The sequence below is a fragment of the Fulvivirga sp. M361 genome (assembly GCF_007097395.1).
GTDB lineage: Bacteria > Bacteroidota > Bacteroidia > Cytophagales > Cyclobacteriaceae > Fulvivirga.
On record NZ_VKDC01000041.1, the window covers coordinates 1 to 56,034 of the forward strand.

54 protein-coding genes are annotated in these 56,034 nt (G+C 40.8%); 19 read left to right on the forward strand and 35 right to left on the reverse strand.

Annotation, left to right across the window (positions count from 1 at the left end; genetic code table 11):
* On the forward strand, positions 1–1,007 hold a 1,007-nt coding region (locus FNH22_RS27185; protein WP_143401676.1), incomplete at its 5' end, for a reverse transcriptase domain-containing protein.
* A 90-nt stretch (positions 1,008–1,097) separates the two neighbouring features.
* Here the strand turns inward: FNH22_RS27185 and FNH22_RS27190 are convergent.
* The 12 genes from FNH22_RS27190 to FNH22_RS27245 all read right to left on the reverse strand — a co-directional run bounded on the left by FNH22_RS27190 (position 1,098) and on the right by FNH22_RS27245 (position 12,161).
* Positions 1,098–2,261 (reverse strand): energy transducer TonB, encoded by a 1,164-nt coding sequence (locus tag FNH22_RS27190; RefSeq protein WP_185154437.1) that lies wholly within the window; start codon positions 2,259–2,261, stop codon positions 1,098–1,100.
* 246 nt (positions 2,262–2,507) lie between these two features.
* Positions 2,508–3,278: a PoNe immunity protein domain-containing protein gene (locus FNH22_RS27195; protein ID WP_185154438.1), complete on the reverse strand. Its 771-nt coding sequence runs from the start codon at positions 3,276–3,278 to the stop codon at positions 2,508–2,510.
* 460 nt (positions 3,279–3,738) lie between these two features.
* The gene (locus FNH22_RS27200; RefSeq protein WP_143401679.1) at positions 3,739–4,194 is read right to left on the reverse strand and encodes a hypothetical protein; all 456 of its coding nucleotides are present in this window, start codon (positions 4,192–4,194) and stop codon (positions 3,739–3,741) included.
* Between the two features lie 80 nt (positions 4,195–4,274).
* The gene (locus tag FNH22_RS27205; protein ID WP_143401680.1) at positions 4,275–4,748 is read right to left on the reverse strand and encodes a Crp/Fnr family transcriptional regulator; all 474 of its coding nucleotides are present in this window, start codon (positions 4,746–4,748) and stop codon (positions 4,275–4,277) included.
* A 463-nt stretch (positions 4,749–5,211) separates the two neighbouring features.
* Positions 5,212–6,117 (reverse strand): GIY-YIG nuclease family protein, encoded by a 906-nt coding sequence (locus FNH22_RS27210; protein WP_143401681.1) that lies wholly within the window; start codon positions 6,115–6,117, stop codon positions 5,212–5,214.
* Between the two features lie 976 nt (positions 6,118–7,093).
* Positions 7,094–7,720 (reverse strand): JAB domain-containing protein, encoded by a 627-nt coding sequence (locus tag FNH22_RS27215; RefSeq protein WP_143401682.1) that lies wholly within the window; start codon positions 7,718–7,720, stop codon positions 7,094–7,096.
* Positions 7,721–7,998: 278 nt separating this feature from the next.
* Positions 7,999–8,442: a helix-turn-helix domain-containing protein gene (locus FNH22_RS27220; RefSeq protein ID WP_143401683.1), complete on the reverse strand. Its 444-nt coding sequence runs from the start codon at positions 8,440–8,442 to the stop codon at positions 7,999–8,001.
* Positions 8,443–8,669: 227 nt separating this feature from the next.
* Entirely contained in the window at positions 8,670–9,296 is a 627-nt protein-coding gene (locus tag FNH22_RS27225; RefSeq protein ID WP_143401684.1) for a hypothetical protein, read from the reverse strand.
* Positions 9,297–9,343: 47 nt separating this feature from the next.
* Positions 9,344–9,871: a hypothetical protein gene (locus FNH22_RS27230; RefSeq protein WP_143401685.1), complete on the reverse strand. Its 528-nt coding sequence runs from the start codon at positions 9,869–9,871 to the stop codon at positions 9,344–9,346.
* A gap of 97 nt (positions 9,872–9,968) precedes the next feature.
* Entirely contained in the window at positions 9,969–11,099 is a 1,131-nt protein-coding gene (locus tag FNH22_RS27235; RefSeq protein WP_143401686.1) for a hypothetical protein, read from the reverse strand.
* Positions 11,083–11,613 carry a hypothetical protein gene (locus tag FNH22_RS27240; RefSeq protein ID WP_143401687.1) on the reverse strand — a complete coding sequence of 177 codons (531 nt, stop codon included), beginning with the start codon at positions 11,611–11,613 and terminating at the stop codon, positions 11,083–11,085. The genes FNH22_RS27235 and FNH22_RS27240 overlap by 17 nt, the downstream gene beginning before the upstream one ends.
* Before the next feature lie 5 nt (positions 11,614–11,618).
* Positions 11,619–12,161 carry an RNA polymerase sigma factor gene (locus FNH22_RS27245; RefSeq protein WP_143401688.1) on the reverse strand — a complete coding sequence of 181 codons (543 nt, stop codon included), beginning with the start codon at positions 12,159–12,161 and terminating at the stop codon, positions 11,619–11,621.
* 159 nt (positions 12,162–12,320) lie between these two features.
* Between FNH22_RS27245 and FNH22_RS27250 the strand changes: the two genes are divergently transcribed.
* The 4 genes from FNH22_RS27250 (at position 12,321) to FNH22_RS27265 (ending at position 17,053) form a co-directional block, all read left to right on the forward strand.
* A complete protein-coding gene (locus tag FNH22_RS27250) occupies positions 12,321–12,743 on the forward strand; it encodes a VOC family protein (protein ID WP_143401689.1) in 423 nt (140 codons plus the stop codon).
* A gap of 108 nt (positions 12,744–12,851) precedes the next feature.
* Complete coding sequence (locus tag FNH22_RS27255) at positions 12,852–13,871, forward strand: hypothetical protein (protein ID WP_143401690.1); 1,020 nt, start codon at positions 12,852–12,854, stop codon at positions 13,869–13,871.
* A 178-nt stretch (positions 13,872–14,049) separates the two neighbouring features.
* Positions 14,050–15,705 carry a spondin domain-containing protein gene (locus tag FNH22_RS27260; protein WP_143401691.1) on the forward strand — a complete coding sequence of 552 codons (1,656 nt, stop codon included), beginning with the start codon at positions 14,050–14,052 and terminating at the stop codon, positions 15,703–15,705.
* A gap of 397 nt (positions 15,706–16,102) precedes the next feature.
* Positions 16,103–17,053: a DUF6268 family outer membrane beta-barrel protein gene (locus FNH22_RS27265; RefSeq protein WP_143401692.1), complete on the forward strand. Its 951-nt coding sequence runs from the start codon at positions 16,103–16,105 to the stop codon at positions 17,051–17,053.
* 21 nt (positions 17,054–17,074) lie between these two features.
* Here FNH22_RS27265 and FNH22_RS27270 read toward each other — a convergent pair whose 3' ends face one another.
* Positions 17,075–17,710: a hypothetical protein gene (locus tag FNH22_RS27270; RefSeq protein ID WP_143401693.1), complete on the reverse strand. Its 636-nt coding sequence runs from the start codon at positions 17,708–17,710 to the stop codon at positions 17,075–17,077.
* A 212-nt stretch (positions 17,711–17,922) separates the two neighbouring features.
* Here FNH22_RS27270 and FNH22_RS27275 point away from each other — a divergent pair, with 212 nt between their 5' ends.
* The gene (locus FNH22_RS27275; RefSeq protein ID WP_143401694.1) at positions 17,923–18,390 is read left to right on the forward strand and encodes a hypothetical protein; all 468 of its coding nucleotides are present in this window, start codon (positions 17,923–17,925) and stop codon (positions 18,388–18,390) included.
* A 31-nt stretch (positions 18,391–18,421) separates the two neighbouring features.
* Here FNH22_RS27275 and FNH22_RS27280 read toward each other — a convergent pair whose 3' ends face one another.
* Positions 18,422–20,206: a DUF885 family protein gene (locus tag FNH22_RS27280; RefSeq protein ID WP_143401695.1), complete on the reverse strand. Its 1,785-nt coding sequence runs from the start codon at positions 20,204–20,206 to the stop codon at positions 18,422–18,424.
* A 137-nt stretch (positions 20,207–20,343) separates the two neighbouring features.
* Here FNH22_RS27280 and FNH22_RS27285 point away from each other — a divergent pair, with 137 nt between their 5' ends.
* Positions 20,344–21,099 (forward strand): TMEM175 family protein, encoded by a 756-nt coding sequence (locus FNH22_RS27285; protein ID WP_143401696.1) that lies wholly within the window; start codon positions 20,344–20,346, stop codon positions 21,097–21,099.
* Between the two features lie 55 nt (positions 21,100–21,154).
* On the opposite strand, the gene FNH22_RS27290 is transcribed toward FNH22_RS27285, so the two are convergent.
* The 5 genes from FNH22_RS27290 to FNH22_RS27310 form a co-directional block, all read right to left on the reverse strand.
* A complete protein-coding gene (locus tag FNH22_RS27290; RefSeq protein WP_143401697.1) occupies positions 21,155–21,568 on the reverse strand; it encodes a DUF6855 family protein in 414 nt (137 codons plus the stop codon).
* Positions 21,569–21,587: 19 nt separating this feature from the next.
* The gene (locus FNH22_RS27295; protein WP_221420363.1) at positions 21,588–22,097 is read right to left on the reverse strand and encodes an SRPBCC domain-containing protein; all 510 of its coding nucleotides are present in this window, start codon (positions 22,095–22,097) and stop codon (positions 21,588–21,590) included.
* Positions 22,098–22,139: 42 nt separating this feature from the next.
* Complete coding sequence (locus FNH22_RS27300) at positions 22,140–22,943, reverse strand: RNA polymerase sigma factor (protein ID WP_143401698.1); 804 nt, start codon at positions 22,941–22,943, stop codon at positions 22,140–22,142.
* Between the two features lie 204 nt (positions 22,944–23,147).
* The gene (locus FNH22_RS27305) at positions 23,148–23,969 is read right to left on the reverse strand and encodes an endo alpha-1,4 polygalactosaminidase (protein WP_143401699.1); all 822 of its coding nucleotides are present in this window, start codon (positions 23,967–23,969) and stop codon (positions 23,148–23,150) included.
* 128 nt (positions 23,970–24,097) lie between these two features.
* Positions 24,098–24,697, reverse strand: a complete 600-nt coding sequence (locus tag FNH22_RS27310; protein ID WP_143401700.1) for a YceI family protein — start codon at positions 24,695–24,697, stop codon at positions 24,098–24,100.
* 125 nt (positions 24,698–24,822) lie between these two features.
* On the opposite strand from FNH22_RS27310, the gene FNH22_RS27315 reads away from it, so the two are divergent.
* Positions 24,823–25,686, forward strand: a complete 864-nt coding sequence (locus FNH22_RS27315) for a winged helix-turn-helix domain-containing protein (RefSeq protein ID WP_143401701.1) — start codon at positions 24,823–24,825, stop codon at positions 25,684–25,686.
* A 130-nt stretch (positions 25,687–25,816) separates the two neighbouring features.
* On the opposite strand, the gene FNH22_RS27320 is transcribed toward FNH22_RS27315, so the two are convergent.
* The 5 genes from FNH22_RS27320 to FNH22_RS27335 all read right to left on the reverse strand — a co-directional run bounded on the left by FNH22_RS27320 (position 25,817) and on the right by FNH22_RS27335 (position 32,296).
* Entirely contained in the window at positions 25,817–27,619 is a 1,803-nt protein-coding gene (locus tag FNH22_RS27320; RefSeq protein WP_143401702.1) for an acyl-CoA dehydrogenase family protein, read from the reverse strand.
* A 149-nt stretch (positions 27,620–27,768) separates the two neighbouring features.
* Entirely contained in the window at positions 27,769–28,941 is a 1,173-nt protein-coding gene (locus FNH22_RS27325) for an acetyl-CoA C-acyltransferase (protein WP_143401703.1), read from the reverse strand.
* 59 nt (positions 28,942–29,000) lie between these two features.
* Positions 29,001–29,357: a four helix bundle protein gene (locus tag FNH22_RS32480; protein WP_221420364.1), complete on the reverse strand. Its 357-nt coding sequence runs from the start codon at positions 29,355–29,357 to the stop codon at positions 29,001–29,003.
* Between the two features lie 83 nt (positions 29,358–29,440).
* Positions 29,441–31,840, reverse strand: coding sequence for a 3-hydroxyacyl-CoA dehydrogenase/enoyl-CoA hydratase family protein (locus FNH22_RS27330; protein ID WP_143401704.1), 2,400 nt, complete (start codon positions 31,838–31,840; stop codon positions 29,441–29,443).
* A gap of 3 nt (positions 31,841–31,843) precedes the next feature.
* Entirely contained in the window at positions 31,844–32,296 is a 453-nt protein-coding gene (locus FNH22_RS27335; RefSeq protein ID WP_143401705.1) for a MarR family winged helix-turn-helix transcriptional regulator, read from the reverse strand.
* Between the two features lie 201 nt (positions 32,297–32,497).
* Between FNH22_RS27335 and FNH22_RS27340 the strand changes: the two genes are divergently transcribed.
* Entirely contained in the window at positions 32,498–32,869 is a 372-nt protein-coding gene (locus tag FNH22_RS27340; protein ID WP_143401706.1) for a DUF2784 family protein, read from the forward strand.
* Between the two features lie 50 nt (positions 32,870–32,919).
* On the opposite strand, the gene FNH22_RS27345 is transcribed toward FNH22_RS27340, so the two are convergent.
* Genes FNH22_RS27345 through FNH22_RS27355 form a run of 3 tightly spaced genes read right to left on the reverse strand, consistent with a single transcriptional unit; the run spans position 32,920 to position 34,428 of the window.
* Positions 32,920–33,588, reverse strand: a complete 669-nt coding sequence (locus tag FNH22_RS27345) for an energy transducer TonB (RefSeq protein WP_143401707.1) — start codon at positions 33,586–33,588, stop codon at positions 32,920–32,922.
* On the reverse strand, positions 33,575–33,838 hold the full coding sequence (locus tag FNH22_RS27350) for a hypothetical protein (protein ID WP_143401708.1): 264 nt from the start codon (positions 33,836–33,838) through the stop codon (positions 33,575–33,577). The genes FNH22_RS27345 and FNH22_RS27350 overlap by 14 nt, the downstream gene beginning before the upstream one ends.
* Before the next feature lie 35 nt (positions 33,839–33,873).
* Positions 33,874–34,428, reverse strand: coding sequence for an RNA polymerase sigma factor (locus FNH22_RS27355; RefSeq protein WP_255518172.1), 555 nt, complete (start codon positions 34,426–34,428; stop codon positions 33,874–33,876).
* A 160-nt stretch (positions 34,429–34,588) separates the two neighbouring features.
* Here FNH22_RS27355 and FNH22_RS27360 point away from each other — a divergent pair, with 160 nt between their 5' ends.
* Both FNH22_RS27360 and FNH22_RS27365 read left to right on the forward strand, forming a co-directional pair.
* Positions 34,589–37,051: a zinc-dependent metalloprotease gene (locus FNH22_RS27360; RefSeq protein ID WP_185154439.1), complete on the forward strand. Its 2,463-nt coding sequence runs from the start codon at positions 34,589–34,591 to the stop codon at positions 37,049–37,051.
* 689 nt (positions 37,052–37,740) lie between these two features.
* On the forward strand, positions 37,741–38,514 hold the full coding sequence (locus FNH22_RS27365; protein WP_143401710.1) for a transporter: 774 nt from the start codon (positions 37,741–37,743) through the stop codon (positions 38,512–38,514).
* A 180-nt stretch (positions 38,515–38,694) separates the two neighbouring features.
* Here the strand turns inward: FNH22_RS27365 and FNH22_RS27370 are convergent, their stop codons facing one another.
* Positions 38,695–39,891 carry a DUF1501 domain-containing protein gene (locus FNH22_RS27370; protein ID WP_143401711.1) on the reverse strand — a complete coding sequence of 399 codons (1,197 nt, stop codon included), beginning with the start codon at positions 39,889–39,891 and terminating at the stop codon, positions 38,695–38,697.
* On the reverse strand, positions 39,885–41,243 hold the full coding sequence (locus FNH22_RS27375) for a DUF1800 family protein (RefSeq protein ID WP_143401712.1): 1,359 nt from the start codon (positions 41,241–41,243) through the stop codon (positions 39,885–39,887). Before FNH22_RS27375 ends, FNH22_RS27370 begins: the two co-directional genes overlap by 7 nt.
* Positions 41,244–41,553: 310 nt before the next feature.
* On the opposite strand from FNH22_RS27375, the gene FNH22_RS27380 reads away from it, so the two are divergent.
* The 4 genes from FNH22_RS27380 (at position 41,554) to FNH22_RS27395 (ending at position 46,782) form a co-directional block, all read left to right on the forward strand.
* Positions 41,554–42,141 carry an RNA polymerase sigma-70 factor gene (locus FNH22_RS27380; protein ID WP_143401713.1) on the forward strand — a complete coding sequence of 196 codons (588 nt, stop codon included), beginning with the start codon at positions 41,554–41,556 and terminating at the stop codon, positions 42,139–42,141.
* Positions 42,142–42,250: 109 nt separating this feature from the next.
* Positions 42,251–43,240, forward strand: coding sequence for a FecR family protein (locus FNH22_RS27385; RefSeq protein WP_143401714.1), 990 nt, complete (start codon positions 42,251–42,253; stop codon positions 43,238–43,240).
* Between the two features lie 45 nt (positions 43,241–43,285).
* Positions 43,286–45,895 carry a TonB-dependent receptor gene (locus FNH22_RS27390; protein WP_143401715.1) on the forward strand — a complete coding sequence of 870 codons (2,610 nt, stop codon included), beginning with the start codon at positions 43,286–43,288 and terminating at the stop codon, positions 45,893–45,895.
* Between the two features lie 2 nt (positions 45,896–45,897).
* Positions 45,898–46,782, forward strand: a complete 885-nt coding sequence (locus tag FNH22_RS27395; RefSeq protein WP_143401716.1) for a DUF4249 family protein — start codon at positions 45,898–45,900, stop codon at positions 46,780–46,782.
* 86 nt (positions 46,783–46,868) lie between these two features.
* Here FNH22_RS27395 and creD read toward each other — a convergent pair whose 3' ends face one another.
* From creD to FNH22_RS27420, 6 genes are all read right to left on the reverse strand, one after another.
* Positions 46,869–48,209: a cell envelope integrity protein CreD gene (gene creD, locus FNH22_RS27400; protein ID WP_143401717.1), complete on the reverse strand. Its 1,341-nt coding sequence runs from the start codon at positions 48,207–48,209 to the stop codon at positions 46,869–46,871.
* 288 nt (positions 48,210–48,497) lie between these two features.
* The gene (locus FNH22_RS32165) at positions 48,498–48,638 is read right to left on the reverse strand and encodes a hypothetical protein (RefSeq protein ID WP_185154440.1); all 141 of its coding nucleotides are present in this window, start codon (positions 48,636–48,638) and stop codon (positions 48,498–48,500) included.
* Positions 48,639–49,053: 415 nt separating this feature from the next.
* On the reverse strand, positions 49,054–50,142 hold the full coding sequence (locus FNH22_RS27405) for a glycosyltransferase family 4 protein (protein ID WP_143401718.1): 1,089 nt from the start codon (positions 50,140–50,142) through the stop codon (positions 49,054–49,056).
* Positions 50,143–50,219: 77 nt separating this feature from the next.
* Positions 50,220–50,639 (reverse strand): RDD family protein, encoded by a 420-nt coding sequence (locus FNH22_RS27410; protein ID WP_143401719.1) that lies wholly within the window; start codon positions 50,637–50,639, stop codon positions 50,220–50,222.
* Positions 50,640–50,719: 80 nt separating this feature from the next.
* Positions 50,720–51,709, reverse strand: a complete 990-nt coding sequence (locus FNH22_RS27415) for a UDP-glucuronic acid decarboxylase family protein (protein ID WP_143401720.1) — start codon at positions 51,707–51,709, stop codon at positions 50,720–50,722.
* Positions 51,702–53,015: a UDP-glucose/GDP-mannose dehydrogenase family protein gene (locus FNH22_RS27420; RefSeq protein WP_143401721.1), complete on the reverse strand. Its 1,314-nt coding sequence runs from the start codon at positions 53,013–53,015 to the stop codon at positions 51,702–51,704. The genes FNH22_RS27415 and FNH22_RS27420 overlap by 8 nt, the downstream gene beginning before the upstream one ends.
* A gap of 163 nt (positions 53,016–53,178) precedes the next feature.
* Here FNH22_RS27420 and FNH22_RS27425 point away from each other — a divergent pair, with 163 nt between their 5' ends.
* From FNH22_RS27425 to hpf, 4 genes are all read left to right on the forward strand, one after another.
* Positions 53,179–54,351, forward strand: coding sequence for an acyl-CoA dehydrogenase family protein (locus FNH22_RS27425; protein ID WP_143401722.1), 1,173 nt, complete (start codon positions 53,179–53,181; stop codon positions 54,349–54,351).
* Positions 54,352–54,423: 72 nt separating this feature from the next.
* Positions 54,424–54,618, forward strand: a complete 195-nt coding sequence (gene rpsU, locus FNH22_RS27430) for a 30S ribosomal protein S21 (protein ID WP_143401723.1) — start codon at positions 54,424–54,426, stop codon at positions 54,616–54,618.
* Positions 54,619–54,690: 72 nt separating this feature from the next.
* Positions 54,691–55,572, forward strand: a complete 882-nt coding sequence (locus FNH22_RS27435) for a tyrosine-type recombinase/integrase (protein ID WP_143401724.1) — start codon at positions 54,691–54,693, stop codon at positions 55,570–55,572.
* Between the two features lie 32 nt (positions 55,573–55,604).
* A complete protein-coding gene (gene hpf, locus FNH22_RS27440) occupies positions 55,605–55,901 on the forward strand; it encodes a ribosome hibernation-promoting factor, HPF/YfiA family (protein WP_143401725.1) in 297 nt (98 codons plus the stop codon).
* Positions 55,902–56,034 lie beyond the last annotated feature (133 nt).

Sequence of the window (56,034 nt, forward strand, 5' to 3'; positions counted from 1 at the left end):
TGCTCAAGACAAAGTTCGAATTAAACTTTGAATCACATAGCTATGGTTTCCGACCAGAGAAGAACACCCAGCAGGCGGTGACACAAGCCCTGAAGTACATCAATGATGGTTACCAGGACATAGTGGACATTGACTTGAAAGGTTTCTTTGATGAAGTAGACCATTCGATACTGTTACAACTGATCTACAATAAGGTAAAATGTCCTACGACCCTGCGATTAATCCGCAAGTGGCTGAGAGCACCGATCCAGATAAAAGGAAGGCTGCACAAACGTCGCAAGGGGATGCCACAGGGTTCTCCGATCAGCCCCCTGTTGTCCAACATCCTGTTGGATGAATTGGACAAAGAGCTGGTCAGGAGAAGTCTTCGCTATGTTCGATATGCGGATGACTTTAGCATTTATGCTAAGTCGAAAGCAGAAGCCCGGGAGATAGGAAATGCCATTTACGAGTTCCTTCGGGATAAATTAAGGTTGCCTATCAACAGGGAGAAGTCGGGCATTCGCAGACCGGTAAACTTCGAGTTGCTGGGGCATGGATTTGCCGCAGTATACAAGAAGGGGGTAAAAGGGCAATACCAGTTGATAGTATCGAAGCAAGCGTGGATGAGCCTAAAGCGCAAGCTCAAGGACATTTCCAGGAAGACCAGTCCGATGAGTTTCGATGAGCGGTTACAAAAGCTAACCGAAGTGTGGAAAGGTTGGGTGAATAATTTTCGCCTGACGAATATTTCAGCCAAACTCAAAGTACTTGATGAATGGCTGAGGAACCGTTTAAGATACTGTATTTGGCACGATTGGAAGAAACCTGAACGCAAGCGCAAGAACCTCATTCGACTAGGTATGGATCAGAACAGGGCATATGCCTATAGCAGGACGAGGATGGGAGGCTGGGCAGTAGCTCAAAGCCCTATCTTAAGGACCACTATCACACTGTCCAGACTTAGAAGGAGAGGGTACGAATCGATGCTTTCCTATCACCGTAAGTCGATTCCTGAGATTCAGTGAACCGCGTAGTACGAGACCCGTACGCTACGTGGTGTGAGAGGCGCACCAGTGAGTCATTGACTCACTGGCCGTCTACTCGATTATATGTTGTTATTTTCTATTCTCAACCCACTCTTGTACTAAAATAGCATGATTCTCTGGGTAAATAAGTTTTTCTCCATTTTCTAAATATCCAATAGACTCTTCAGTTAGATTATACAAATAGTATAAAAGATTATGCTTTTCAATCCCGATCTCTTCTGATGGGTAATCTAGTAGGCTATATAAGTCTGGAATTGTTTTATGAGCTTCAAGTTTGGATAATGCTGCGATAAGCTCATGATTTAAGGATTCATGAATTCCCCATTCGGTTATGCCATTATAATTACTGGTGTATGACTCTCTTTCATGACCAGTTCCTTTTCTGATATTCGATTTGAGTAAATTATGCAAGAAGTCTATCGTTCGCTCGGAACTTCTATCAACAGATAGTTGTCGAATTGCATTCCTTGAAATTTGCGCCTTCTTATAGTCCTTTTTTATTTGTTCAATCAATTGGTGAGTGTCTTCCACTTTATCAAACTCAAAAGCATCGTATTTTGGCCTATTTTTTACTTTGCCGTAATACAGAAAGTAGTGAGAAACGATGACCTGCTCTTTCTCATCTACGATAAGGGCATAAAAATCATAGTTCGATCGAGGTTCGTCTATCAATGAAAAATCACCATTAGGACTATACAATGGAAATTTATAGAGTCTTAAAGTATCATTATACTTTTTGTTAACCAATGACCTCATTAGTAATGATCGAAATAGTTGTATAGGGCTTCTATGAATCATCTGGTTATCAAAGTATTTCAATGCAGCAAGGTGGTGGCCAATGAATTCCTGATCGCTGGATTCCAAGGCACGCTTACAATTTATAAAGCTTAAAATTGAATCATTATCAAGTTTCGGAAGATCAGGATATTGCTTTGGAAGATTAAATATTATGGGTATAACATATCTTTGATCGGCAGGTTTGCCTCTTGACAACTGGTGTTTGATTGTTCCATAAAACTCTGTAAAAAGGGATAGAGCCAATTCGTCACACCCATAACCAATCCCTTTTACAACTTTAGGTTCAATAATCTTCCCTTCTTTTGTATGTATAAATTGAACAAAAACTTTCCCTTGGATTTGGTTATCAAGGGCTTCATGGGGGTATTCAATATCAAATGATCTAATGTATTCGTAAAATTCATTAATAGAACTAAAATGCTGTGAGGTATCCATCTGAGCTGAAATCAGGTGGCAAAAGAGAAAGAAAAATATATTAATGAACAATACCCTGATCATTGGCTTCTAATAAAATATAACGTTTAGTATATAGCCAGTAGGGCATTGGAAAGAGATAAACTTTTGAGTTTGCACTGAGCCAAAGCGTTGTATTTTGTTTTTATCTTTTTCATTTTAAAAGCCAAATCAACGATTTGGCGGTATTGGTAAATCGCATTGGCCTTTCTTAAAGCACTGAATGCCCTATTTGCTATTACCCACATTTTCCAACCAGTTTTTTAGTAGATCAGTAGGGAAATTTGGGTGTTCAATAATTGTTTTTTCATTTATACTACACAATGCTACAACCGCAGCTGATTCGAATGACCAATAACCAAAATAATACTCTTTATCATTTACTGAGTTTATGTAATTATGCCATGTCAGTAGCTTAGTATTTTGATACCATGTTTTTAAATAAGCTTTTACTACTTGTTGATTTATATCTTGAAGTCCCTTTTTCGTCAGACCTTTAAATGGTTTGTAGGTAGTTGCTTTTTGCTGAGAGTATTTTTTACCATTTAAGCCTGATAAGAGAAATAGTATAAGTTCATCAGTAATATTTCCTGATTCTATTAATACAGTGATTTGATTTTTTTGTTTATCTGTTATTCCAATAAGAATCGAAATGGAAAGAAGCCAAACCATATAACAGTAAGAGTTAAGCCAGTATTGGTCTAAAGTTTTTTGAGGTCTTCCTTTTTTAAATTTAGCAGCTTGATCTGTCCATGAAATTTCTAGATCGCTGAACAGAACATTCAGATCCTCTTTTAGTGATTTAATTGAATCTCCTCTTCCATACTTTGCTATAAGACATTCAAGTTTATCGAAGAAAATTCGATGTATTGTGTTCGATACGTTGTCCTCTGGCACATTGCCATTTATGATTTCAGAGTTAGATTCTTGAATTAAGTGAGTTTTGGTTTTGATAAACCTGCTGTAATAGTTCTTGTCACTTATTAGCCTGTCTCTCATTATAATTTTAGTTGTGGGTAACAACCGTATATACGCCATTACACTTTCAAACACTTACAAACGACATACAAGTAAAGATAATCAATCCTCCAAAAGACATAAAATACAGCCTAACGCATTGCTGAGTTACAGTTCCATGATTCATTGAGGTGAAAGAATGGATTGAGAGGGCTGATGAAGAAGGGTTTTTTCCAGCATGGCTGCCTTTTCGTCCTTCTCTTTCAACGGGACTTCGTAAAGTTTTTTGTTTTCGTCAAAAGATCCAGCGCATTTATCCAGTGGGTTAAAAGTGCAATGATCATTTCGTGACCCGTTTACGGATGTATTGGTTTGTGCCTATATAGACCTCCCGGATCACAAGTGCTATTCCTGGGCAGACATGCATGGCGCTATCGCTATATATGCGCGAGGTGGTTTACCCCTGACCACTATTGTGTTTTTACCTCGTGGTATGCCATTTTTATTCCTTCTTTAGGTTAGCAGTTTTGAAATAGGCTGTAAAACTTAGAATAATAGCCGCACTAGAAACCAGCGTCATAACCGTTCCCGGGACGAAATTCACATATCCCCCTAAATCCATAAAAAGGAAATATCCTAAATCTGCCAGTCCACCGGTGAGTGCGGCAAGGAAGATGGCATTTTTACTCCCTTTCCAAACATAAAAACAACAGATCAGGGTAGTTAGTCCTATCCAAAGTAGATTAAACCCATGCTGCCCGATGACTGCTCCTGTTGCATCCGGGTAATTCATTTGAAGTGTAGCAGGGTCTACCGCATCAGCAATTCCTCCCACAGCCCCTGAAATATCTCCACTAAGAATGAACTTATCCGTCATGACTCCTGCCAAAATGTGTACGGCTCCCCAGATGAACCATAAGACGGCAGCTGTTTTTAGAAGTATGCTGTATTTTTTCATAATCCCACACGATAGTATTGTGAACATCAAAGCTCGTAGTCTGATAAAAGCTATGCATTATGATTTCATAAGAAATTGATTTATTTGCTCTTTTTGAAATGCTTTGATTTTGCAGCGCTCAACGTCTCCGGGGTAACGCCAAGATATGAGGCGATCATGCGTTGAGGAACGCGTTGAACAATATTCGGGTATGTTTTTACAAAGTGTTCGTAACGCTCTATCGCATTTGTACTGATGAGCATTAAGATCCTGTTTTGCAAAACGCTGAGTCTTTTCATTAAAGCGGCAATATTTTTCTTTTCTCTTTCCAGGTCTTTGGGTAAAATCGTGATAATCGAATTTTCAAGGGCATCAATAAACAAAACAGATGGTGTCGCTGCATTATTAGTGTCTGCGATTACCCAACCTTCCGGGGCGAACATGAATATATTTTCTTTGCCACTTTTGTCAATAGAATAGCTTCGTAACAAACCGGACCTGACAAGGTAAATCTTGGTGTTTAATTCACCACTTTTTTGCAGTATTTCTCCTTTTTTAACTTTTATTTCCGTCAAAACGGTAGGGTTATATCTTTGTTTTTATGGTGTATTACGTTTTTAATAAATGCTCGTTGAAAGGGGTTTGTTTTTTGTTTGGCATTGCCAGAAATTTTTGGATATCTGAATTTTCTTATGGTTCTCCTGCTTTAAATATGTTTTGGATATGCTCACTGACGGTTTGTTTAGCTTTACCAAAGGGTTTTTGCATGCCATTTGGGTGAACCATACGGTTTCATCCTGCAAAAGTACATCTACTTTTTCCTCTCCATTTTGAGAAGTATAAAGAATAAAAGATGATTGATTCGGACTTAGGTTGTTTTCTATCAAATCATTTCTTTTCTAAGATGAGACCTTTTTATAGTGCGCTTAAGAGCACAAATCTGCCCTGATTACAATCTGTTTCTAAACTGGCACGCATGACGCTATCGCTATGTGTACGGCAGATGTAGGTCAACGGGGCCGTCAGCCATCTACTTGTTTAGGTGTATTTTTTTGGAAACTCATAAAATCGTTTTAAGTATTTAATTCTATTTTCAATTTCTTCTACTGTACGCTGTAAATAAGAATTAGCAATGTCAGTTACCTCAATATTTAATTTGCAACAAGTGAATAAAATATCGTTTTCCTCGTTTTTCCATTTGGTATAAGCGAACTTATGTTCAATTCTTGCCTCCTTGATTTTCAGATGTTTTAATTCTCTTTTTCTTCTAGAGGCTTTCTTCTCGAATTTAAGTATCTTTTTACTCGGTAGTTGTTTGAATAACATTATTTCGTCTTCACCAAAATCCGGTAAACTAATAAAGTCAAACTTGTATTTTGAAATATCTCCTGTAAACTCAATTTTTCCAAGAAATGACATTCCATGCGCATTAATGTGCGATTCTATTGCAAAGTGAGTACGTATCATTCTTTGAATTTTGGACTCTAACGCTAATATTCGCTCATGATCGTCAAACATTTCACATGTCCAAATTTCAATGTTTTTGATGAAAAAATTGGATACATAATTTTTCCAGAAAAGGTTAAAATCATCGTTGGAGTTAAGGTCATTCATTATTGACTCTTTCTCAATGGTTGTATGGGCCCATAATTTTCCATTTTTGGCTAGAGAGGCGTAATAACTGAATCTGGAAGATTTGCCTCTGTTACCTTGGCAACTCATTAATTCATAAATATCTTCAGAGGATGTAAGTCTCCAGATAGTTCTGTTTCCAATTAAATATCCTGACTTATGTTGAGCCATTCTTCTTTGAAAAGACTTTGTTGTGCCAACGTAAATGATTCTTTTCGGGGATCCTTTAAAAACAAGGAGATAAACTCCTCCATTTGAACTTACAGAATAATCGTCAAGTATACCTCCATATTTCCAAGTGTATTTTGGCATTAAAAGTTATTTTTACCGTGTTGAATAAACACTCGTTTTGGTGGCGTTTATTTTTGTAGGCAATCGTTTTATTAATATCCTTTATATCTTTCACGGACTTCACCGTTGATTTTGATTTCAAACATTTGAGGTCTAAATCCAGCAAAGAATAATGGCCTTTTATGTTTTATTTCGACCTTGTGCTTTTCTTCCTTTCCTATTTCAAATATGTAATATTTTGTCAATTTAACATTGAAATGAGTTGACGGGTCCAGAGAACTCCTAAGAGTGTTTTGCCTACCGTTTTCAGAGTATGTGAATTTGCCCGTAAACCAATTTCTTTTGATTAATAGGCTTGTTTTTTCGGTTTCACCTATTTCAAATTCATGACTACTAATTTTATTATTACCAACAACGGCATGTACGTCATCCCACTTTCAAATATTTACCAACAACATACAAACGCCTTCTACTTAAAGTTAAGCAATCCTCCAAAAGACATGAAAATACAGACCAATTCGTAGTTGAATTACCGTTTGTCCGCTTTTCAAAAGAGGATCTTCAGGTACACCTGCCGTTGTATGATTTTGGCATGCGGCGTTGTAATTTTTGGATGCCGCAATGTTATTTCCGGATGGAGCGGAACGATTTTTTCATGCGGCTTTGTGATTTTCGGGCGCCACAGTGCTATTTCCGGATGGAGCGGAATGATTTTTTCATGCGTCTTTGTCATATTTTGATGCGGCAGAATGATTTTTCAGTGCGGCAAAACGATTCTGTACCGACCTTTAGTGATTTTGTACAGCATTTTTACCTATTGATCTTGCTTTAGATAAAGCCTGGCCCGGTTAAGTACTATTTTTAGCAGATTGTGCCCTGCTTTGGACCCCGTGTACCGTCCTATTACTAAACTAACACGTATGACGCTATTACTATATGCACGTCAGGTGGGAAACAGACTTAGCCGCTATTAATCATATATGATTTTAGGCACTTTTTACTTTTTGATTCGGACTTTAAGAGCTTTTATTTTGCTTTCATCAAGCCCTGTTATTGTAGCAATTTGCTCATGTGAAAGACCCTGTCGCTTCATTTCTTTGGCTAACTCTACTGTATTATTTCTTTTGGCTATTTCGGCAGATTCTTGCTTGGCTTCTTTTATCAGTTCAAATGTTGGAACATACTTTTTACTGTTTCTCAGTTCTTCCAGCAAACCAATGTCATTAAAGCTCAAATAGCTTTTATCAGAAATTATTAAATGATCTAATACTTCCGTTTCTACAATTTTACCCACTTGAATGAGTCGGTCAGTTATGTTTTTATCCGGTTCGGAAGGTTTTAGCTCTCCGCTTGGATGATTATGAACCAACATGATTTTTACCGCTCTTTTTTGCAAGGCAAGACTGAAAACCTCCATTGGTTTTACCAATGTCGCATTGATAGTCCCTTTACTGATTAATTCAATGAAAAGAAGTCGATGGTTGTTAGCTAAACCAATCACCCAAAAATGCTCTCTGTCCTGATCTATTTTATTTTCTCGAAGCAGAATTCTTTGCATGATTCCATACAAGTCGTCTGAATTGAGGATTTTGATCTTATCATTTTCGCTCAGGTTAACGTTCATAAATCAAAAATAGGTTTTTTACAGTATCATTATTAGGCTCTTTTTTCACTTTCGTCAAAAGTTAATTGTATTTCCATTAGATACTGCTTGCTAATTTTCTACTTTCAAACATTCGCAAACGAAGTATAAACACCTTCTTCCTAAATTTAAACAATCCACCAAAAGACATAAAACACAGCCTGATGCATTACTAAGTTACCAGCCGTGAACGCCCATTGGGGCTAAAGAATGGGTTGAGAGGGCAATGAAGAGGATTTTTCCTGGATATAGATAAAGCGCTATTTCAGTTTATCCAGTACTTTTTCCAATAACGCCACCTTTTCGTCCTTCTCCTTCAGCAGTGCCTCATAAAGTTTTTTGTTCTCCTCGATAGCTTCCACCCATTTTTCTATGGGATTAAAAGTGCATTGATAGTTTTGTACTGACGCTTGACCACTCAAAACTGAGGCATGATCACTCAAGGGGCCGTGATTTGCGACAACATTATAAACCGTTGCATTCTCCTGTAGGTTTTTAATAGCTTCGGCAGAAATACCCATAGCTTTAGCTATTCTATCCAAGGTAGTATCATCTACCTCTTCCTTTTGCTCTATTTTAGAAATGGCCTGCTGGCTAATGCCTAATTGCTCCGCTACAGTTTCTTGCGAAATGCCTAGTAATTCACGCATCTGCATAACTTTTCTGCCAAGGTGTACGGGACGAGGGTGTGTAGTACTTTCCATGGACCAAATATATCAAACCTCGGCACAGTTGGCAAGTGGCCTTGCAGGTGGGTTGTGAAGGTACAACCGTAAGTTGTGACATTACAACCCGTCTACAGCCGGTCTTTGTCACGTTTTGCCCTTTGCCTATTGCTAACGGGTCAAGAATTTACCAACATTGAAATAGAATTCACCCTCTAATATTCAACATCAATTGGACTGTGACACGACAATAGTGTACGGGCCGGTTAAAACTTACCAAACTTGAAAGATACTCCTGCCGTCCAGCTGGATAGATCGTTATTACTAATATTATTTACATCCAGGTCAACTCCTTCTACATACCGGTAGCCTCCATTAGCGGAGATACGGAGAAAGCCGGTAATGTTCATCTCGATTTCTACGCTGGGCTCTACTACAAAAAAAGCGGACCTTTCTATGGTGGCCCGCAGGTCATTCACTATGGGCCTGGAATCATCTACTACTTCTACACCACCGGCGCCGATCAATATGGGAAAAGACACATGGATAATTTCTTTTGGCGCGATGATATACCCTAATACCAGGCCGCCATAACCTCCGAAGAGGTCAAATTTTTCCGTAATGTTGTCATTCGTAACTTCAAAATCATTTTTTGTGGTGAGCCCATAGCCTCCGCCTCCGAGAATGAAGTGCTTGTTAAGGATCACACCCCCATGGCCCCCTAAAAAGAGCGCATTTTCATTATTAAATTCAGTGACTTTAATATCAAATGAACCAAAACCCCTGACCTCTGATTTTCTGCCGAAGAGGGTTTTCATTTCATCGTCGTCATCCTGGGCATTAACGGATAACATCACGATACTTGCGAATAGAAATAATAAGACCTTTTTCATTATTTAAGTGGAGTTTTTAGTGTTAACAAATACCTTCTCATTACACATCAAAAAATATATTTGAGCGTCAGGGCTGTATCCCAGAACCGCATCTTTGTACGGCGCATGCCTATAAAATCCAGGTAGGGTTTGATATCTATTCCGATGGTAGCGGGAAGCTTTAGCAGCCTGTATTCCATTCCAATGGTAGTATTAACCCCCATAGTGAAAAAAGAACGTTCTTCCGTATCAAATTCACGTATTGGGCTATTGGAAAGTGGGAATGATTGTTCGGCCAGTTTCTGATCTAGAAATGATTCAAAACCGATATGTCCACCTACACCATAAAAGAAATAGAAATCATCATTAAACCCTATTGCTATCGGTCTATGGAACAGGTAAAGGTGGGTGAATTGAAGCCCGTTATTTCTGTTGCTGACCATAAGCTCCATAGCTTGCTCCTCCGTAATAAAGTGCTTATAGGTAGCTGCGGTGGTATAACCCACACGGGCGCCTGCGGAGTTTTTGTAGTAAAACTGTGCTTGTGATACTCCATAAGCGGACACAAGAAGTAGTAAAGCCATTATAACTTTCATGGATCTGGAATTAATTGGCGCGTTAAGCCGTCAGTCAGTGCGTAGAGTCCTGATTGAAGTGATTAGACTGGTAACTTATCTCGCATATTTATTTTAGTTATTTATTTACAGAATGACGTACACCCGAAAGCTCAAGAGCCACCTCTCCTCCTGAAGAATTGATCTCTACATAGCCCGGATAATTGTTTTTTTCACCTATAGAACCTGTTACGTGGATAACCTTTTTCTTATCCAGGTATTCTTTTTGAATGTCACCACGTACTTCCGGAATATTTAACTGTTCTGTTTTAGCGGTGATGTCTACGGTAATGTAACTGTCCGGGTCAAACATCAGCGAGATGTCTGTATATTTTCCATCTAACCTTATCCTTGAGAAGCTAAATGGAATACCCTCGAAGTCAATCTGACCGTAATTCATGTCAAGGTCAGCATTTTTTACAAGTCGTTCTACCTCTATCTTGGAAAACAGGCTCTTACCCATTAACCGGTTTACTTCTTTAATTCGTAAACTTTTGTCGTTCCTGGAATCCAATTCAAGTTTGTCTACCTTTTTTATGGTCAGGTGGGACGTACTGCTTCTTAATTCAATGTTGCCCGCTTCTAATAACTCTCCCTCTACTGTTTTTAATGTCAATACTCCGGAGGACAGCTCCTTTATTTTTATATCCCCATAAGCCACTTCTACAGAGGATACACCATGAAACCGGTTGGCCCTCATGTTGCCATGCATGATATTGATATCACATTTGCCATACATCTCAGCCAGGTACAGGTCGCCGAATTTGTTCTGTAATTCAAGGTTTATCGTGGCAGGCATATATATTTCGTAATCTATTTCAAGCTTGGTCTTACTTAAAAGTGTTTTTGAGTAGTCAGAGATATTGTTCCATAACTCTTTGAAGAAGCCTGACTTTCTATCCAGTAAAGTGGTCACGGTAACATACGATCCGGTTTGACGAAAATCAATGTCTACCCGGTCCAATAATTTATTCGCGTCCGAGTAATCTTTGCCAAATGCGGTAATTTTTGCATTTACCTTGATAGAGTCCTTATCCCAGGTATTGATCACCACCTGGCCATATTTATTGATCAATGTAAAGTTCGCATTAGAGGATACGCTAAATGAGCGATCAACCGATTTGGACAGTTTAGTGTCAACGTCAGGCTTTGCCACTGCGTAAAGGCTTACGGTGCCTAGTACCAGTAAACAACTAAATACTAATCTCATCACTCCCTTCTTTATCATGGTCCTTTATCTCTAGTAAGATCTGTTCCAAGATCTGTAGTTTTATCCGGTAGTTAGTGATCATAGCATTTACTACCTCTTCATTATCTGCATTATCTTTTAAATCAATCTTTAAGTCCTGATAGGCGCTATCCAATGCAGCAAGGTTATCCATTACTTCCGGGTCTATCACCCGGTTGCTTGCTTTGATCAGTTGGATTTTCTCAGCTACCTGCTGCGAGTAAAAAAACTCAGTTTCTGCCAGTTCCGGAGAAATATCGCTTAGTGAAAATCCATTTTTATAGGACTGCGCGTCATAGTTCAGCAGGATCCATGACAGGCCCACACCCACCACCAGGGCCGCCGCTATCCGGCTGATGGTTTTTATATTAAAAAGTGTCCTGCGAGACTTAATACCTTGATCTATACCTGTCCAAAGTTCGGCAGCATCTACTTCATAAATGTCAAAAGATGGCCTTTCCTGCTCTATCCGATAGTTAAGCTTGTCTTCTTTCATGCGGTTCAGCTATCTGTTAATAATTGTCTTATTTTACTCTTCGCTTTACTGTACTGTGCTTTTGATGTAGCTTCAGTAATCCCTAATATCTCACCTATTTCCTTATGATCATACCCCTCAAAGAGATATAAGTTAAGCACTGTTTTACACCCCTCAGATATTTTGTCGATGGCCCCCATAATACGTTTTGCCTCATATCGATTGTAATCCATATCTTCATGGTCATCATCAACAAAATCGTCATTTTCACCCAATTCCACGGTCATTAGCTTCTTTTTCTTTAATGCATTTAAACAGTGGTTAACTACTATCCTTTTGAGCCAGGCGCTGAATGTCACTTCATTTTTCAATGACCGGATCATTGAAAAAGCAGTTATAAAAGCTTCCTGTAGTACATCCTTCGCTTCTTCGTCATCCCCCATCATCCTCCTGCAAATATTGTACATAGCCTGAACATACAACTTATACAGTTCATTCTGGGCTTGCCTGTCCCCTCGCTGGCTACGCTGTACCAGGTACTTATGTATAGTCTGCTGTCCCGACTCCACTTATATTTTGACCTTGCTTCAATGACAACCTGATATTAAGCAGGTTTCTATTTTACACACATTTTTTTGACCCTTCCAATATACGGATATTGAACGCTTGTTCTTTATCTTTGAAATAAGCGGTTTTTGAAGATTACTAACGCAAAATAATAGTACGTCATGAAAAATATCCAGCCTTTTCACCTGGCATTTCCGGTAGACAATCTTGAAGCAGCACGAAAGTTTTACACGGAGATTTTGCAATGCCCTACCGGCAGGTCGTCTGAACACTGGATTGATTTCAATCTTTTTGGCCATCAAATCGTAGCGCATCTGGCACCGGAAGAAGCCGGAAAAACCCGGACAAATCAAGTGGATGGTGATCATGTGCCTGTAAAACACTTTGGTGTTATTCTGGAGTGGCAACAATGGGAAGCTTTGGCCGAACGTCTTGAATCTTTGAATATCGAATTCATTATCCAGCCCCATATCCGCTTCAAAGGAGAGGTAGGGGAGCAAGCCACCATGTTTTTTCTGGATCCCAGTGGGAATGCACTTGAGTTTAAGTCATTCAAAACAATGGATCAGATCTTTGCACATTAGTGGTGCAACGAAATAATCTCTTTTCCGATACGTTTACACTCAATACTTTTGATTAGTCTTACCAAATTCATTTATTTAATCATCGCCAAGTTGAACAAGGACCAAAAGATGATAAAGCGGGTATTCGCAGGTATAGGGTTATGCCTGGTGTTATGTTTTGCTGCCAACGCACAAGAAGCCACCTTTTCTCAGCGCTTAAGTAGCCTGTCCTTTTCTAATGCGTTCCCTGAAAACTTATTGAAAACAAGGTCAGTTGTTTTGTATGATATATCTCCTGAACAAACTCAGCCTGTTATCCGCGGGGATTGGCAATCTGTGGCAGAGAAAATACAGCCCACATTGAAAAAAAGCGGGATCGATGGAGTAGTCCATTATTATTTGAGAGACCTGTTCAGTGGAAAAGAATCTTACAATACCTTTCTGGACTACTATGATGACCGTGATATTAAGAATGCAGTCTTTGTAAAGGAAAATGCAGGCAATTATGAGATCATTGTGACGGACTTGCAAGATCGTCAGTTTTTACTCAAAGAAGGGCAGGCTGCCTGGAAACAGAGCGGGCCTAATCTGGAAGAGATATTGGATAATCTCTACCGGGCCGTAGCTAATGCAGGCCTTGACAGAGAGAACAGACTGATCCTGGAAGGGCCTGAATTTGGACAGCTACTAAGCCCGATAAAAGCGAAACGTAATGAATTTTACGACCTCAATTTCTCCAGTGAAAAACTGGCTATCCCTGTTTTTGAGGATACCGCAGCCATTAATAGCGCCATGGATGCCTATCCCTATGCTTATGGTTATGTTGCCGAAGAAACCGCTGAGAAAGAGCTACGCACCCAGGGATATCAATATATATTATATTATGTAAGATCAACAGGTAGATCTGTGAAGGAAATACTGAAGTATAAAACTACCTCTTCTGAAACCGATTATATTTCCGAAGTAGTAAAGGACAAAAAGCTAAGTGTAGAATCTTACAATATCCATACCCCTGTATACAAGTTTTACATCAAACACATTTATTCCGGCAATGTATTTTTAGGGAAAAAATGGGATGCCGCTCCTGAATGGCAAAAAGCACTAAACAACTATATGCTCAACCTTAGAAATGAATTGGTAAGAAATTGAGGCCTGCTTACCTCCTTTAAATTTCTATTTCGAACACGAAAGGTCAGTACACGACACTTTCATTCATTAATACACCCTTTAAAGCTATAACAAAGGTCTGTTGGCTTTTCGTGATTCTTTTGTGACCCTTTCGTGATATCTGAATTTCACATTTGCATGAGAAAAAAATAAAACTCTCATGAAAAAAACACTTTTAATTTTAATGATATCTCCGCTCGCCTTTTTATTTAGCTGCGGAGATGACGATGAGTCCATCAACTTACCTCCCAGCTTTTCCGGGGCTGTATTCTCAGTGCTGGAAAGCGCAACAGACGGAATGACCATAGGCACATTAAGTGCCAGCGATCCCGAAAGTGGCACACTTACCTTCTCCATTACCGGTGGGAATACCGGTGATGCGTTTGCACTGGATGCCGGTACAGGTGAGCTCACCGTCAATAGTATGGACGCTATTGATTTTGAATCTGCGCTATCGTTCAATCTGGACGTAACAGTTTCTGATGGGATAAATACAGTTTCAGGCCTGGTAGTGGTGAATGTAGGAGATGATGTCGGCGATAATCCGACCACCTTCAGAATTACCGTTTATAACACCATCAATTATTTAAATACGGTGGTATTTAATACTCCTGACGGTGCCGCTGAGGCCGGGCCTATTGCTGCTGCAGACGGTAGCTATTCGTTTCGGTTCAAGGCTACACCGGGTACTAACCTGTCATTTGCTACCATGCAGGCAATGTCTAACGACTGGTTCTTTGCACCTGATGGAGACGGTATTACTCTTTTTGATGGAGATAAAAAGCCGCTGGAAGGCGATATTACAGGTCAACTCATGCTTTGGGATTCGGGTAACGAAGAGGAAGACCCTGCTGCCTGGGCTTCTGCTGACCCTATGGACGAGAATGGCATGGACGATGATAATACCAGTGTCAGATTAGTAAAAAGCGATGTTACGGCATACATATCCGCGTACCTGGAATATGACATGAGTACATCAGAATTTGAAGTGACTATCACCAATTTATTAGGTGGTGCAGGAGGTGTTGTCATTACTCCCGGTCTGGCCATAATACACGCCCAGGACTATCCTTTGTTTAAAACGGGAATGCCTGACAGGGGCTTTGGCTTAAAAGAGATAGCGGAAGATGGTAATCCCCAGGTGCTGTATGATTACTTTAACGAGCAAGGTACCGCCGGAGCGCCGCTAAGATTATCCTCCTCTTATTCACCTCTTGCTCCCGGGGTAGCCTATGTATTTCCAGGTGCAGCGTCAGATCCTTTGTTTACCCAGGGACAGCCCGAGGTGAGTGGAAGCGGGCTGGAACTGTTAGCAGAAGACGGTAGTGCGGCTACGGCAGTAAGCTTTTTGAATGATAATGGGATCAAAGCGGTAGCGGCGGACCAAATGGCTCCTGTGTTCCCAGGTGAAAAAATGACATTTACCATTGAAGCTAAACCCGGGTACAAATTTGGATATGCTACGATGTTGATCGAAACGAATGACTGGTTTATTAGTTTTAACAATGCCGGAGTAGAACTATTCAATGCGGATGGTACGCCTAAATCAGGCATGGACTACAGTATCCAGTCCTATTTATATGATTCCGGAACGGAAGAAGATCAGCCGGTAGGTGTGGGTGCGGACCAGGCCCCAAGACAGGCAGGAGGAAATACCGGTGCGGCCGATGATGATACTTCAGTAAGAAGAGTGGCTGAATTGGATGATGTTCAATTTGGAAAGGGACTGATCACTTCAAGCGCTGGGGTGGTAAGTCAGGGAGACCCAAGAGGAGGTTATAATCTGGTGTTAGTTGATATTGAGCCCTTGAATTAATTAATTAAGTTAACGATGTGTTGAAATATAGGGGATGTGTCAGAAGGATGCGTTCCCTATATTAATTTCTGCCGTTATGAAACAAAGATGTGGAGAAGTACACTTCATACTAAAAATGAGCAAGGGATGGACCGTTTGTTACAGGCATTGAAGGATTTTCCAGTCTTAAACTTTTAAATGGAAAATTCTGTTAAAAATGAGTGCCAGCTTGGTTAATAAATAAAATCTTTTCATACGTTTAAGGGAAATTTAGTAGGAAAAATAGGCTTTTAGGCTTCTTTTTTACCGGCACGATATTGGATGGAGGTTAAAGAGTAAATGATATTTTTTTGGTATTCATGGTGCATATTGGCTCACTCTTAAAAAATAAAGACTTATATTTAACTTTTGGCTTAGAGTGACTTTCAATCTAAAATATCATGTAACGGTCTGTTTGCTGTCTTTAGTAGCTTCAAAAGCTATGTGTCAAAGCAGCTATCGGCCGAAAATAGCCGAATTCAGCTACCGGTCTTTATATGATTATAATACAAGATCTTCATCAACGGAGTTGGGGAACTCTTCCTCTGAAGTGGAAGCGGATGAACAACTTAAAATAAGGCTTGGCATCCCTTTGGTACTCAAAGATGATAAGTTGGTGGGTTTGCAGTTCAAATACGATGTTCAAAATTTCACGCTTGATCACAGTGGAGTGAACAATGAGCTTTTCTCAAGTATAGAAGACCGTACTTTTAGAAGCATCGGGGCCCGTTTTCTTTTTCAGCAAGATCTAAATGACAAAAAAAGCCTCACTTTCTTAGGGGGTGCAGAAATACAAAGTGACCGGCTGGTCTGGAATCGCAATACTACCCGATTTTACTTCAGTTCAACCTATCAGGTGCAGCGGAATGCCCGTACGCAAATAGGCGCCGGCCTGGTAATAGGTTATGAACAGGGTACTCCTCAAATATATCCATTGCTTACCTACGAGCGCAAACTTAGCAGTAAATGGACGTTAGATGCCACGTTGCCAAAGTCTGTAGCATTTAGATATGAAGCGAGCAACAGGTTTTTCATTACGGCTAAAACTGAGGTCAAAGGCTGGAGATATGCTTTGCATGATAATCGGCTTTCTGATTCAGAAGTACTGACACTTCGAAAAGCAGACCTAAACATTGGTGTCTGCTTTGAGCGAGAGATCCACGACTGGCTTTGGGCAGGTTTTGACATAGGCCTGTCTCGCAACCTGCGTTACCATTTGGCAGAACCCGGGGATGGAAGGCGTGATGCTCTGGTGCTGCTGAATGCCAATGAAGCACCCTATGTGAACTTTAGTTTATTCATAGTTCCTCCCAGGAAATTCTTTAAATAAAAGGCAAGCCTTTACCTGTTTTCAGCGTTTAGCAACTGACAACCACACCATGTAGGGGACAGGTATTTTCTCATCACCCTGATAACCTAATGCTTTCAGTTGTTCCGGCATTACCCTGCCCACCTTTTCTATAGAAATACCAACCAGGGCATAACCTTTATCAGTCAGCAGGCTTTCGAGGGGAGCATATACATGCTGTTCCTGCATTATCTGACTGATCATTGCATAGTCAGGCTCCCTCTCATTTTCGCTGACGAATTTTTGCCACTCTTTTGATTCGGAAAAAGCTTCGATCTGGTTTTTTAAAATATCAGTGTACCGCAAAGGGTAGCCTGCTGAGAGGCTTGTGAGGTGTATGTCAATGCTGTCTTCAGCCACATTCCATAAGTTATGAATGAAGGTCATTTCATCAGCAAGTCGGACCATCGAATCTGATGGGAAAGTGTACTTCATGAACTGGTATGTATTTGAGTCCTGAGATCTGGTTAAGGTCAGGAGCCTGAAGCTATCTCGTTTGAACTTCAGGCGGAAATCTCTTGCCGATCTATTGACGATAACGCCAGGATCTGCCGGCATTATTTGAGGCTGATCATTGGCATTACGGACTTCAGAGGAGCAACTCCATAACAATAACAGGACGAAAAAAAGCTTTTGCATGATGTAAATGTAATTTAATCTAAAATTCCGGATAACAGATGTAACCACCTGAAAACAATCCCTTGTTATAAATTGATTATTATCGCCGGGGCCTGTTTCGAACATTGAATACAAAATGTCGCCCCTTTTCCATTTTATGCCTTTTTCATAGCTAATTGAAATTTTGGCATAAGCCTTGTTGTTATGGCAGAGTGTAGCAAATAATGAAGGATATGAAAAAGTTGATGATTTTGCTGTTTTTGGGAAGTATGATGATTTTTCATTCAGTATCGGCAGGGAGTGCTATTATGCGGTTTCAGGGAATGAAAGGATATAATATCCAGGTGATCGTAGATGGGAAGCTTATGAATAAGGACCCGAGATCAATTGTAAGGATCAGGGGAAGGTCCGGTCAGCGCAATGTAAAAATTAAGGTATATGACAGATATGGCTATGCGCGTTGGACCCTTCATGATCAAATACTGGCAAAAGCAGGGTTTATCTCTAATTTTGAAATACTGTATAGCAGAAGAACCGGTACTCGACTTAAAAAAACAGGCGTGGGCATTATGGACATTGAACGTTTTAGAAGGCCTGAGAGATTTTATAATAAACGATACCTGACAAATACGGATAAAAAGATCAATGTTCCCGGAAAGGCAAAACCCGTGGCACGATGGCAATTTGACACCGCTGCCTGAGAAGTTGCGGAGATGACCGGGGGTTAATACTCTATTGAGTATCGGATAATGCTATCCACTGGTCAATTTTATCTTCCAGTATGTTTAAGGGTACACACCCGGAAGAGAGTATGATATTATGAAACTGCTTAATATCAAACCTGGCGCCAAGCTGATCCGTAGCTTTTTTTCGAAGTGCCCTGATCTTTAGCTGACCCACTTTGTAAGATAGTGCCTGTGCAGGCATAGCCATGTAGCGTTCTATCTCGGAAATAATACTTGCTTCAGACTCGGCTTCATTTTCTAAAGAATATTGAATAGCCTGTTCCCTGGTCCATTGCCTGGAGTGCATACCGGCATCTACTACTAACCTGACAGCACGATGCATTTCAGCGCCAAGCATCCCAAAGTATTGATACGGGTCTTCATAAAGAGCCAGTTCTTTCCCTAGTGATTCGGAGTACAATGCCCACCCTTCACCATAGGCACTGTACCACAGCGCTCTTCTGAATTCAGGAAGATCCGTATTTTCTTGTTGTAAAGATATTTGGTAGTGATGTCCGGGAATGGCTTCATGAAGAAACAGAGACTCGTCAGAATAGCGATTGTAGTTTTTTACATCCGGAATAGGTACGTAAAAAATTCCGGGTCGCGTACCATCAAGTGAACCGGGTTGATATTCGGCACTGGCTGATGCTTCTCTGAAAGCTTCGGTCCTTCGTACTTCAAAGGCGGTTTTGGGAACAAGTTCAAAAAGGCCGGAAAGTGCAGGTTTCATACGCTGGTGTATTCCATTGAAGTCATCGATCACTGCCTGGGCGTTATCGTAAGGCATCAGCTTTTTGTTAGATCGTACATGCTCAAAAAAGGCCTTTAAATCTCCTTCAAAACCTACTTCTGCTTTTACGGATTCCATTTCCGAGAGCAGTCGTGCTACTTCTTTTTTGCCCAAATCAAACACTTCTTCGGCAGTCATGGAAGTAGTCGTGAAGTGTTTGATCTGGTAGTCATAATACGCTTTTCCATTAGGGATATCGGTTATGCCTGTACTTTCACGGCAGTTAGGTAAGTATTCTTCCTTGAAAAAGTCATGAAGCGTTTGAAAGGTGGGGATTATGGTTTCATTGATCATTGTAACATACTTTGCCGTGAGCTCCTCTTTTTCTTCTGCAGTAAAGTCGTTAGGCAATTGATTTATGGGGCCATAATAAAGGTGACTTTCCGCCGGACCATGGCTCAGTACTGCTAATTGTGGTATTACCTTTAGTGCTAACATTTTTGGTAATACATATCCCTGCTTCATGCCTTTATTCATATTCACCATAGCTGTATCACACCAAACGGAAAAATCTTCCAGACGGGACAGCCAGTGGTCGTAATCTTCAGGTGTTTTGAAAGGCTGTGCCGATAGGCCGCTTGCCCATTGTCCTATAGTAAGTTGTAATGACCAGAATTGATCTATCGGTGTAAGGTGTGTAGGGAAAGTCAGACCTTCCAAGTTGATGTTACATTCCCACTTGAGTATATCAAAGCTCATTTGGTCGCTCTCATCCAGGGTAGCCCGCCGTACGGAGGCTAGTCGATCCAGGTATTTATTGTAAAAGGAACGAAGCGCCGCCCGATGACCCTCAGAGATATCCAGTGTCAAAGTATCGTTGTAACGGTTATCACCGGCCATAGTAGCTTCCATGGGGTAATGCTGAAGCCTTTCCTGGTAATATTCAGCTAATATCGCTTGAAATGATGCCCGGTCCGTGTCACCTTCGGGAGTAGTGGTGGAGGTATTGCATGAAAACATTATTGCAGATAATAGGAATATGTACAATGCTAGTCTCATAGTTTCTTTTTTGGTAAAGATAAAGGTATGCGTGCTTATTCCTAGTGAGTTGTTATTTCCCTAAATAGAAACTAATTTGTGGAGCTGGTTTTGACCTGTAGATCACGGGTTGGAAATGGTATCCACTATGAATTAATATGATCAGAAGTTATTTAAAATCACGTGTACATCTGGATGTGGTTTTTCAGCCAAGAGGGACCGGCCAGGACCGGCTGGAATCATTGAGCGACGGCGTTTTCTCTTTAGCCATCGCGTTGCTTGTATTATCCTCTTCCACGCCCTCTAACTACAACACACTGCTCGATTCCTTGGCAAACATATTGCCCTTTGCTGTTACCATTACTTTGATTATCAGGATCTGGATACAGCACGTCCTCTATTTTTACTACTATGGATTTAAGGACAATGTAGTACTGGCGCTAAATGTTTTCTTACTTTTTCTTATCCTTATTTATGTGTATCCACTAAAATTTCTCTTTGTTGTTTTCTTTCAAATACTAGGTACGCTACTTTTTGAAAATTCAGCTAACATGCCTTACATTATGTCCCAAACACTGAGTGGCTCAGATGGTACAGGCCTGATGATCATCTTTGGCATAGGCGGATGTCTGATCTATGGGATCTATGCCTTACTTTACTGGCACGCTTACCGGTCAAAGCAATACTTGAAGCTGGCTGCCGAAGAGTGTCATTTCACGCTTACCCATATGTATATTAACATAGGTAAGTGTGCTGTGCCACTCTTTTCTGTGATCTTATCCATTTTTGCAGTTGGGGGTGAATATGCTTTCCCATTAGCTGGTTTTTGTTACCTCTTACTCATACCCGTAACACGGTTGATTTTTACCTCAAGAAAGAGATCATTCAAAAAGCTCTTCAAAATGGTGAAATGACCATAAAAACGAGTCATTTCACCATTTTAAATGATTACCTGATTTAGCGATTAGTTCAAATTGCCTTCATTCGGTTGTTCCGTTTATTGTGTTCTACTTCCGCCAGTCCCAGGGCTTCCATCAGCGGGGGGATGTACATAGCAAACCTACCTCTAAATCCTTTTTTTAATCCATACCAGCCACCTACTGGGTTCTCCTCTGAGCGTGCCCAATGCTCTACAGTACCTTCCGCCGTGATCGCTTTTTCATCTTTACTGCCCAGCAACATCCAGTCGCCATGTGCTTTGAGCATTTCAAAAAGATCGTCTATGCACCTGAGCTGATAGTGAAGAACCGTTGATCCGACCGTACAAACTAAGATCTCCTGCTCCTCTTTTTCATCTGCGTGCATGGTATAATTTGATGTAAGCGGGGGTGTTTTTAGCTGGAGCGGGTGTTCTTTTGTTCCTATTTTTTCTTTGTAGTTCATGGGTTATTAAGTTTTAAAGTTATTTAGTAGTCATAATTGCTTCGGCTTCTCTTTTCAAGTCAGCAGCAAACTGTTCAAATGCTTCGTCAAAAGGCGGAATGTATTTGGCGTAAAGCGGAAACATCAGGCCTCCCATTTTCTCACTCATATGGAAGTTGACCGTATCGTCACTATTCTGAGTCAGTGTAAATACCCTGTTTCCTTTTGAATCCCCCCAAACCATGTGTTCTTCAGGGGTAAATTCTTTTACCTTTATTTTAAAGGTCCGTTTTGGGTCCAGTGTAGATTTCAGATGGATCTTTTCTCCCAATGCTATATCTCCTTCCAGTGAAATAATCGTGGAGTTCCATCGGCTGTAGTCTGAAGCATTGGTGAGTAACGTCCATACTATCGCAGGGTCGGCTTTAATGGTAATGCCAATGGAAGTGGACCTGTTAAACGTTTTCTTTATTGTGGTTGCCCGGCCATTTTGTGCCGTTAATGTTGTGATTGTTGCCATGATCATTAATAGTGTTATCCCGTTTTTCATAGTTTTTTTCACTTGGACGAACGAGCACCTTAAAACGATAGGCTAATCCTTATTTTTTTCTAAATATTTTTCCATAACCTCTCTGTTATGCTCCAGGTGATGTAATTGTAACTCAGCTGCGTCAGATTCAAAAGGGTCTATTCCTTTTACAATGTTCATTCTTAAGTCGAAAAGATGTTCTTTATCTGCACTCTCGGCTTTTCTGGCCATTTCTATTTTTACCAGTTCTTCCTCTGCCTTTTGTTGCGGATTAAATATGCCGTTTAGTTCTGTGCATTGATGGCAAACGCCTTCTTTATGGATCAACGCACATCTTCCCTGGAATACATCGACCATTTTACTGCGACCGGTATGGAGGTAGTATTTTACCATCGCTTCACTGATTTCAGTGATCCTGGCAATCTCTTTTACTTTAAATTCATAGACCTCTTTGAGCAAAAGGCATACATGTTGTTCAAGGGGGAGTGACTTGGACACACAAGTGAAGCAAAAAGCAATATGTTCTTTAATTTCAAACTGACCTTGCGGGGATGTAGTCCTTATCTCCATGGCTTTTTGGAAAAATGGTCGGTTACTCATTGCGGCTTCCTTACAAATGTCAGTTACATTTTCGGTCCACCTTTTTTTAACTCTTAGATTATCTTTAGCCAGGTTAAAAGAGATGGCAAAGATCCAGGTCTTTAAAGATGAATCACCTCTGAACGTATCTATCTTTTCCAGGGCTTTTACATAGGTATCCTGAACAATATCTTCTGCATCCTGAATGCTGGCTGTTACACGTAAAATATAGGATTTTAATGACCCCTTAATCTCTTCGAAAGTGGTGGTCAGTTCTTCTTTAGTCATTGTCATACTTTTGAAATATAATAAAAGTATTGAACAATAAACACTTAATTTTCAGTGGTTAAGATTGGGCTTGCCCCTGGTGTCATGTCACATCTCAAATAACGTTCAAACTTTTTTTTGGTCCCGTTCCCAAAGTCGGCAGTAGGCAAAAATCAGTAGGCAAAATTTTTTGTCCCGTCCTAAGATAAGGCTACAGGTTCAAAATTAATTGCAATAGACTGTGGTATTGGTCAGGTCGCGATTCTTCAAGACTGCACTGAACCCGTTAGCTTTGGCTAACGGGCAGACGTTTGATTGAAAATCACTAACCGATATACGGTCGGTATATTCTGTGAGAAATACAGCTTTACCTACCCCGCTGTAAGGTGAAAGCTGATCGGCAAAATTTTTGACAAATGCATCTTCCACGAGTATCCAGTCGAATTCATCGACCATTTCAGGGACAAGTTCCGGGGCATTTTTCTGACCTATGCTAAGTCCGCGTGAGTGCGCCTCGTTAATAAGCCACCTAGAAAAGATAGCGGCATCCTCTTCTGTAAGTGGGAAGCCTGTATCAATTTTATAGCCGTTGATATTATCTGGTTCTATACCATCAAACCCTTTGTCACGGATCATATCAAATCGAGCTGTCAAAATAGGGGCAAGTTGATCGATTTCACGTATGTCAAGCCATAGCTCACTTTCGAAACTTTCATTTCGATTGCCTAAAACCAGGATGGGGAAAACACCGGAATCCGGCCGGAAGTCTTCAAATGAACCCACGGAGACATAGGCTACCACCTTTTTACCCTGAGCTTTCAGGTTAGCCACCAACTCAGGGGTAGCGCTAAAAGCGTCAATGTCTATTACATCCGCTTCAGTGGAAAAGTCATCAGGAAGATCATCTAACCTCCATTCAAATGTCAGGCCTTGTTCAAAAGCGAAAGGTCCAAGTGGTTTTATGGGAGGCTTTTCCTTCTCTGAACCACAGGTCGTTAATACTGAAATGCATACTATACTAAAAATGGAAGATTTTAATAGAGACATCAAAATTATGTTAGGAACACGGCTTCAATAAAGGCGCAAAACTATCAACATCTCACTGACATTCAACAACTCCCGGAGAAAGGTTTTTCTTAATCTACATGCAGAAAAAAAGTGCCGAAGTTTTGAAATTAGTCTGTTTTTGAAAAAATAAGATCAAGTTCGAGTTGGATATCATCAGAGATAATCCCGTCCTTCAAGTCTGCGAAGAAACTGGCGGAGTTATAAATGATATCCCACCGGGTCCTGTCGATGACTATGGTGCCGGTTATCCTGATTTGGTCATGTTCGAAACGGATGTAAGGCTTACAAGTAATCTTTTGCGTTATTCCTTTTATGGTGAGTAACCCTGTAACCACAAACTGTGGGGGAGTGGAAAAGCTGGCCGCCGGATGTATGTTTGACATAGAAAAATGAGAGACAGGAAACTTAGCGGTTGAAAAAAAATCGTCGGATTTCAGGTGTTTATCCAGGTCGTTACGACTTTCAGCATTTTTCATATCCGTACTTTGAATAGTAGTCATATCTATAACGATGTTACCATTAATCATACTTTTTGTATCTGTGGTAAGGATATTGCCTGATTGAAGTTTGATAATTCCGTTATGACCACCTCCTAACACATAACTACTCGCCCATTTGATCTGGCTCTCTTTTACGTCCAGTTGATAGTTAACCTGCGAAAACCCCGGAAAGGATATCAACGTCATAATGATTACAATCTTGTTCATGCTACAATAGTTTTAAAATGGTATGTTACTTTTATTGAGATAATACCGTCAAGCTAATTTGTACAGTGAAGAACGATGTAAAACGAATGTAAAAAAGTGTAAAGCGGGTGTAAATCTTTAAAAAAATGAAAGGAAGGTTCTTAATTATCGGTTTGTATATTACGGTGAACGCTGTACTTTCTTTCACGGTCCTTAAAAGTGGGGGTTCTGACGGTTTTCCAAAAGACCGTGCTGCTTTGGCCATTCGTAATGTCGGACATCAATTGCTGTGGCATATTGGCGATTCTTCCTCCAGAGTGCTGCCTGTCACTCAAGTAACTGATAATACCTTCAAGCTGGAGTTTAAAAGCGCTTTTTCTTTTTCTCCCGATACATTGGTAAAGATTGTCAGGCACAGTTTAGCAGCGATTAACCCCACTCCGGATTATCTTGTCAATGTATTTGACTGTGGTACGGACCAGGTAGTGTACGGATTTGAGATCAGCCGGCAACGAAAAGACCTGGTTCCTTGTGTGGGGAGATTACAGCCGGAAAAATGTTACTTCATTCACATAACTTTTGAAGGTGTTTCTGCAAGCCATGTTGATCACCCCTATTATTTATATGGGTTGATGCTGGTGGGTTTAACCCTTGTTACTTTAGTCACAAGAAAACCCCGGCCCCAGGCAAAACAGGAAAGCCCGGCCGAAACAATGATGATCAGGTTTGGGAAGTATTCTTTTTTGCCATTTAAACGCCAGCTTCAGATTGATTTGAATACGATCGATCTTTCTGACAAAGAATCAAGGATATTGGAAATTTTAGCCCTTCAACCTAATCAATTGATCACTCGTGACGAACTGCTGAAACGGGTATGGGAAGATGAAGGTGTTTTTACCGGAAGAAGCCTGGATGTGTTTATTTCCAAATTAAGAAAAAAACTTAAGAACGATCCTACTGTTCGCATTACCAATATACACGGAAAAGGGTACACGTTAGAAATAGAGTAAACCGGTTAGTCTCCAGTGTTCATGATTTACTATCTACTGATGATCATTTGAATACAAAGCCTCCTTGTAAACACAAAAAAGCCCGGACATAGTGCCCAGGCCTTTCCCCGTTTGTGGTTTAGGTTAAAAATTAAAACGGATATTCATTTTTCTCGATGATATAGTCAGCGATCCTTCTTCTTGCATTTTTTAAATTATATGGTTCCAGTTTTGTGAATCGTTTGAGTCCCATTAACATCATACGTTGTTCATCGCCTTCTGCAAACGCGTAAATGGCTTGCTTACCGGATGAAGCGGCTTTCTCTACCGCATCGTACAGGTAAACACGCATCATATCAATTTGTGTACTTACAGCCTCTTCTCCTTGTCCTGCGACCAGCTTTTCTACTCTTAACAAGGCAGATTCGGCAGCATAACCTTCGATCAGCATATCTGCCAGGTTCATCAGGATCTCCTGCTCTTCCCCTAGTTTCTGCATGTATTTTTGAACAGCAGCTCCGGCTACCATTAACCCTGCCTTTTTCAGGTTAGCAATGACTTTCTTTTCCTTTCCAAAAGGTACGTCATCATCAGTTGCACCAAAATCAGGAATAGACATTAACTCTTTTTGTACCGCCATGGCCGGACTCATCAGATCGATTTTCCCTTTCATGGTACGCTTTAATAGCATATCGATGCTCAACATACGGTTGATCTCGTTGGTTCCTTCAAAAATGCGGTTGATACGGGCATCTCTGTAAGCGCGGTCCATGGGCCCTTCAGCTGAAAAGCCCATGCCGCCATAGATCTGCACCCCTTCATCTACCGTATAATCCAGCACTTCGGAGCCATGCACTTTCAGGATCGCACATTCTATAGCAAATTCTTCTACGGACTTCAGCTTGGCCTGAGCTTCATCCATGCCTTCTGCAACCATGGCTTCATATGCATCGTCTATATTTTGGCCCGCCCTGTAGTGTGCTGATTCTGAAACAAATACCTTAGACGCCATCTGTGCTAATTTGTGCTTAATAGCGCCAAAGCTGGAAATAGATGTGCCGAATTGCTTTCTTTCATTCGCATAGTTTACAGCATTTGATATGACTGCTTTTGAAGCTCCAAAAGCGGCAGCGCCAAGCTTGATGCGACCTATGTTTAAAATATTTACTGCAATCTTAAAGCCGTTCTCTCTTTCCGAAAGTAAGTTCTCAACAGGCACTTTACAGTCATTCAGGAATACCTGACGAGTAGAAGACCCCTTGATTCCCATTTTCTTCTCCTCTTCATTCATGGTGATGCCACCAAAATCTTTCTCTACGATGAAAGCGGACAGATTTTTATCATCATCAATTTTGGCAAATACGATATAAATATCAGCGAAACCTCCGTTGGTTATCCACATTTTTTGGCCATTGATGATATAGTGTTTTCCATCATCAGTAAGTACTGCCTTAGTTTTCCCACTGTTAGCATCAGAACCGGAATCGGGTTCGGTAAGGCAGTAAGCTGCTTTCCATTCTCCTGTGCCAAGCTTGGGTAAGTATTTGCTTTTTTGTGACTCGTTACCATAATAAAGAATGGGCAATGTACCGATTCCGGTATGTGCAGAGATGGCAACAGCAAAGGAATGACCTGCTCCCAATACTTCGGCTACCAGCATAGAAGTATTAAAATTCATGCCAAAACCACCATATTGCTCAGGAACGGAAGTGCCTAATAGTCCCAGCTCACCGGCTTTATCTAAAAGACCTGGCATTAATTCAGGATGCTGCATAGAATCAATTTCATCTAGTTGAGTATAGACCTCTTGTTCTAGAAAATCCTGACAGGTTTGAGCGATCATCTTCTGCTCTTCGCTCCATTCTTCAGGAATAAAAATGTCTGACGCCTGTGTTTCTTTGATAAGAAATTCACCGCCTTTGATTGCTTCCCTTGCTTCTGCTGCTGTGCTCATATCTTTTATGTTTTAGTATTGAGTCGAGAGTCCTGAGTCTTAAGTCGTAAGTACTTAGTATTGAGAATCCCGACTTTAATGTTTTGTTTATGTTATTATAGTCTCGAGTCCTGAGTCATAAGTCTTAAGACTCAGGACTAATGTTACCCTCAGTTCAAAAATTCATAAATCCCCGCTACACCTTGTCCTCCGCCTACGCAGGCTGTTACCATACCATATTTACTGCCTTTTCTTCTCATCTCATTGAGTAGCGTAATGCTGAGTCTTGCACCCGTGCTTCCAAGTGGGTGTCCAAGCGCTATGGCCCCGCCGTTTACATTGATCTTTTTGGGGTCCAGATCCAGCTCTTTGATCACCGCCAGCGACTGTGCGGCAAATGCCTCGTTTAATTCGATCAAATCAATGTCATTTTGTTTCAATCCCGCTCTGCTTAATGCCTTGGGTACAGCATCTACAGGTCCAATACCCATGATCCTGGGCTCCACACCGGCAACGGCATAGCTCACCATACGTGCTTCAGGTTCTAAGCCTAATTCCTTCATTTTCTTTTCTGACATCACCACTACAAAGGCTGCGCCGTCATTGGTGGGAGAGCTATTACCGGCGGTAACAGATCCGCCCATGGCGAATACAGGCTTTAGCTTTGCCAGCACTTCTTTACTGGTGTCAGGCCTTGGTCCCTCATCCGTATCGACGGTATACTCCCTGGTTTGTTTCTTACCCTCCTTTACGAAGGTCTCTTTAACAGTGATGGGTACTATTTCATCTTTAAACTTACCATCTGTCTGTGCTTTAGTAGCTTTCATATGCGAATTGTAAGCAAATTCATCTTGTTGCTCTCTATTTACATCGTACTGTTTTGATATCTGCTCTGCTGTTAAGCCCATGCTAGTGTAATAATCAGGGTTTTCAGCTGCTATCTTATAATTAAGAGCGGTTTTCCACCCCATCACCGGCACCATCGACATAGATTCGGTACCTCCTGCAATAACGACATCCGCCATGCCGGCCTGAATTTTTGCAGAAGCCAGGTGAATGGCCTCCAGCCCTGAACCGCAGTAGCGGTTGATCACCATTCCCGGCACTTCAATGCCAAGTGCCATAAGTGAGATCATACGCCCCATCTGCATGCCCTGCTCAGCTTCCTGTACCGCATTACCTACGATCAGGTCATCTACCATATTTTTTTCTAACCCAGGAACGGAATCCACTAAACGGGTAATTACGTCCACCGCCAGGTCATCAGGACGAGTAAAGCGAAACCCACCTTTTTTAGCCCTACCTACCGCGGTTCTGTATCCTTTGATTATGTATGCATCCATGTTATTGTCTTTTTAGTCGTTAGTTTCTAGTCGTAAGTCTTGAGTAGCTGGTCTTAATTTTATGGGAGCTTTAATGATTTTTTTAAGCCGTGGTTCATTTTTTGAATTTCATCGATTTCAGATTGAAGGGTTTGAAAATGCTCCTCCTTTAAAAAGCCAATTCTACTTGCTATAGTTAATTGAGTATCCAATTCATAAGAACTGCCATGGGAGATTCCCAGGAAATGATTGAATTCTTTGCTTGAATTACGACCGGAGCCTTCCGCAATATTAGAGGGTATTGATACACCGCTTCTTCTTATCTGAGAAGTAAGTCCATATATTTCTTCTTTAGGGAAATCTTGGGTTAACTCGTAAACTTTAACAGCAAGGTCCACTGACTTCTGCCATATTTTAAGCTCTTTATAATTGTTCATTCAAAACGCGGTTTAGTTACAAAATCAAGCTTTATTGACGCTCTACTCAAGACTAGCTACTCAAGACTCAAGACTACAATTAATTAATTCCTCAAGGGTTTCCCTCCCGTCAAAATGGATTGAATTCTTTCCAATGTTTTCTTCTCACCTGTTAGTGAAAGAAATGCTTCTCTTTCCAGGTCGAGCAGGTATTGCTCAGACACTTCATGTGGGTAGGAGAGATCTCCACCGCACATGACGTAGGCAATTTTTTCAGCAATTTTCAGATCATGATCTGAAATATAATTACCCATTCGCATGCCGCTTACGCCAGCCATGAAAAGTGCCATACCTGTTTTCCCCTGTACTTTGATGTTGGTAGCCTGGATAGGTTGGGTATATCCTGCATTAGCCAATTCAAGTACCGTTTCTTTTGCATCAGCGATCTGCCTGTCTTTGTTTATTGTAATGTTATCTTGTGCTCTCAAGATATTCATGTCAACGGCTTCATGCGCTGAAGTAGCGACTTTAGCCGTAGCGATATTCATAAAGGCATTTTGTAATGCATTAAGTTCTACATCACCCGTTTCCAATCCATCGGATACACGCTTTGCAAGTTCTTTTGTGCCGCCACCACCGGGTATGAGTCCTACGCCTACTTCCACAAGACCGATATATGTTTCAGAGGCAGCCTGAACTTTATCCGCGTGCATGGTCATCTCACAACCCCCTCCTAAGGTTAGTCCGTGTGGAGCTACTACAATAGGTACACTGGAGTAGCGCACACGCATTACAGTGTTTTGGAAATGACGGATCATAAAGTCTACTTCATCGAATTCCTGTTCTATGGCATACATAAATACCATACCCAGGTTAGCTCCTGCTGAGAATTGCGCTCCCTGATTTCCTATTACAAGGCCGCGGTAATCTTTTTCCGCCATATCAATGGCTTTGTTTATCCCTTCAACGACTTCTCCGCCAAGGGTATTCATTTTAGTGTGGAATTCAATGCCTAAGACTTCATCACCCAAATCAAAGATGGTAGCGCCGGAATTGCTCCAGACCACTTTTGTCTCACGAATATTATCCAGGATAACATATTCTTCTGCTCCCGGGACAGCTTTGTACACGTTAGATCCGATGTCATAATAATGACGAACACCGTCTTTCGCTGTATAGAACGATTCTATTCCGGCGTCCAGCATATCATACACCCATTGGTTAGGCTTGTAGCCCATTTCTTCCATTTTCCCGACTGTCTTTCTAATGCCTACAGCATCCCACGTTTCGAAAGGGCCTATTTCCCACCCGAATCCGGCACAGATAGCGTCGTCAATCTTATATAGCTCATCGGCTATTTCAGGAATGCGATTTGTTACGTATTTGAACAACGCATAGAAAGAATCACGATAGAATTCACCTGCTTTATCTTTTCCTGAAAAGAGTACCTTAAATCGTTCTTTTAAGTTGTCTATTGTTTTAGTAAGTTCGAGGGTGGCAAATTTGGCTTTTTGCTTGGGTTGGTATTCCAGTGTTTCAAGGTCCAGGGTTAATATCTGTGTTTTACCGTCTACCTTGGTTTTTTTGTAAAATCCTTGATTAGTTTTATCTCCAAGCCATTTATTTTCTTCCAGTTTGCCTACTACTTCGGGCAGCTTAAATGTGTCACGAGCTTCGTCGTTGGGTAATCCCTGGTAAAGACCGTTTGCTACTTTGATCAGCGTATCCAATCCTACCACATCTGATGTACGGAAAGTAGCGGACTTAGGTCGTCCTATTACAGGACCGGTAAGTTTGTCGATCTCATCCACGTTCATGTCCAGCTTCTGCATGCTATCTATCACCTTAAGAATGGCATAGATACCTACACGGTTGGCGATGAAAGCAGGTGTGTCTTTACAAAGGACAGTGGTTTTCCCCAGGTAGAGGTCGCCATAATGCATAAAAAAATCGACGATCTCAGGGTCAGTTTTAGGGGTGGGGATTATTTCCAGCAACTTCAGGTAACGTGGAGGGTTAAAGAAGTGTGTTCCACAGAAATGCTGTTGAAAATCTTCGCTACGTCCTTCCAGCATGAAGTTAATAGGAATACCTGAAGTATTGGATGTGATCAATGTACCTGGTTCGCGAAATTGCTCCACCTGGTCAAAGATTTTTTTCTTGATATCGAGATTTTCGACGACTACTTCTATTATCCAGTCACAGTCTTTAATACGCTCCATGTCATCGGAGAAATTGCCCAGGAAAATACGACTTACGAAGCTTTTATGGTACAAAGGCGCCGGTTTGGATTTCACAGCGGTGTCCAGTGACTGCTGAACGATCCTGTTTCTAACGACTTTGTCTTCGAGGGTAAGGCCCTTTTTTTGCTCACCATCGGTGAGTTCACGAGGAACGATGTCCAGTAATATCACCTGCACTCCGATATTGGCAAAGTGACAGGCGATCCTGGAACCCATAATTCCTGATCCTAAAACGGCTACTTTGTTGATTCGTCTGGTCATTGTTTAATTATTCTGTCCGTTGGAGTATATATTGTTATTTTCTATTACATCATTTACGTCATTGATCACCTCAAAAAAGATCTTCAATTTGTCTTCAGCGATACGCGAGCGTACCACATCGTTGAATCTAAGCACCGTTTCCCGCGACACTTCTTTTTTCTTCTTGCCTAACTCGGTAAGGTAAATACGCACTGAGCGCTTATCGACAGCATCAGGCTGCCGATAGATAAGCCCCTTTTCTTCCATATTTTTCAATACGCGAGTAAGACTTCGCGATTCCAATCCCATGAGTGGCGCGATTTTAGTGGCAGGTGTACCATCTTTGGAACTGATATTGAGAAGAACAAAGCCAATAGAAGTGGTGATCTCTTGCTTCGCTGCCTGCTGATTATACATCCTGGCGATGGCATGCCAGGCTGTTTTAATATTGTGATCTATTGTTTCTTCTCTTTTCATAGTATCCTTTGAAAGGAAAATCCTTCCTGCAACCGTTTTAAACGGAGGGTAACAAATATAATAAAATATGTTATGCATGCATACTATTTAATGAAAATATAATTTTGCGGTCTTTAATTTGACAAAAAAACGTTTCTTAAGCAGTGGTAATGTCAGGTTTGAGACTATTAATTTATCATGGAATCAAACGATTAAAATGAAATGCTCAAAATTTTAGATATAACACTTTTCAGCCTACATGTTCTCATTATCCTGGCTAATTTGTTTGCCTGGCTATGGAAAAGGACACAACGACTTCATTTATGGATTGTAGGAGCCACACTTTTTTCGTGGCTTGTCCTGGGTATTTGGAATGGCTTCGGTTATTGTATTTTGACGGATTGGGAATGGGATATTAAAAGAACCCTGGGGGAGAGGGACCTGCCACACTCGTTTACTCAATATTTATCTGATAACGTATTTGGGCTTTACCTGTCCCCTGCTGTTGTGGATGGGTTGACTGTAGGCTGCTTTTTAGCCGCTATTATTGGGTCCTGCTATGTGAATTTTGTTCGAAAAGATAACACCAACTGAAAACCCATCGGACTTGTTTGAATTTGCCGATGGGTACCTTATCTGATGGTTTAATTCAATATAAATTTGACAGGAATGATCTGGTTTACTTTGACGGGTACTCCTCTTTGCTTACCCGGTATCCATTTGGGTGGATTTTTAAATATCCTCAAAACTTCTTTATCGCATCCGGCTCCTACTCCTTTTGCTATGGTAATATCTACCATTTCGCCGTTTTCATCCACTACGAATTTCAAATAAACGGTTCCACCTATTCCCACTCTTCTGGCTTGCGAAGGATATTTAAGGTTTTTGTTTATGAACTTATAGAATGCTTCATACCCTCCTTCAGGTTCAGGCATATCTTCTACAATGTCAAAAGGCAGCTTAGGAACAATTTCCTCGGGAAGATCTTCTATTTCCTCAATCACAGCATCAGGTATTTCCTCAGTATCGAAAACAACATCGGGGACCTCTACTTCCAACTCATCCGGCTCAAGTACTTCGGGATTATACACCACAGGCTTGGGCGGTGGTGGAGGTGGGGGTTTGATTTCGGTAATGGGCACGATCGTTTCTTCTTCAACATAAATGTTAGACAGATCTACCGGCTTACTTATTTCCTTGCTTTTAAACTCAAAAGCACATACGGTTAAAAACATGGCTGATAACAGCCCAATTTGAAAGAAAAGGCCGGACTTACTTCTCAGGTCCTTTTCAGGGTTTTTACGTTTTTCCATTGGTCATTTTATTTAGTGAAACATATTGAGAAATATCCGGCCGGGATATGGTTAAGCTTATGGATTCATTTTTTATAGTATCTTCCTCTGGAATGGTCATTTTAAAAGAGAAATAGACCATAGTGATCAGTAATATAAAAAAGAGTAAAAGGAGTGCTAGCCGGATCGCTTTTTTAATACGGCTGCTCCTTTGATGTTTTTTCATCACTTCATAGTAATTTTTATGCCCTTCCATTCTCCTGGAAGTCATCTTGTGCCGTCTTAATCTTATTTCGTGTCGTCCCATTATTCTCTCCAGCTAATATTAAAATGTGACCGCAATTTTTCTACTGCCCTGTAAAGCCTCATTTTCGCACCACTTTCACCTATATTCAAAATATAGGCAATCTCACTAAAACTGCGCTGTTCGAAGAAGCGAAGCTCCAGGATCTCTACCGTAGCTGTTGGCAATTCACTTAATGTCTTTTTTAACAAATCCAGCTGGGCTTGTGTAAATCCTTCATCCTCTGCATCCATCAACTCTTTCACTCGCTCCTCTTCCAGGCTGAAAACCCGGTTTCGATTGGTTTTATTAAAATGTTTGTTCACCTCATTCGTAGCGATTCTATAGAGCCACGCCGAAAAAGGTAATCCCCTGAATTCATACCTCTTCAGATTTTCCAGTGCCTTAAAAAACGTCTGTGAGCACAGGTCATCAGACAACGCCTCATCATCCGTACGACGATAAATGAATTCAAATATTCCTTCAAAGTACCGATCGTAAAGTGCGCTGAACTTTCTTACGTCCTTCTTTGACGCTTCAATGAGCAGCCTTTCTGCGGCAATCTCTTCCTCGGTCATATGTCGGGACGTTTTCAATCTGTTCAGGCGGATACGATACATCAATAATTAACGGAGTTAAAAAAGACACACATTATTTCTAAAATTTTCCATTGGTCAAAAAAGGCTTTGTTCCGCCAGGGTATAATTTATAGCTTTAATTACTTAACCCAATAAAACAATGCGCAAACTCTATCCACTTATCCTGTTTCTATTCATAGGATGCCAGGCCACCTCTAATTCCACAACCCGCTTACCTAAAAATAGTATAGCAGTATCTTCCATACAGTCTAAGACCGCCGGCATGCAGAAGTTTGAAGGCTATTTTGAGTTTTATTATGATAAAAAAGAGGATAAGGTCTTATTAGTGATAGACAAGTTTGACGAAGAGTTTTTATACGTCAATTCCCTTGCGGCCGGACTGGGGTCCAATGACATTGGCTTGGACAGAAATCAATTAGGAAATTCGCGTGTCGTAAAATTTGACCGGAGAGGCCCAAAAATATTGTTGGTGCAACCTAACTATCAGTATCGCGCTGTCAGTGATAATGTAGACGAAAGAAATTCGGTGCAGGATGCTTTCGCTAAATCGGTACTTTGGGGGTTTAAACTCATCACAGAAGAAGATGGCAAAGTGCTGGTAGATGCTACTCATTTCTTCATGCAGGATGCACATAATGTTATTGGCCGTTTGAAAGCTACCAAACAGGGTGCTTATTCACTGGATAAAAGCCGGTCTGCTTTTTACCTGGACCGCACTAAGAATTTTCCTCAAAATTCAGAGTTCGAAGTAACACTGACTTTTACAGGTAAACCTATGGGCGACTATATTAACAGCGTAACACCTACCAGTACAAATGCTACAGTGCGCCTGCATCATTCTTTTGTAAAGTTACCTGACAATAATTACCGACCCAGAAAGTTTGATCCCAGGGCAGGTTTTTATCCGTTGACTTACCTGGATTATGCCACCAGGATCAGCGAAAATATAGAGCAGCGCTTCATCCGGCGACATCGCTTAGAGAAAAAAGATCCAACTGCCGCGGTAAGTGAAGCAGTGGAACCCATCGTCTATTACCTGGATCGTGGTACTCCGGAGCCGATCCGATCTGCATTGATAGAAGGCGCTCAATGGTGGAACCAGGCTTTTGAAGCTGCAGGATATAAAGACGCTTTCCAGGTGAAACTACTTCCTGAAACGGCCGACCCGATGGATGTACGATACAATGTGATCAATTGGGTACATCGCTCTACACGTGGCTGGTCTTATGGTACGTCTGTGGTAGATCCACGTACCGGAGAGATCATCAAAGGCCATGTATTGCTGGGTTCTTTACGTGTAAGGCAGGACTACCTGATTGCGGAAGGTTTGCTGGCTCCTTATGAAGATGGGAAAGAGGTTTCTGCTGCCATGGAAACGATGGCATTGGCACGATTGAGGCAGTTGTCTGCTCATGAAGTCGGGCATACACTTGGTCTTGTACATAGCTACACTTCCAGTTCAGAAAATCGTGCGTCCGTAATGGACTATCCGCATCCCCAGGTAGATATAAAAGATGGTAAGCTAGACCTTTCCAATGCTTACGACGATAAAATAGGTGCATGGGATAAAGTAAGTATCACTTATGGATACAAAAGTTTTCCAGCAGGAACAGATGAAGACAAGGCGCTGGAAGATATTATTCAAGATGCCTTAAAAGCCGGGTTGACCTTCTTATCCGACCAGGATGCCCGCCCTCAGGGCGGTTCACACCCTTATGCTCATCTTTGGGACAATGGTAAAAATGCTTCAGACGAGTTAGATCATGTATTAAAAGTGAGAAAAATAGCATTGAGTAATTTTGGAGAATCCAACATCAAAAAGGGAATGCCCTATGCTAAGTTAGAAGAAGTACTGGTACCCATTTATTTCTTTCATCGCTATCAAACGGAAGCTGCGGTTAAATTAATCGGAGGGCTTGACTATCGATATGCGCTGCGAGGAGATGACCAGCTTGTCACGGCAATGGTATCCGCAGCAGAACAGAACAAGGCGCTGGACGTTTTATTGAAAACATTATCGGCTGAGCATCTGGCTCTTTCAGAAGATTTAATGGTCATGATCCCCCCAAGGCCACTCGGATATTCACGTAACCGTGAGATTGTCAACATCCGGACCGGTCTTACTTTTGACCCGATTGGGACTGCAGAAAGTGCTGCTAATATGACATTATCTCTCCTTTTTAATTCTGCACGAGCTCAGCGGCTAATAGAGCATAACAGCAGGAACAGTGACCAGCCAGGTTTGCATGATGTGATTAATAAAGTGATCAATAACACGATCAAAAGTACTCTCGAAAAGGGATTCAAGGGTGAGATACATCGTACAGTCAACTACCTGGTTGTCCAGAATTTGATCGCTTTGTCCGGTGACCAAAACAGTAGTCACCAGGTAAAGGCTATCGTCAATTTCAGGCTGAAAGAACTAAGCCGATGGATCACTACTAAACGTGCCAGTACCAACATTCCCAATCGGGCGCATTTTGAATCCCTAAAAGATGAAATTGATCGTTTTCTTGAAGACCCCAAGGTTTATGAGAAGGTAAAAGCGCTGGATCCGCCGGCGGGTTCACCTATTGGGATGATGTGTAGAGGTGGGTTGTGAATTTGATACTTATTCTTTTTGAAGCAACAGGCAGATAAGGGCTAACTATCTTTGATCTATACTTGCTTGACTGTAAATTAAGTATCTAAAGCAAACGAATTAATAGTAAGTAGTCGAAGTAGATAACACCCCGAAGGAGGTTAGCATAGACGATCTGCAGGATGGACAGGCCATGAAGTTCTCAGGTCTGTCGAATTCAAATGTTGATGAAATGCACGATTTACAACAGGTGTGATTACATACCCTGCACTTCCATATTTTTTGATTTTTTTGGTCTTCAACGGCACCACAGCCTGGGCAAGACGAATAATTCTTTAACATAACGGGGGTGTTTAAAAAAATAACATGTTCTTCAAGCAATATAATAAAACTAAGCATACCATGTTCATTCCATTTTCATTTTATAATGGATTTTTTCAGGCATGAAATTTCCGTTTGACTGAAATAGGATAGGGATTATAGTAACACAATGACACAATACCACGCACCAATAAAGTGAGTTTGTAGCTTTTAAGCTGTCTGGGTATGGATAACAGGCGATGGTTTTCTGGTTTGCCTCACACCTGATCTCATTCCTTTTTATTTCACGCATTACAAATGAGCGTATTGAATTAGAGTGACGTTACTATTCATTCTAATTTAGGATGGCCACGGCCAATGAATAGCGCTAAATCAATATCTTTAACCCTATGAAAAAACCGCTGTTCGCTGCTTTGTCTTTTTTACTATTTCATTCACTTTCCGCCCAGTACAGTGAAGTTATTATTACTTCTCGCCCAGGGCAGGCAGTAGTGCCTTTTACTACGGGCCAAAAAGTGTTCCAGGTACAAACAGGCTTTAACTACACGGATAGTGAAGATGATTCGTCCAATCAATCCATTAATAGTTTAGGATACGCAGCTGATTTTCGGTACGGCATTCTTGAGAATTTTGAGATCCGATCAGGATTCCAGACCAGAAGGGATGACCTGACTTTTGAGACTGGCGCTACAGACCAATTTGGAGGTCTGAGTTCCTTGAGTGCAGGCATCCGCTATAACATCATCAGTGGAGAAGGTTTCAAACCTTCTTTCGGGTTTCAGACAGATGTTTCCCTGCCCTGGGTAGATGAAGCCTATGAAATGGAAGAGATTGCCCCTCGACTCATGCTGATCCATAGCCAGCAACTAACGGATTTTTTGGGTTTGACCACGAACTGGTCCGTTTCCTGGAATGGTAATGATAATCATCCTAAGGGAGGGTATGTGATCAATCTGGCATTTCCTATTTCAGGAAAGTGGAGCGGGTTTATAGAAAACTACGGAGAGGTAGCCGACAGTGATTTTGACACACGTTGGGATACGGGACTTGCTTTCCTGGTGAATAACAATTTTCAATTAGACCTTTCGGCTGGTTTTGGTGACAATGAGGAACTGACGGATTGGTTTGTAGATGCTGGTATTTCCTGGCGGACACGATTTTAATTCATTCTATTCATAACTCCCTTTTGTCTTTTTCTAAGATAGTTTAGACGTATTTTGTAAACCCTGGCCAGGTCACTTCAGGACAAGATGTAACCTTAGCCCACTTTTTCACCAGCTTTTTTAAGATGGACCAAAAACCCGGAACCACCTGTGGCAAGTACTTCGCGGTGTGTTTTCAATCTAAATAAAGTTTAATCGGCCGAACGATTGTTTCAATATTTTATCTGCATCACAATCCAGCCATTTATCCAACAGGGTAGCATATACAGAACGAAAGTCGACAGAATGAATGAGGTCACCTTTGTCTAAGTTGGCAAGGTCCGCCGTTTCATTCATTATCCCGGTTTGTTTTAGTTTACCACCGGTAATAAAAACATTATTAGCCGTGCCGTGATCGGTGCCCCCACTTGCATTTTGCTTCACCCTACGACCGAATTCAGAAAACGTAAATATTAGTGTGTTATCCCACTGATTATTTTGCTTTAGGTCCTGGGTTAAGGAAGAAAGTGCGTCACTATATTGCATCAATAACTTTTGCTGTTTATTCTTTTGACGAGCATGTGTATCAAACCCTGTCAGACTGATATAAAATACCTGCGATTCAACACCTGACATAATAAGCTCAGCCATACGCTTCATTTCACTACCAAACTTGCTATTGGGATAGTTTACAGCAGATTTATAGATCTTACTTTTCTCGTAAACATACCTGGCAAACTGCTTGGTATCTGCCAATGTTTTATAAAGATAATTGAGGTTTTCGTTGTCCTTTTTCTCGTGCTTGCCAATCTCGATATGTTTCACGGAATTGTACATAGCTGCTGGCTTTGACACCGAAAAACCTTTATTCATATCGCCCCTTAGCGCCAGGGAGACACTGTCATCCATCTCAATGGCCTGGTAGGGCGTTGTATTATTACACTTTTGGTCCAGGTATCTGCCTAGCCAGCCGGTATCCCAGTTCTTGTTCGAGCTGCTTCCTGTATGCCAAATATCCATAGATCTGAAATGTGAACGGTTGGGATTCGGATATCCTACGTTGTTCATAATGCATACGTCACCATGGTCAAAAAGCTCTCTTAATCCGTTCATACCTGGATTTAAAGCAATCTCGTCGTTGAGCTTTAAGGCGTCACTTTCCTGATAAGATAAGCCGGGCCTTAACTGATAATACAGATCATTGCGGTAGGGGATCACGGTATTTAGCCCGTCATTGCCTCCTGACAGTTGAATTACAATTAGCCTTTTGCCGTTAAAGGCAACTCGTTCCTGGTTAGCACAGGCATGTAGAAAATTAGGAGCCAATAAAGTGCCCACAGTTATAAGAGATGACTGTTTCAAAAAAGATCTTCTGGAGTTTTTATCTAGGTCTAGCATAATTGAAAAGTAGGTTGAGAAGTGAGAAGGACAACTTTTTTGGTGAGTGAACTGGCAGCGGCAAGTTCTGATACATCAACGGTTGGTACCTGGAGGAAATACGTATGGATCTCTTCATCACTGGCGTTTTCGAAATCGTTTTGTAGTTTATTCAACTCAATTTTAACTTCCAGTTTTTTCAGTTTTCCTTTATTCTTTAATTGGTCTCCGATATCACCGGAGTCTTTAGGCATTGATTCAATGAGACCAGCAAGGAAAATATATTTTGGCAATTCTACCCGGAAGGCCAGGGTAGAATTGTCCAGCCAACTTTTACCTCCGGACCAGCCAGCTACATTTGGAGGAAATAAAAGGCGTTGTCCTAACATATTTTGTAAAAAAATGAGGCTTTCCTCTGATTGGATTTTGCTGTAAGTCATTCGCTGAATACCTACGATCAGTTCTACCGGTGATTTGATCTTTACCCCCAGATGTTCTTTGGCATAAAATCGCTTATGAGTAAATAACGTCGCCAATCCTGTTTTTATGTCGTAGTCTGAGGCATAAAACGCTTCACCTACTGCCTTGGCCAACACTTTATCGCCCTTATCATTGACAAAATAAGCGACCCATTTTTCAGCAATGTGCCGGGCAGTAGCTTTATTTTCGAGTAGCATATCCAGGACTTGCTCACCGTTAAAGTTGCCTGTTTTGCCAAAGATTGTCTTTTCGCCATAGTCGTGCTGATACTTTCTAAAGGTGTATTGGCTGGTTTTATTATTGAAACCCCAACCGGTAAATGCCCTGGCTACTTGCTTAATGTCTTCGTCTGTATAGCCATTATCCATACCGAGTGTGAACAGTTCCATCACCTCACGTGCAAAATTCTCATTGGGTGACTGCTTTTTGTTTTGTTGATTGTTAAGGTATGCGAGCATGGCCGGGTCCTTGGCCACTGCGTGGAGAAGGTCACGAAAGTTGCCGAGTGCATGGGTGCGTAGCGTATTCAAGTAATTTTGAACCGATAACAAACTGTTGGACCTACACGCAAAATGATCATGCCAGAACAATGTGAGCTTTTCAGCAACCGTATTTTCGCTTTCGACCATCTGCATGATCCACTTTGTGTTCAGGTTTTTAATAAGAGAACGTCTTATTTTTACCATTTCCTTTTTTTCCTCTTTTGAAGCGGCCATAAAACCTTCATTGCTAAAAGGGATTTCGTCTGTCACCTCAATATCAGGTAATTTGGGGTTCAGAATGGAAGAGACTACTCCTTCTATATCTTTCTGCTGTAAGCGAAGGACCTCCTTGTAGCTGGTTCCGAATCCTGCTCTTAACAATAAATGTTGTACTTCTTCTTGTTTTAACATGTTATTGCGATTTAATACTTGGACTTATACATAACGAAAAGGTTTAAACAGAAAATTGTGATAAAGAATTTGACGTAAAACCGCTTCATAGCACTGTAACTTCTATAACCAGGTATAATTAAAATTAGTTAGCGTATTATCATAATTTGAAACGTAAAAGGGCTGTACCTCGTTCGAAAATGAAATAGCGTTTTAAACATTGGTGGGCGATTTCAGGACTTTTCTAACAAAACCGAATGAATAAGTATATTTAGGCAAGCATACGTTCAGATCAAATGCATTTTCGAGGGTTGTAAAATTAGAATTCGAATTGAAGATAAGTTTTTACCAGATTAAGGAGGGAGGAGATCATAAAGCTTTTGAGGAATTCTTTCATGCTTATTACAAACCATTATTTCAGTTGGCATATCAATACCTTAAGGATACAGAAGATGCGGAGGAGCTTGTACAGGATTTCTTTGTCAACCTTTGGGATAAGCGACAGACCTTGGATATTACTAACCTTAAGGGCTATTGCCTGATATCTATTCGTAATCGTGCGCTAAATCTAAAAAGCAGATCGGACAAAATGCGTCCCTTTATGGGCTTGGAAGCGTTAGAAGATCATATAGCGGACCAAAAAATAGATACCACCGTTCCCCTGGAGGTACAAGAACTGTCAGATCTGATCCAGCAAGCTATTTCGCAGCTGCCCGATCGGTGCAGGGCAGTATTTGTTTTATGTAGGCAAGAAATGCTTACGTATGATCAGGTAGCCAGCCGGTTAGGTATAGGAAAAGAAACGGTCAAATCCCAAATGAAGACCGCGCTTCACCGGATCAGAACTTTTTTATCTGAGCATGGAGAAGGTCTTAGTGTTGCATTACCTGCCTTTTTCATCTTTTTTAAAAAATTCTAATTTCCTTATCCCCCTCACCGGCTTCTGTTTTGTCTTTTAAATAAGGGCCTGGAAAATCTCTCTTTAGAGAAGTATAGTTTTTATGACCAGGACAGATGATGACTAAAAAATGGAAGAAGAAATAGTATTTAGGTACCTCAATGGAAACAGCTCTGCCAGAGAGAACGAAGAAATTGAGCGTTGGCTTCTGGAAGATGATGAGAACGTGAAAACATTTGACTATTGGAAGGAAGTATGGATAAACTCTTCACAGGAAGACATGCCCGAGCCGGACACAGCGATAGCATGGCAGAAAACTAAGACAAGAATAAATGAAGCAGGGAGGTTGACAACCGATGCTAAAGTATTCTCATTGTATCGGTATTTCAAATATGCCGCTGCCCTTTTATTTGCAGTTGGGGTCATTTGGATAATGATCCAAAAAGAAAGCAGTCTGGAGACCTGGCAGACGGAAGACCAGATTGCACACCGCATACTACCCGATGGTTCGGAGGTATGGTTACATAGAAATAGCCAGTTGAAACTACCAACGTCTTTTTCCGATGATAGTCGAAATGTCGAATTACAAGGTACGGCCTTCTTCAAGGTCACTAAAAATCCTGATAAGCCTTTTATTATACATAATGAGGAAACCGAGGTGAAAGTGTTAGGTACCGCATTTATGGTAGAAACGAATGAGCAAAAAGAAGTGGTAATTGTTGAATCGGGTAAAGTGGCCTTTTATTCCCGTCAGAACAATGAACATAAGGTTATTTTAACAGCTCACAAACAAGCTAGTTATAATACAGAAGCCCGAAAGCTCAGCCAGGTGCAACAAAATGACCCTAACCGCTTTGCATGGAAGACGAGGCAACTGGTTTTTGCAGAAACGCCATTGCATGAAGTAATGGAAAGTTTGGAAGATGTCTATGGTATACATATAGAACAAGATGTTGCGTCAGGAATATCAGGCCCAGACTGCAAGCTTACCACGACAATTGACCAGGAACCACTGGAACATATCCTGGAAACTTTAGAGTCATTGTTTGATATTCAGATTGAAAAGAAACTTCAAAATAGATATCTGCTTAAAGGAGAAGGGTGCGCTCAGGAGAACTGAGTAACCGCCGTCAATCATTAGTTTTTAATAGAATTATTACTCAAAATGAATATAAAATATATCATCATAGGAATAGTATGCTTGTTGCAAAGTGCAGGTATTGCTTTTGCACAGCCGTCGTTTCCGGCGTTGGAAAGAAGAATAAGCATTGAAGTTCATGAAAAGACGTTGCAGGAAGTATTGACTCAAATTCAGGAATCAGGAGAATTTCAATTTGCCTATCGATATGGGGCGTGGGTGGAAGAAAAAGTATCTGTAAGTGCTAAAGATGAGACTGTCCGGGAAGTGCTCGTTCGGCTATTGAAAAATAAAGGGCTGACTTTTTCCGATAAAGGCCAAAACAGGATTTTGATTTTACGGAAAGAAAAAGAAAGGAGTTCCAAAACAACAACTTTCAGTGGTTATGTTAAAGATGAAAGCTCCGGCGAATCTTTGATCGGTTGTGTTATTCTCATCAAAGGCAGTCAGGGGAAAGGTGCTGTGACTAATGCTTATGGCTTTTTTTCCATTACGCTACCCGCCGGTTTGTATGAATTTCAAGTCAGCTATATTGGCTACCAGACTCAGTTCATTACACGGCAATTAGAGGAAAGTATGTCAAACGTCATTTTGTTAAAACCATTGTCAGAACAGCTGGAAGAAGTAGTGGTTACGGGATCACTTGAAGAAGACCTTTATTCTATAAAGTCACTGGGAAAAGAAAATATCGCTATATCGAGGCTGGATGAATTCCCTGCACTGGCCGGTGAACCGGATGTAATAAAGCTGGTTCATGAAGTACCCGGAGTACAAACAGCCGGAGAGGGCTCTACGGAATTTTATGTCAGAGGAGGAAATCTTGATCAAAATCTCATCCTGCTTGACGAGGCCATAGTATATAACCCCACCCATCTTTTGGGCTTCTTTTCCGTGTTCAATCCCGATGCCATCAAACACGTGGAATTCTACAAAGGCCCCTTTCCTATACAATATGGAGGCCGTCTCTCTTCAGTCATGGATGTTAGAATGAAGGAAGGAAACAAAGAAAAGTTTTCAGGTTCCGGAGGCATAGGATTATTGTCCAGTCGATTGACGTTAGAAGGGCCTTTGAAAAAGGAGAAGAGCTCTTTTATTTTTTCTGCCAGACGCACTTATCCCGACCTTATATTGAGAGCGCTCCCGGATGACGGGGGAAACAAGATGAATTTTACTGACCTTACGGCTAAGATCAATACTCAAATCGGTAAGTATGATCAGTTGTACTTGTCAGGATACATTGGGAAGGATGTCTTTCGTTTTTTTGATCAATTTGAAAATGAGTGGGGTAATACCACGGGAACGCTCCGGTGGAACCACGTATTCTCACCACGGCTATTTTCTAATTTCACCGTTTCCGGAAGTCAATACCGCTATTTTATCAGTAATATCATTACAGGACAGGAGACATTCAATTGGGAATCCGGCATTACCGACTGGCAGGCAAAAGCAGATTTTTCATGGTTTCCCAGGTCCAATCACGAAATTCGTTTTGGTATTCAATCCATACACCATAAGGTCGAGCCAGGTGAAGAGGGTACAAATAAGATTGCATCCATTGAAGCTAAAAAGAACCTCGAATCAGCAGCTTACATAGGCCATTATTGGAATATTAGTCCCCGGTTTTCCCTGGATTATGGGTTAAGATATAACCTTTTCAACAGCTATGGGCCACAGACGGTGATCAACTTTGATGAAAATAATACTCCCCTGGATACAACCCTACATCGGGCAGGTGAACTATACCAAACGTATGAAGGCCTGGAGCCACGTATAGGACTTAGCTACCAGTTAATGCCCTCAGTAGTATTGAAAATGGGTTATCAGCGCAATTATCAGTTCATTCAACAAATTAGAAATTCCGTCACCTCTTTTAATGCCTTTTTTATTTGGCTGCCATCAGGGCCATCTCTCAAACCGCAATTTAGTGATCAGATCTCATGGGGAGTTTTTAAAGTATTTTCTTCCAGAAAGCTGTCTTTAAATTTAGAAGGTTACTATAAAAAACTGCATCGGCAAATTGGTTATCCGGATCATGCACAGCTTCTGCAAAACCCCAATGTTGAGAGCTTGCTAAGATTTGGTGACGGAACCTCTTACGGTATAGAGCTCTCATTACATAAAGAAACGAAGAAGTTTTCTTCAACACTTGCTTACACTTATTCTAAAACAGAATTAAAAATACCGGAGATTAATAATGGAGTGGCATTTCCAGCCTACTATGATCAACCCCACAGCATTTCATTTGTTACTAACTACCAATTAAGTGAACGGCTATCTTTAAGCAGTAACTGGGTTTACCAGACGGGAAGACCAGTGACATTGCCAGCCGGCAGTTACCGTGTTGGAGAAAGTACCATTCCTGTTTATGAGAGAAGGTATGGTGAGCGATTACCGGACTACCATCGTTTAGATGTTTCTGCAAAATGGAAAGGTAAAATGAGAACAGACAGGAGATGGGAGTCTTTTTGGTTGTTTTCATTGACTAATCTCTATTTCCGCAAAAATGCTCTGAGTATTGATTTTATGCCAGTCAGGGATCGGGCAACTGGGAATGTTCCAGACAGAACTGACGTACGACCTATCAAAACATTCATTTTCGGACTCATTCCTTCTCTTTCATACAACTTTAAATTCTAGAAATGATGAATGCTAAAGCTACTAACATACCGTTAAGGATCTGTAAACTTATCATCAAACTATGTTTTATTTTCATAGTCTTCATTACTTTGGCTTGTCAGGAAATTGTAGATCTGGAAGTGGAGACTTCCGCCCCCCTTCTGGTGGTAGATGGCCTGATAACGACCGAACGGAAACAACATGAGGTCCGGTTAGGACAAACGGCAGATTATGGATTAAAGGAATACCCACCTGCTACTAATGCCTTTGTTACCATCTCAGACGAAAACAATACGTTTCAAATGTCAGAAATAAGTGATGGCGTTTACATAACTGATGATAGTATTGCGGGGGAGGTGGGAAAGGTCTATACCTTACGAATAGCATGGAGCGGCAATGTCTATCAGGCTATGGATACCTTACCGGAAGTAACGGATTTTGAACCTATCTTTTTTGGAGAAGGTTTTCCGAATGAAGACTTTGAGTTTCGCAGGCACCAATTCGGTTTTTCAGAAGCCAACCGCTGGGAGCAATGGGTAACACGCACAGAGCCACTGCCCGGTAATGTAAATCCCAGTTCTCTCGGTCAGCAAATAGGGGTGAGTTTTGATATTGACAACGGATATGTCTTTAACTGGTTTACCCATCCTAAAATTGAAGTAAGCGGAGTCTTCCAATTCGAAGAGACGCATTTTTATGGTTTTCGCGGGGGTAATCGGGTTGCGCAGCGTAAGTTTTCTTTATCGGACCAGCACTATGCTTTTTGGAGAACAGTTTTCCTGGAAACAGAATGGCGAGGAAGTCTTTTTGATACTGAACCGACTAATGTTATTACTAATGTCAGTAATGGTGCCGTTGGTTTTTTCGGTGCCAGCGCAGTAATTGAAAAGACGTGGATGTTAAATTAATGGACCCTTAGAAATACTTCACTGGGAAAACCCCTCCTGTGAAAATCTAAAATGCCAGGACCGGTCCTCTACCTGTTCCCAAGTGTTTAAGAGTCATTACCTATGTTGTACCAATCTATATTTCTCGACATATACATGATGAAACCAAGTATAACAAATAGCGCTACACTGCCTATAAGAAGTGAATAATCCTGGAGTTGGATAATGATATAAATAAAGCCGTACAACATTACCAGAAGTCCCGCAAGCACTTTGGTGAGGAGGCTGTTTTTAAAAATAAAGTAAGAGTAGGACGTTATTAATACAACAATGGAAATACTGCCTGTAAAGTATGCCAGGTAAAATGACATGTGTTCTGACAGTGCTATGAGTAAAGTGAAAAAGAGGCAAAGGGCCAGTCCGATAATCAGGTATTGGATGGGGTGAATGCGGATACTTGTTTTGATCTGTGAGAAAAAGTAAATCAAAAATGTTAATGAAATGATCATAACGGCATATTTGACCGACCTTGTACTCTTCCTGTATTGGTCCACAGGCATGATCAATCTGACCCCAAAATCGGATGGACGTACCTGTATGCCACCTGTAAACTGTTGTGGATAATTTCGATTCAGGTGGAGCACTTTCCAGTGAGCGTTGAACCCCTCTTGTGTAACCTCACGTGTGTCCGGAAGAAATGCCCCGTCAAAGCTCGGTTCCGCCCAGTTAGATTGAATATCAACTATCGTGGTTTTGCCTAGTGGTGTGAAGCTTAGCCCTTTACTTCCGTTGAACTCGAGGGTCAACTCGAAAGGGTAGCTGCTGGTTACGCTGTCTGTCAGGACATTTGCGCTGATCCCGGATTGAACGACGTCATTACTTTTAAGGCCAGGTTCAAAGTAGACCTTTTCTTTAAGCCAGTTCAATTGGACCTCATTTTGAATACTTCTAAGGTCACTCAAGCCTAATGAGATAGTTGCTTTGTCCCAGGTGGCATTAGATGCTTCTATATTAAGTTTTTTGAAATTGGGTTTTTCAAAAGTTCCTGAGATTTTTAGGGTACTGTTATAAACCACTACTTCATAAATGCCTCTATACCGCTTTTCAGGGCTAATATTGCCACTTATATTAAGTTGGTCCGGTAAAAAATGTGCGACTTGTTTTTTCTTGATCAGCTTTTCTGAGCCGTCATCATTTTTGACGGTGTTATAAGTATAATATGGCACGCTTAATATGAGCCCTGTTAAGGTTTGTTCTGTACCCCATTTACTACTTACCTCTTCAATAGCGTTTTGTTGATATTGTTGGCGTTCATATATGAGGTCTTCCACCATTGAGACGGGAATTAATAATATCAACACCAAAAAACCAATGATGAATATTTTTAATCCGATGGAGGTCCTTGTCCAATGATTGAGTCTGTCAAAAAAAGATCTGTTCTCGTTCATAGCTTCATGATAGAGTTCGTCCAATGGCAAGTTATCATAAAATTTAATGAAGAACAGTCATTTTAAGTGTTTGCAGGTATGTATTTGAAAAATATCATGAACCCGTTGGGGCTGGGTCAATGAAATGCATAAGAAATGGATCATCCAACTTTATTGTATTGTTTTGATAAGACACCGGCAGACTTGACCATAGAAGAGTAACAGTGAGGGCATGCGATTAACGTCTTAGGTTGATGGAGATGAACAATGGAGGAAAGGCAGGTATGGCAAAATGTATAGTTGCAAGCTTTACATTTCCAGATTTTTTGATTTTTCCGACTCTCTGCTGCCCCACAGCTTGGGCAGCAAGCATAATTCTTTAGCATTGAGGAGGTATTTAGGAGTACTATTGGTTTTTACTACCAATATATTCCTGTAAAAGGTACTCATGTAACCTGCTGTTAATGCTTTTGATTGGTCAAGATGCAAAATAAAGGTGTTCCAGTTACTTGTTTGAAATAGTATTTATCTGATTGTTAAGGGCTAACTATTGATTCTGCTCAAGAATGATACTTGTTTGCCGAGAGAGAAAAAATATATCAACAGTGATTTTTACCTAAAACATAGCTGATCCTGACCTTACGTTATCTGTGATGTTATCAGATAACCCGATAAGGCTCTTGTGCATATAATGGTGTGTTGCCAGTTATATATTTATGTTAAAACAGTCTGATCGGAACTCTGGAGTTTTCTTTTTTAATAACACCTCTATTGGCATATTAAATGTACATCTATCAGATGCCATTAAAGTGCCACAAGTATTTCATACCATTGGAAGTGAAATTAGTTGGAAGAATTTTGTCGATCACGAATGGACCAATTCGTTGAAGTGATCCAGGTATAGCTTTTTATTTGCTTCAACAGAAAAACGTTCTTTAACAACCTTCCTTCCTTCTATTCCCATCTTTTCTCTCATGAGCGGCGAATCAATCAATATCGAAAGCTTTTGTATCCATTCCGGATCGGACGATGCAAAAAAACCGTTAACCCCGTCCTTTATAATATCCGTATTTACACCCACCGGGGACATGATTGTGGGGATGCCTAAGGCCATGTATTGCAGTCCTTTTAAGCCACATTTTCCTTTTGTCCATTCATCATCAGGCAATGGCATAATTCCAATGTCAATTTCAGACAGGTCCTTCACTTCTGTTTCCTGCTGCCAGGATACACCTTGTATTTCCAGGTCTTCATCTGTAAAGCTCCCATCGCCGATGACTTTAAAGTATATTTTATCCTGATACTTTTTTTTGAGCTCTTTCAAAGCTTCCAATATATGTTTAAAATGAATGATGGTAGAAAAACTACCGCTCCACCCAATACATACTTTGCCGGTTTCTCTTTTCGGGACCACGTGATAGGCGATGGTATCAATCGTCGTGGGTATTATCTTTACATTGGGATTCATTGGGAGAGCAAAGTCTGCTAAGTATTGATTGCCTGCGAATACCATTTGGGCTGCACGAATAATGTGCTTTGTTTTATTCGGGTTCTTCAGAAAATAGAAGAACCTGTTTTTACTTTTGATCTCTCCGGTTTGCTGCTTCCAAATGGCATCGTCGAAGTCAAATATTAGTTTTGACCTTTTGGCCATTCGTCTTTCAAAGTATGAAGTGCCGAGCATGAATGCCTCACGTTGAACAAATACAATATCGTATTTTTTGAAAAAGGACTGGTTGATCAGCGTCAATGTTGAATGGATCAATATGAACAGCTTTTGCCAGTATTTACCTGCAGCGTAGAATATTCTATCATTTTTTTCATTGAGAAGGTGTACATGTGAACAGTCATAACCTTCCTCATCCAAAAAATCCAGGTATTGCTCAAAGCGAAATCTTTGAGAAGGAGACCTACCAGGCCTATGCAGACAAATAAAAAGAACCTTTTTTCTCATTTATTACTATATAAGCCAATGGTTAAAAACGCCTCGAACTAAAATGGTTGTTCTAATAACCTGTCAGTAAAATAATCCTATTTGTATAGTACAATTGACCCACTGGTTATATCATGAATGGCACGCTTCTCCTGATTTGCGGTGATCGTCAAAAATGAAATCCAGCCGAGTAGATACTTAATAAGAAACCTAAGAGACGCCTGAAATATATTTACCTTTTTGTTCGGTTTACTGATTTTTCGGATACTTACTTTCAAAAGATGGTGCCCTATTGTACCCCCGAATAGTGTAATAAAAATGGGCTCATAGAGATAAATTGAGAAAATAAAGATTAACCCTCTTACCCAATCCGGCGTTTCTTCCACACCACTGATTAGCACGGAAGCCGTCGAAAAAATAATCAGAATTATCATCAAGTCAACCATTAAAGCCTTGACCCTTGTTAATAAACCGGGGAATTCAACATCTTTCAGCGGGTATTGATAATGTGTCTTCATAGTAGTGCTTTTCTTCGGCTTTGAAACCAATGACTAATGAATGAACACTTGTGCAATCGTGACCTTTAACGGCAACTTCTTTACTTTTTAATATACCCTTCAAAGCTATAATGCTCGGAAGCATTCAGTTCTTCTTCCGAAAGCCCTTTGAAAAAGTCATATGTAATGGCCAGTCCTTCCTGTCTGCTTACTTTTGGTTCCCATCCCAATATTTCCTTGGCCTTTGAGATATCAGGTTGGCGTTGCATTGGATCATCTTTAGGGAGCGGTTTATAGATTACCTTTTGCGAGGTGCCGGTTAGTTTTATTACCTCATCGGCAAACTGTTTGATAGTGATCTCATCAGGGTTACCGATGTTCATAGGATAGACGTAGTCGCTCATTAAAAGTCGATAGATCCCTTCTATAAGGTCGTCTACATAACAGAAAGAACGTGTCTGAGAACCGTCGCCAAACACGGTAAGGTCCTCACCTCTTAACGCCTGCCCAACAAAAGCAGGTAATACACGCCCGTCATTCAGACGCATTCGGGGACCATACGTATTGAAAATCCGAACGATTCGTGTTTCCAGGCCGTGATAGGTGTGATATGCCATAGTCATGGCTTCCTGAAAACGCTTGGCCTCGTCATATACCCCACGAGGCCCTATAGGGTTAACGTTGCCATAGTACTCCTCTGTTTGAGGATGTACCATAGGATCACCATACACTTCAGAGGTAGAAGCGATCAGCATCCTGGCCTTTTTGACTTTTGCCAACCCCAATAGATTATGTGTGCCCAGAGAGCCTACTTTCAGTGTTTGGATCGGAATTTTTAAGTAATCAATTGGGCTGGCCGGTGAGGCGAAATGTAATATATAATCGAGCTCACCGGACACATGCACAAAAGAAGAAACATCGTGATTATAGAACTGGAATTGCTCCAGTTTAAAGAGATGTTCTATGTTTTTAAGATTACCAGTGATCAGGTTGTCCATACCCAACACTTCATAACCTTCTTTTAAAAACCTGTCACAGAGGTGTGATCCTAAAAAACCGGCAGCCCCTGTTATTAAAACTCGTTTAGCCATTTACGGTAAATCTTCCTATGCTAAAGTATGTGAAACCTAATTCTTCCATGTCGTGCAAAGAATATAGATTCCTTCCATCAAAAATGACCTTATTATTGAGTCCTTTTGCAATCTGTTCGAAATCCGGTGTTCTGAAAACAGGCCATTCCGTAGCTATAAATAAGGCGTCGGCGTCTTTTGTAGCTTCGTAAGCATCTTTACAAAAAATAGCTTTATCTCCGATCAGTTTTTTCACATTATCCATTGCCTCAGGATCATAGCACTTAACTGTCGCTCCGGCAGCCACCAGCTCATCAATGTTGTAGAGAGAAGGAGCTTCTCGGATATCATCTGTATAAGGCTTAAAGGCCAGTCCCCATAAAGCAATGGTTTTTCCACTCAGGTCACCACCAAAATAATGCTTGATCTTAGGGATCATTTTAGTTTTTTGGACCTCATTGACAGCCATTACTGATTTTAATATGTCAAAATCGTAATTCACTTCTTCTGCTGACTTGGCCAATGCCTGGACGTCTTTTGGAAAACAGCTTCCACCGTAACCGATGCCCGCAAAAAGAAATCGCTTACCGATCCTGCTATCTGTACCCACTCCTTTACGAACAGCATCAACATCAGCTCCTAAAAGCTCACACATATTAGCAATCTCATTCATAAAGGTAATTTTGGTAGCCAGGAATGAGTTAGCCGCATACTTCGTTAGTTCTGCAGACTTTTCATCCATAAATATGATAGGATTTCCCTGACGCACTAGAGGTGCATATAGAGATTCCATCAGATGTTTCGCTTTTTCCGATTGAGTGCCAATAACCACACGGTCAGGTTTCATGAAGTCTTCTACCGCTACTCCTTCTCTGAGGAACTCAGGATTAGATACTACATCGAATTCGACCTTTGCATTCTCAGCAACCTTGGCAGTCACTTTTTCAGCGGTGCCCACCGGAACGGTACTTTTATCTATTATTACCGTATAATTTTCCAATAATGGCCCCAGATCTTCCGCTACTTTCAATATGTATTTCAGATCTGCAGAACCATCTTCACCGGGCGGTGTGGGTAAGGCCAGGAATATGATTTTAGCTCCTTTAATACCTTCTGCGAGATCAGTGGTGAAATGCAGTCGATCTTGTTTTATATTTCTATCAAAAATGATGTCAAGCCCAGGCTCATAAATTGTTATTTTGCCATTTTGAAGACTTTTCACTTTTTCTTCGTCAATATCAATGCAGGTGACATTATTTCCTGTTTCGGCAAAGCAGGTTCCGGTTACTAATCCGACATAACCAGTACCAACTACGGCAATTTTCATAATTGTATTGGGTTTTAGGTATTTACTAAACGCCCAAAAATAAAAGAATAATTGTTGTAATCCACTGTCAACTTTATTTTAAAAATTAAAACAATTATAGCCAAACGAATGTTAGTTCGCTTATGAATTTGTTCTATATTTGCCGAAAACGATTGCATTACCAATGGAAGCAGAAATTATAGAAAAACCAATGGCCTTTGGCTTTGAAGAAAATGAAAACCAAATCATGATCGCGCAAATGATCAGAGATTTTGGAGAGCGGGAGATCAAGCCATTTATGATGGAATGGGATGAGTCTCAGGAATTTCCGGTCCCATTGTTTAAGAAGTTGGGTGAGCTTGGTCTGATGGGGGTCCTGGTTCCTGCAAAGTACGGTGGTTCAGGCTTTGGATATCATGAATATGTAACTGCCATTGTGGAATTATCAAAAATTGATGGTTCTGTGGGTTTATCCATGGCAGCGCATAATTCATTATGTACCGGTCATATTCTACAATTTGGAAATGAAGAGCAGAAACAGAAATATCTGCCTAAACTGGCATCAGCAGAATGGATTGGTGCCTGGGGCTTGACAGAACCCAATACAGGTTCTGACGCCGGGAACATGCAGACAACTGCAAAAGAAGACGGAGATCACTATATCCTTGAAGGGGCCAAAAATTTTATCACACATGGTAAATCCGGAGACGTAGCTGTGGTCATTGCCCGTACAGGCGACGTAGGAGACTCTCATGGTATGACAGCTTTCATCGTTGAGCGCGGCACACCGGGCTTTAGCGGAGGACGAAAAGAAAACAAGTTAGGGATGAGGTCTTCAGAAACGGCAGAAATGATTTTTGATAATTGTCGCGTGCCTAAAGAAAATGTTTTAGGAAATGTAGGAGACGGATTCATTCAATCATTGAAAATACTGGACGGTGGTAGAATATCCATTGCGGCCTTAAGTTTAGGAATAGCGCAGGGGGCATACGAAGCAGCTTTACAATATTCAAAAGAGCGGGAGCAGTTTAATCAGCCGATATCAAAATTTCAGGCCATCTCTTTCAAGCTGGCTGACATGGCGACACAGATTGAAGCCGCGAAGCTTTTGATTAGCCAGTCAGCAGATCTAAAAAATAGAGGGAAAAAAGTGAACAAAGAATCGGCTATGGCTAAATACTATGCTTCGGAAGTGGCTGTATCCGTGGCCAATGAAGCGGTCCAGATATTTGGAGGATATGGATTTACCAAGGACTACCCCGTAGAGAAATTTTATAGAGACGCCAAGTTATGTACGATAGGGGAAGGCACTTCAGAAATTCAAAAACTTGTCATTTCCAGAGCTATTTTATCATAGAATACGGTTCATATGTTGTGTAGTTTGTTGGATAATCTTAAATTTGCAATCCAATTTGAAAAAAGCTGAGAAATGATAGTTATAAACGTAAAAGAGAACGAGTCTATAGATAAGGCATTAAAAAGATTCAAAAAGAAGTTCGAAAAGACGGGTGTTTTAAAAGAACTAAGATCCAGAACTTTCTTTGAAAAGCCTTCTGTAACACGCAGAACTGAAATAATTAAAGCTAAATACAGACAGTCTAAGTACGCTGAAGAAAACTATTAATCAGCCTGTATTTCTCGGTTAATTTCGTTAAATTAGTCTTGATCACATCCCTAGTCTGATCAAGATTTTTTTATGCGCAAATCGTTCCTCAAATATCTGCAGTTTGAAAAAAGATATAGCGCTCATACTATCAGTTCCTACGATAACGACCTACGTCAGTTTGAGTCATACCTTGGTGAATATTATCCATCTACTCTCCTGGAAGATACCACACATTCCATCATCAGAGGTTGGGTAGTAAGTCTGGTTGATATTGGCCTTGACCCAAAATCGGTTAATAGAAAAATTACATGCTTAAGGTCCTTTTATAAGTTCTTGTTAAAGAGGGAGATTATTTCTGATGACCCTACAAAAAAAATTCAAATTCTTAAAACGGCTAAGAAACTACCGCAGTTTCTTAATGAGAACGAAATGAGCCGCCTTTTGGATCATATCACGTTCGGTGAAGGCTTTTCTCAGCAACGTGACAGATTAATTTTAGAACTGCTATATGGGACGGGCACCAGGCTTTCGGAAATCATTCATCTGAAACATTCAGATGTAGATATTGCCAACAGAACTTTGAAAGTACTGGGTAAGCGAAATAAGGAACGCGTTATTCCTTTTTCTGTTGCATTACAAAAAATCATTGAAACCTATATTGAAGAGAAAAATATCCTGGGGATACAAAATGATCACAACTATCTGATCGTTACAGAAGAAGGGCGCCAATGTTACCCTATGCTGATTTATCGCACTGTTAAAAAATATTTGGATTTGTTTACGACTATCGAGAAGCGTAGTCCTCATGTATTGAGGCATACATTTGCTACGCATCTCTTAAATAAGGGAGCTGAGCTCAATGCTGTGAAGGACTTACTGGGTCATACCAGCCTGGCTGCTACTCAGGTTTATACCCATAATTCGATGGAAAAACTGAAGGCGGTATTCGAGCAAGCCCACCCTAAAGCTTAATATATATTTATAACCTTTTAATCTTTACCACTATGAAGTTACAAATGCACTCTATTCATTTCGATGCTGACAGTAAGTTGTTGGATTTTATCCAAAAGAAAGTTGATAAGTTGGAAACTTTTTATGATCGTATGGTAGATGGCGAAGTGTTTTTAAAGGTAAACAATGACTCCATTGAGAATAAAACAGTAGAAATAAAGTTAAATATCCCTGGAAACCAATTATTTGCTAAAGAAGATGCTAAGTCCTTTGAAGAAGCTACTGACCTGGCAACGGACGCTCTGCGGAGGCAAATTAAAAAATTCAAGCTTAAGCAAAACAGCCATTAAGAATAAAACAAAAGAGGCCGTCTCAAAAGTGATTGAGGCGGTCTTTTTACTTTTACAAGGATTGAGTTTTTGATTTAACGTTTAGCAAGCTTCTTTTTCAAAAAGGCAAGAGTTGTCCTAAGCCTATGCCGCC

Coding starts and splice junctions, on each gene's coding strand:
- FNH22_RS27190 (WP_185154437.1), bottom strand. CDS start 2,261: ATGGATACCTCACAGCATTTTAGTTCTATTAATGAATTTTACGAATAC.
- FNH22_RS27195 (WP_185154438.1), bottom strand. CDS start 3,278: ATGAGAGACAGGCTAATAAGTGACAAGAACTATTACAGCAGGTTTATC.
- FNH22_RS27200 (WP_143401679.1), bottom strand. CDS start 4,194: ATGAAAAAATACAGCATACTTCTAAAAACAGCTGCCGTCTTATGGTTC.
- FNH22_RS27210 (WP_143401681.1), bottom strand. CDS start 6,117: ATGCCAAAATACACTTGGAAATATGGAGGTATACTTGACGATTATTCT.
- FNH22_RS27215 (WP_143401682.1), bottom strand. CDS start 7,720: ATGAACGTTAACCTGAGCGAAAATGATAAGATCAAAATCCTCAATTCA.
- FNH22_RS27220 (WP_143401683.1), bottom strand. CDS start 8,442: ATGGAAAGTACTACACACCCTCGTCCCGTACACCTTGGCAGAAAAGTT.
- FNH22_RS27225 (WP_143401684.1), bottom strand. CDS start 9,296: ATGAAAAAGGTCTTATTATTTCTATTCGCAAGTATCGTGATGTTATCC.
- FNH22_RS27230 (WP_143401685.1), bottom strand. CDS start 9,871: ATGAAAGTTATAATGGCTTTACTACTTCTTGTGTCCGCTTATGGAGTA.
- FNH22_RS27235 (WP_143401686.1), bottom strand. CDS start 11,099: ATGAGATTAGTATTTAGTTGTTTACTGGTACTAGGCACCGTAAGCCTT.
- FNH22_RS27240 (WP_143401687.1), bottom strand. CDS start 11,613: ATGAAAGAAGACAAGCTTAACTATCGGATAGAGCAGGAAAGGCCATCT.
- FNH22_RS27250 (WP_143401689.1), top strand. CDS start 12,321: ATGAAAAATATCCAGCCTTTTCACCTGGCATTTCCGGTAGACAATCTT.
- FNH22_RS27255 (WP_143401690.1), top strand. CDS start 12,852: ATGATAAAGCGGGTATTCGCAGGTATAGGGTTATGCCTGGTGTTATGT.
- FNH22_RS27260 (WP_143401691.1), top strand. CDS start 14,050: ATGAAAAAAACACTTTTAATTTTAATGATATCTCCGCTCGCCTTTTTA.
- FNH22_RS27270 (WP_143401693.1), bottom strand. CDS start 17,710: ATGCAAAAGCTTTTTTTCGTCCTGTTATTGTTATGGAGTTGCTCCTCT.
- FNH22_RS27275 (WP_143401694.1), top strand. CDS start 17,923: ATGAAAAAGTTGATGATTTTGCTGTTTTTGGGAAGTATGATGATTTTT.
- FNH22_RS27280 (WP_143401695.1), bottom strand. CDS start 20,206: ATGAGACTAGCATTGTACATATTCCTATTATCTGCAATAATGTTTTCA.
- FNH22_RS27285 (WP_143401696.1), top strand. CDS start 20,344: ATGATCAGAAGTTATTTAAAATCACGTGTACATCTGGATGTGGTTTTT.
- FNH22_RS27290 (WP_143401697.1), bottom strand. CDS start 21,568: ATGAACTACAAAGAAAAAATAGGAACAAAAGAACACCCGCTCCAGCTA.
- FNH22_RS27295 (WP_221420363.1), bottom strand. CDS start 22,097: ATGAAAAACGGGATAACACTATTAATGATCATGGCAACAATCACAACA.
- FNH22_RS27300 (WP_143401698.1), bottom strand. CDS start 22,943: ATGACTAAAGAAGAACTGACCACCACTTTCGAAGAGATTAAGGGGTCA.
- FNH22_RS27305 (WP_143401699.1), bottom strand. CDS start 23,969: ATGTCTCTATTAAAATCTTCCATTTTTAGTATAGTATGCATTTCAGTA.
- FNH22_RS27310 (WP_143401700.1), bottom strand. CDS start 24,697: ATGAACAAGATTGTAATCATTATGACGTTGATATCCTTTCCGGGGTTT.
- FNH22_RS27315 (WP_143401701.1), top strand. CDS start 24,823: ATGAAAGGAAGGTTCTTAATTATCGGTTTGTATATTACGGTGAACGCT.
- FNH22_RS27320 (WP_143401702.1), bottom strand. CDS start 27,619: ATGAGCACAGCAGCAGAAGCAAGGGAAGCAATCAAAGGCGGTGAATTT.
- FNH22_RS27325 (WP_143401703.1), bottom strand. CDS start 28,941: ATGGATGCATACATAATCAAAGGATACAGAACCGCGGTAGGTAGGGCT.
- FNH22_RS32480 (WP_221420364.1), bottom strand. CDS start 29,357: ATGAACAATTATAAAGAGCTTAAAATATGGCAGAAGTCAGTGGACCTT.
- FNH22_RS27330 (WP_143401704.1), bottom strand. CDS start 31,840: ATGACCAGACGAATCAACAAAGTAGCCGTTTTAGGATCAGGAATTATG.
- FNH22_RS27335 (WP_143401705.1), bottom strand. CDS start 32,296: ATGAAAAGAGAAGAAACAATAGATCACAATATTAAAACAGCCTGGCAT.
- FNH22_RS27340 (WP_143401706.1), top strand. CDS start 32,498: ATGCTCAAAATTTTAGATATAACACTTTTCAGCCTACATGTTCTCATT.
- FNH22_RS27345 (WP_143401707.1), bottom strand. CDS start 33,588: ATGGAAAAACGTAAAAACCCTGAAAAGGACCTGAGAAGTAAGTCCGGC.
- FNH22_RS27350 (WP_143401708.1), bottom strand. CDS start 33,838: ATGACTTCCAGGAGAATGGAAGGGCATAAAAATTACTATGAAGTGATG.
- FNH22_RS27355 (WP_255518172.1), bottom strand. CDS start 34,428: ATGACCGAGGAAGAGATTGCCGCAGAAAGGCTGCTCATTGAAGCGTCA.
- FNH22_RS27360 (WP_185154439.1), top strand. CDS start 34,589: ATGCGCAAACTCTATCCACTTATCCTGTTTCTATTCATAGGATGCCAG.
- FNH22_RS27365 (WP_143401710.1), top strand. CDS start 37,741: ATGAAAAAACCGCTGTTCGCTGCTTTGTCTTTTTTACTATTTCATTCA.
- FNH22_RS27370 (WP_143401711.1), bottom strand. CDS start 39,891: ATGCTAGACCTAGATAAAAACTCCAGAAGATCTTTTTTGAAACAGTCA.
- FNH22_RS27375 (WP_143401712.1), bottom strand. CDS start 41,243: ATGTTAAAACAAGAAGAAGTACAACATTTATTGTTAAGAGCAGGATTC.
- FNH22_RS27385 (WP_143401714.1), top strand. CDS start 42,251: ATGGAAGAAGAAATAGTATTTAGGTACCTCAATGGAAACAGCTCTGCC.
- FNH22_RS27390 (WP_143401715.1), top strand. CDS start 43,286: ATGAATATAAAATATATCATCATAGGAATAGTATGCTTGTTGCAAAGT.
- FNH22_RS27395 (WP_143401716.1), top strand. CDS start 45,898: ATGATGAATGCTAAAGCTACTAACATACCGTTAAGGATCTGTAAACTT.
- creD (WP_143401717.1), bottom strand. CDS start 48,209: ATGAACGAGAACAGATCTTTTTTTGACAGACTCAATCATTGGACAAGG.
- FNH22_RS32165 (WP_185154440.1), bottom strand. CDS start 48,638: ATGAGTACCTTTTACAGGAATATATTGGTAGTAAAAACCAATAGTACT.
- FNH22_RS27405 (WP_143401718.1), bottom strand. CDS start 50,142: ATGAGAAAAAAGGTTCTTTTTATTTGTCTGCATAGGCCTGGTAGGTCT.
- FNH22_RS27410 (WP_143401719.1), bottom strand. CDS start 50,639: ATGAAGACACATTATCAATACCCGCTGAAAGATGTTGAATTCCCCGGT.
- FNH22_RS27415 (WP_143401720.1), bottom strand. CDS start 51,709: ATGGCTAAACGAGTTTTAATAACAGGGGCTGCCGGTTTTTTAGGATCA.
- FNH22_RS27420 (WP_143401721.1), bottom strand. CDS start 53,015: ATGAAAATTGCCGTAGTTGGTACTGGTTATGTCGGATTAGTAACCGGA.
- FNH22_RS27425 (WP_143401722.1), top strand. CDS start 53,179: ATGGAAGCAGAAATTATAGAAAAACCAATGGCCTTTGGCTTTGAAGAA.
- rpsU (WP_143401723.1), top strand. CDS start 54,424: ATGATAGTTATAAACGTAAAAGAGAACGAGTCTATAGATAAGGCATTA.
- FNH22_RS27435 (WP_143401724.1), top strand. CDS start 54,691: ATGCGCAAATCGTTCCTCAAATATCTGCAGTTTGAAAAAAGATATAGC.
- hpf (WP_143401725.1), top strand. CDS start 55,605: ATGAAGTTACAAATGCACTCTATTCATTTCGATGCTGACAGTAAGTTG.